The following is a 57,333-nucleotide window of genomic DNA, read 5'->3' as shown; positions in this document are numbered from 1 at the left end:
TGATCCGGCAGTTGCCGGTAGTCCAGCCCGATCAGCCGCTCATTGCCGGCCATCGGATAGACATCATCGATGACATCCCCCGGCGCCAACACAATGTGGCGCATGTAGGGGATCGACTGCAGGGCATCGCGGGCCATGCCGTGAAAGTGCGCCGGGCTGATACCGCCGTCGGCGCTGATCAACTGGGCGATGCCTTCGGCCTGGCCAAACGCCGCGCCCAACTGGGCTTCCAGTGCGCCGCGCATTCCCGCCAGACGGGCCGCGAGATTGCCCAGTTGTTCACTGCGCTCGCGCTGCGCATCCAGATGCCCCAGGGCGACCGACAGGCCGATTCCCACCAGGGCGAGGCCGACCGGCAAAAGACGATTGAGCGATTGGCGCAACGTCCCGACTGGAGCTGGCGTGAGTTCTTGAGAGTGCTGGGGAGTGGTCATAGGCAGGTGATGGCAGTCGATTACGCAGTTATCGGCGCTGCGCGGCCAATATTGAGGCCTGTTTTGCCGCTACAAGCATGTACCACCGACAGCACCTTCACAGCTGCTCTGATGTGCGCTTTGCAAGGAGCCACAGATGACAGCGAATACTCCCAACCCCCACCATGCGCTCCTGGAGCGCCAGCTACCCGCCTGGGCGCGGGAGGCCAATGCCGAGCACTGGCAGCGACTGAGCGATGCCATCCTGCCGACGCAGGGCCTGCCCGCCGCCGAGGCCGCCTGGTTCGCCAATGCCGCGCCACACCTGCGCGAAGCGGTGCGCGCCAGCCAGGCACGCCTGATGCAAGCGCAGCGTGCATTGGCAAAGCGCCTGCGCGGGCTGAAGAGCATCAACGCATTCGCCGAGCCCCTGCTTGCCGAACGCCTGCGCGCGCAGCACGCGTTCAGCGCACCGTTGCGCAGCGCGTCGCTGGTCAGGGTGAAGCACCTCTACAGCTTCCAGGTCTATCTCTCGCACCACGAACACCACAGCTTGCTCGAGGCCGCCCTGCAGAATTTCAGCGACACCGTCACCTTCAGCCGCGACAGCGCCCTCGCCCTGGACAGTGACTGGCAGGCCAGCAGGATCGTGGTCACCGGCCGGACGACACTGGGCGACAGCGAAACCGAAGTCGACATCGACCTGCCCTCGGAGCAGATCCAGATCAAGGCCCTGGCACTGTCGCCAGAGGCTTTCGCCAGCACCTGCCGGGAGCTGGACCTCGGCCAGGCTTACCAGGACCACCTGCATACCGCTTTCGCCGCATCCGGAGTGCGTGCGGCGATGCTGCGCGTTTACCAGAACAACCTGCGCCTGGCGGCTGACCTGGCCCGCGTCCGCCACCGCCTCACCGGCGCCGGATGGGATGCGCTGCAGGCCGTGCTGGAAGATGGCAAAGCATTGCCCTGCAGCCAGCTGAGCCTGTTCGGCATCCCCTTGCATGAGGCGGCCCTGATCGATACCGTCACTTCGGGCATCGTGCTCTACCTGCCGGGACAGGTCGACAGCCTGCGCGCTTTCGACAGCCTCGAGGCGCTTCATCGACAGTTGCGCAGCGACTTGCAGCAGGCGCCGTTTCTCCAGGCTTTCATGGCTTGCGTGCCAAGCGAGCAACAGGGTCAGTTCACCAGCCGGTTGAGACAGAACACCGGTGGTGACCTGCGCCTGCGCGCCCTTGCGTTCGAGGCAGGCCTTTACGATTTTCTCCACGACGACCACCTGGCGCGCCTGAAGCGCGAAGCACTGCAACTGGCCGTGCCTACCGCGCAGGCCGACGAGCAGGCGCGCAAAGCGCGCAAGGCCCTCTGGGACAGCGCCGGCCTCGATATGCTGATGATCGCCGGGATGTTCGTCCCCGCGCTGGGCACGATCATGACCGCGGTGATTGCCTACCAACTCCTGGATGAAGTCTACGAAGGTTACGAGGCCTGGCAGGTCGGTGACCGCGAGCAAGCCATGGCCCACCTCAAGTCAGTGGGCCTGAACCTGGCGTTGATCGGCAGCTTGCACCTGGCTGGCAAGGGCATGTCACGCCTCGCCAGCAGCCCGTTGATGGAGAGCCTCGAAGCCGTCACCCTCGAAGACGGCAGCCAGCGCCTGCGGCGGGCCACTCAGGCCGTCCAGCGTGACGAAAGTGCCCTGAAGAGTGCACTGAAGGGGTTGTATCTCCCCCACCAGGCCAGCCTGCTCAGCGAACGCCTGATCATCAACGCGATGCCGCAGCTGCGTGGCTGGCCGGAGCAACTGCGCCTGGAGCTACGGGTAGCGTCCCCCCAAGGCCCGCTGCTTCTTATCGCCGGGGCGCAAGACGCCAGCCGCCTCTGTACCGTGCTCAAGTCAGCCGAGGGCTACGAAGCCTACCTCGGCGAACGACCGGTCCCTCTGCAACAGGACCACGACCTTTGCCGGGCGGTCATGCAGGCGCTGTCCTCAGACGACCGTGCGGCCCTTGGCCTGACCGCCACCCATGTCGATGAGTTGCGCCGCAGGATCCACACCCTGGCCCTGTCGGACCGCGCCCTGGCCGGACGGCTACTGAACGACTCGACGCCGGGTTGGGGCAACCAGGGCCAGCTGCGCGGCGGCATGCACGAGCCTGCACCGCCCGTGCAGCGCATGGAACTCGGCGGGTTCTTCCTTCGCTACCGGGCGCTCTACCCCGAAACAGCCGATGTTCATGTCAACGAACAACTGAGCCAGTGGTTGGAGGCTGGTCTGGATCCGGCACTGCAGCTCACCGAACTGGAGCAGCAACTGCTGGCGTTCCGCGACCAGGTGCGCGCCTGGGCAGGTGACAACCCACTGCGCCAGGCCGCGGCACGCCGACTGGTAAGCAACTGGCAGCGGATCTCGGAGTTCTCCGAGGAAGAGGGCCAAGTCATCCACCAGATCAGCCTGACCGACCTGGCCCTGACCAACCAGGACCTGGCCTCGCTGGCACTACCTGATAGCTTCACCCATATTCAGCGCATCGACCTGACCGCCAACCCTGCCCTGAACGAACTGCCCGCAGAATTCCTCGAGCGGTTTCCCCAGTTGCAACGCCTGCATCTGAAAAACTGCGGTTTCGCACAGGTGCCTGCGATCACCGCGCCGCGTTCACTGCAATGGCTCGATATGCAGGACAATGGCCTCCTCTGGAACGACACCAACCAGGTTGCCCTGGACCGCCTGGACGGTCTTCGGTTGCTGGACCTGTCGCATAATCCACTGGGGCGCAGCCCCGACCTGAGCCGCCTGGACACCCTGGACGTGCTCAGTCTCAACAGTTGCCAGCTTACCGACTGGCCAACCGGCATCCGCGACGATGACGGCTGGCGCCCCGTCGTCGTCGACCTGCGCGACAACCGGTTCACCCATTTACCGGACAACCTGCACCTGTCGCGGGTGGCGGCCCAGGCGCTGTGGCTGGAGAGCGCCGAACTCGGCGAACGCGTCAGCCAGCAGATCCAGGCCTACTACGAGCAAAATGGCGTCGACCTGCTGGTAGCCGACGACGAGTACGAAGAGATGCTGGAAAACACCGATGCCGACGACTGGAGTATCTGGAACGACCTGCCCTTGCAGTATCGTCGTGAACTGCGTGGGCTGCAGGACCTGCCAGACTACACTCAGCCGCAGCTGTGGCAGCGACTGCGCACCTTCGCCGATCCACGGGCCAGGGACTATGGCCTGTCTATCGGCGCGATGAGGCTGATGGACGCCGAGGTGTTCCCGCCACCGTTCGAGGAATGATCGCAAGCGGCTGCGCCAGGCTGGCAATTTTCAGGCAGGCGGCGCATGCTCGCAAGCTGAAGCGTTTCATCATCCGGATTAGAGGTGCAGTACCCATGGACCGTCTGCTCGACTCGCTGTTTCCCGCCCCCGAGGACATCCCAGAAGACTGGCGCCTGGGCGCGCCCCTGGAGCAACGCGACTATCTGGTCAGCGGTGAACTGCGCCGCTGGGACGGGCCGCTGGCCACCGTGCGCAGCCCGGTGTGGCTCAAGGAAGGTGACAGCGAACGCCAGGTGATCCTTGGCAGCGCGCCGCTGCTGGACGCCGATACCGCGCTCAGCGCCCTCGACGCGGCCGTGGCCGCCTACGACAAGGGCCGCGGCGCCTGGCCGAACATGCGCGTGGCCGAGCGCATCGGGCATGTCGAAACCTTCCTGGCGCGCATGCGCGAGCAGCGCACGGCAGTGGTCAAGCTGCTGATGTGGGAGATCGGCAAGAACCTCAAGGATTCGGAGAAGGAGTTCGACCGCACCTGCGACTACATCGTCGACACCATCGAGGCGCTCAAGGACCTCGACCGTCGCTCCAGCCGCTTCGAGCTCGAACAGGGCACCCTCGGCCAGATCCGTCGGGCGCCGCTGGGCGTGGCGCTGTGCATGGGCCCCTACAACTACCCGCTCAACGAAACCTTCACCACGTTGATCCCGGCGTTGATCATGGGCAACACCGTGGTGTTCAAGCCCGCCAAGTTCGGCGTGCTGCTGATCCGCCCGCTGCTCGAGGCCTTCCGCGACAGCTTCCCGCCCGGGGTGATCAACGTCATCTACGGGCGCGGCCGCGAGACCGTCAGCGCGCTGATGGCCAGCGGCAAGGTCGACGTGTTCGCCTTCATCGGCACCCACAAGGCCGCCAGCGACCTGAAGAAGCTCCACCCTCGCCCGCACCGCCTGCGCGCGGCGCTGGGCCTGGACGCCAAGAACCCCGGGATCGTCCTGCCCCAGGTCGACCTCGACAACGCCGTCGAAGAAGCCGTCACCGGCGCCCTGTCGTTCAACGGCCAGCGTTGCACCGCGTTGAAGATCCTGTTCGTCCACGAGGACGTGGTCGAGGCATTCCTCGACAAGTTCCAGCGCAAGCTCGCCGCGCTCAAGCCCGGCATGCCTTGGGAGCCGGGCGTTGCGCTGACGCCGCTGCCCGAACCCGGCAAGCTCGACTACCTCGACGGCCTGGTGGACGACGCCACCGCCAAGGGTGCCCGGGTGCTCAACGAGGGCGGTGGGCAGAGCCGCGGCTCGTTCTTCTACCCTGCGCTGCTCTACCCGGTCAGCCAGGACATGCGCGTCTATCACGAGGAACAGTTCGGCCCGCTGGTGCCGGTGGTGCCCTATCGCGACCTGCAGAGCGTGATCGACTACGTGCTCGATTCCGACTACGGCCAGCAGCTGAGCCTGTTCGGCAACGACCCGCAGACCATCGGCGCGCTGGTCGATACCTTCGCCAACCAGGTCGGCAGGATCAACCTCAACGCCCAATGCCAGCGTGGGCCGGATACCTACCCGTTCAACGGCCGCAAGAACAGCGCCGAAGGGACCTTGTCGGTGCATGACGCATTGCGCGTGTTCTCCATCCGCACCTTGGTGGCGACCAAGTTCCAGGAAGCCAACAAAGAACTGATCAGCGAGATCATCCGCAACCGGCAGTCGAGCTTCCTGACCACCGACTACATCTTCTGAAGCTGACGAGCAAATGGGGCCGCATCGCGGCCCCTTCGCTTTTTTAGAGACAATCGATATAAGGCGACAGTCGATTTTCCGCCCGCGCAGACGACTCTAATCACCAAGGCGTTGCAACCCACCCCACGTGAAAGGAGATTACGCAAATGGCAGCCAAGCCCATCCCCGAAGGCCAGCACAGCCTCACCCCCTACCTCGGCATCAAGGAGGCCGCCAAGGCCATCGAGTTCTACAAGAGCGCCTTCGGTGCCGTGGAAATGTTCCGCCTCGAAGGCCCTGACGGCAGCATCGGCCATGCCGAGTTGAAAATCGGCGACTCCTCGCTGATGCTGGGCTCGCCCTGCGACATGGAGGGCGGCCTCAAACCCAGCGAGACCATCGAGACGCCGGCGGTTGGCCTGCACCTGTATGTCGAGGACTGCGACAAAGTCTATGCCCAGGCCTTGCGCGCCGGCGCGACAGCCGTACGCGAAGTGCAGGACCAGTTCTACGGCGACCGCAGCGGCACCCTGAAGGATCCGTTCAACAACCTGTGGTTCGTCTCCACCCACAAGGAAGACCTCAGCCCCGAGGAAATCCGCGCCCGCGCCGCCAAACTGTTCGCCGGCCAGTGAGCGGCAAGCTCCAGGCTGCAAGCTTCAAGTTGAAAGCCGCCGCGCTTTGCTTGAAGCTTGAGGCTTGTAGCTTGGAGCTGCCCCTCAATGCGAATCATCGAAAAATCCGGCGCCCTGGTGCGCAGCCTGACCCCGGCAGAGGACGAACTGCTGGTGGGCTTCGTCCGTGGCACCCTCACCGGCCCGCGCCTGTTGCAGGCCAACCAATGGCTGATGAAGATCCGCAGCGCCAACCAATGGCTGGCCTGCGACTGCCGCAAGGATGCCCTGCCGGTGCTCAACGTCTCGTTGAACGGCAGCACCGGCACCCTGTTCCTGCGCAACAACCCCGAGACCCCCGAGCACACCCCCGGCTGCCCGTTCAGCAAGGATGAGCGCGAAGCCGGCGAGCGCGCCGAGGAAAGCGCCGCGCCGGCCGCCTGGCTGGCGCCGGATGCGCCACTGCGCCTGCTCGGCGACTACCGCCGCGCCAGTGACAGCGAAGCACCCGCGACGCCACGAGAGCCCGGCGAACGCCGCGAGCAGCAGCGCCTGCTGTCGCTGCTGCTGACCTGGATCGAGGCCAGCGGCCTGAACCTCTACGCCACCCACCTGAAAAAGGACCTCACCGCGCAGTTCGCCGACCTGCGCACTGTCGCCAGCCGCTACCCGCTGCTGGAGCGGGTGCCCGCCAGCAACTACCTGGAAACCCGCCTGGACATGAAGCACATGATGATGCTCAAGGCGCGCCTGCGCGAGGCCACGGTGTTCGGCAACCACCGTCGGCACGGCCTGCTGCTCGACTGCGTGGACCAGGTCAAGGGGCGCAAGCTGTTCAACAACCGCAGCGAGGACGGCTTCGACTTCCAGGGCCACCACCAGTACTGGGGCGGCAACCGCGCAAGCGGGCCACTGCTGGCCCTGGCGCTGTATTCTCCGGCCACCGCCGGCAGCCATTTCTACGAACTGATCCACGTCGCCAGCGTGCCGGTGCTGTCGCGCGGGCACCTGTTCCCGGTGTACCGCGACGAAGAACGCGAGCCGCTCAAGGCGCTGGTGTCGCTGATCGACTGGATGGCGAGCAAGGGCGTGAAGGTGTTGATGCGCCGCCCGGTGATCGGCGGCCAGGTGATGGACGAACTGGTGCTGACCTCGGACCAGGACCGGGTGCTGTCGGTATCGCTGCTGGAGCAGCCGATCGGGCCGGAGCCCGATGCCGAGAACTTCAAGCGCTACGCTGACTTCAAGAGCCTGGAGACCTTCCGCAAATATGTGGCCGGGTTCTTCATGCGCGAACGCTGAGGGAAAGTCCCACAAGAGCCGGATCTCGCGGCCCTTGTGGGAGCGGGCTTGCCCCGCGATGACTCGACCGGGCTAGAACGCCGCCTTGAAGATCGCCTCGATCTCCACTTGGCTGGCTACCCGGGGGTTGGTCAACCCACAGGCATCCTTCAGCGCATTGACCGCCAGCATCGGCACATCCTCGACCTTGGCCCCCAGTTCCGCCAACCCGGCTGGAATGCCGATGGCCGCCGCCAGGTGCTCGATGGCCGAGATCGCCGCGCCCGCCCCCTGCTCCGCGTCCAGCCCGCACACCTTCACCCCCATGGCCTTGGCCACGTCACGCAGGCGCGCGGCGCTGACCTTGGCGTTGAAGCGCTGCACATGGGGCAGCAGCACCGCGTTGCACACGCCATGGGGCAGGTCGTAGAAACCGCCCAACTGGTGCGCCATGGCGTGCACGTAGCCCAGCGAGGCATTGTTGAACGCCATGCCCGCCAGGAACTGGGCATAGGCCATGTTCTCCCGCGCCACCAGGTCGCCGCCGTCAGCCACCGCCTGGCGCAGGTTGTCGCTGATCAGGCTGACGGCCTTGAGCGCGCAGGCGTCGGTGATCGGCGTGGCCGCGGTGGACACATAGGCCTCGATGGCGTGAGTCAGCGCGTCCATGCCGGTGGCGGCGGTAAGGCCCTTGGGCATGCCGACCATCAGCGCGGGGTCGTTGACCGACAGGATCGGCGTGACGTTGCGGTCGACGATGGCCATTTTCACATGGCGCGCCTCGTCGGTGATGATGCAGAAACGGGTCATCTCGCTCGCCGTGCCCGCCGTGGTGTTGATCGCGATCAGCGGCAGCTGCGGCTTGCTCGAACGGTCCACGCCCTCGTAGTCGCTGATATGCCCGCCGTTGGTGGCGCACAGGGCGATGCCCTTGGCGCAGTCATGGGGCGAGCCACCGCCCAACGAGACCACGCAGTCGCAGCCCTCGCGACGCAGCATCGCCAGCCCCGCCTCGACGTTGGCGATGCTCGGGTTGGGCTTGGCGCCGTCGAACACCCGCGAGTCAATGTCGCGCATGGCCAGCATCCCGGCGATGCGCTCGGCCACACCGGCCTTGGCCAGCCCGACGTCGGTGACGATCAGCGCCTTGCGCAGGCCGTAGCCGGCTATCGCCGTCATCGCCTCTTCCAGGCAGTCGATGCCCATGATGTTCACGGCGGGGATGAAGAACGTGCTGCTCATGGCCCGGGTCCTCTCAAGCTGACGGTAGGTGTTCAGCATCCGCCGGAATGGCCAGGCGGGCATTGATCCAGCGCAAGCCGGCCTACCCCATGAACAACCGATAAGCCGGATTCTCCGTCTCGTCCCAGTACTGATAGCCCATCTCGTCCAGCGCCCGTGGCAGCCCGGCCAGCTCGTCGTCGGGCACCTCCAGCCCGGCGAATACCCGCGCCTGTGCCGCGCCATGGTTGCGGTAGTGGAACAGGCTGATATTCCAACGCTTGCCCAGGCGTTCGAGGAAGCCCAGCAGTGCCCCCGGACGCTCGGGGAACTCGAAGCGCAGCACCCGCTCACCAGCCCCCGGCGCCGCGTGGCCGCCGACGGTGTGCCGCACGTGCAGCTTGGCCAGTTCGTTGTCGGTCAGGTCGAGCACCTGATAGCCCTGCTCGCCCAGGCTGGCCAGCAATTGCTCACGTGGGTCGTGTTGGGGGTGGGTCTGCACGCCGACGAACAGGCGCGCTTCCTTGCCCGGGTAGTAGCGGTAGTTGAACTCGGTGATCTGGCGCTTGCCCAGGGCCAGGCAGAAGGCGCGGAAGCTGCCGGGGCGCTCGGGGATGGTCACGGCGATGATCGCCTCGCGCTGCTCACCCAGCTCGGCGCGCTCGGCCACATGGCGCAGGCGGTCGAAGTTGACGTTGGCGCCGGAGTCGATGGCGACCAGGGCCTGGCCCTGCAACCCTTCGCGGGCCACATAGCGCTTGATGCCGGCCACGGCCAGGGCGCCGGAGGGCTCGGTGATCGAACGGGTGTCGTCGTAGATGTCCTTGATCGCCGCGCACAGTTCGTCGCTGCTGACCGTCACCACCTCGTCGACGAAGTGGCGGCACAGTTCGAAGCAGTGCGCGCCGATCTGCGCCACCGCCACGCCGTCGGCGAAGGTGCCGACCTGCGGCAGGATCACCCGCTCGCCGGCGGCCATGGCGGCCTGCAGGCAGTTGGAGTCTTGCGGCTCGACGCCGATCACCTTGACCTCGGGGCGCAAGTACTTGACGTAGGCGGCGATGCCGGCGATCAGGCCGCCGCCACCGACGGGGACGAAGATCGCATGCAGCGGGCCGGGGTGCTGGCGCAGGATCTCCATGGCCACGGTGCCCTGCCCGGCGATGACGTCGGGGTCATCGAACGGCGGCACGAAGGTCGCGCCGTCGCGATCGGCCAGTTGCAGGGCATGGGCCAGGGCATGGGGGAAGCTTTCGCCATGCAGCACCACATGGCCACCGCGTGAGCGCACGCCCTCGACCTTGAGCGAGGGGGTGGTGGTGGGCATGACGATGGTGGTCTTGATGCCCAGGTGCGAGCCGGCCAGGGCCACGCCCTGGGCATGGTTGCCGGCCGACGCAGTGATGACCCCACGCTCGCGCTGGGCGGGCGTCAGGCGCGACAGACGGGTGTAGGCGCCGCGGATCTTGAAGGAGAACGTCGGTTGCAGGTCTTCGCGCTTGAGCAAGACCTGGTTGCCCAGGCTGGCCGACAGGGCAGGCGCCGCTTGCAAGGGGGTTTCGATGGCCAGGTCGTACACCGGCGCCGAGAGAATCCGGCGCACTTGCTCGGACAGCAGTTGCTGGGGGGTGGCCGGGGTACGTGGGGCGGCGCTGAGGCTGGTCATCGATGACTCCTGGTTTTTTTGTCGTGCCCAGGAGTCAGAGAGAAGAAACCCGCCTCCAGGGCGGGTTCAGTGCATGTGTGCGCTAGCCCGCCAATCTGATAATGGCGGTAATAATGCTGAGGGCGCTACGCTGCGGGAATGGGTTCATGGGCTGGGAAACTAGCGTGCGGTGCAAGAGAAAGTCAAGGCTTGGCGCTACCGCCCTTGTCGACACTCATGAAGTCCCTGCCCTGTCGCAGATGAAACCCAACCGCAGATACGACGAAAAACTGCACAATTGATAGTCATTCGCCATTAACTCGTTCTCGGAACCCCCCGCCCGGGGGTAGAATGCCGCAAAACCGGGAGCCGCGATGAACCAGGACCGCCACATTCCAAGCGAAGACGATGCAATCACCGATGCCGCCGCGCATTGGTGCATGCGCCTGCACGCCGACGATTGCACGGCGGCCGAGCGCGAGGCGTTCGGCCAGTGGCTGGCGGCCGACCCGCGGCACGCCGAGGAATATCAGGCGATGCTGGAAATCTGGGACACCGCCGACCTGCTGCCGCGCAGCGCCGAGGTGGTCCCGCTGCCCGTGCGGCGTCCGGTGGCGACTCGCCACTGGCGCCCGTTCGCCTCCGCCGCCGCCATCGCCCTGCTCGCCCTGCCGCTCGCCGGCTGGGTCGGTTGGGAACAGGGTTGGCTGCCCAACAGCTACCAGCATTTCGAAGCCAGCGACCACCTGCGGCAGGTGCGCCTGAGCGACGGCAGCAGCGTCGAGCTGAATCTCAACAGCGAGCTGCGCTTCCTGAACTTCAAGGATGAGCGCCGGGTCACCCTGATCAAGGGCGAGGCGTTCTTCAAGGTCACCCACGACAGCAGCCACCCGTTCATCGTCCACGCCGCCAACGGCCAGACCCGGGTCACCGGGACCCAGTTCAACGTGTGGAAATACGAAGACCAGGTCAAGGTGACGCTGGTGGAAGGTTCGGTGCTGGTCAGCAGCGGTGGCAACGCCGGCGGCTATCGCCTTGGCCCGGGCATGCAGGCCAGCTACCACAAGGGCGATTTCGAACCCGAGCTGAACCAGAGCGACGACTACGCCAACAGCCTGGCCTGGCGCAGTGGCAGGCTGGTGCTGGACAACCTCAGCCTCGGCCAGGCGTTGCCGGTGATCAACCGCTACCTGGACAAGCCGCTGACGCTGGCCGACGACAGCACCGCGAGCATTCGCATCAGTGGCATCTACAGCACCCGTGAGGTCGAACGCCTGGTCGACACGCTGCCCAAGGTGCTGCCGGTGTACCTGACCCGCAGCAAGGACGGCAGCACCGTCCTCAACCGCATCGTGCCGGCGCCGACTCGCGGCTGATCAGAGGCGGGCCTTTGCCCCCATGGGTCGCGCGGGAGCGATGCGTTTTATGGCACCGGCTTCGCCGGTGATCGCGGGGCTAGCCCGCTCCCACGCTGGCATCTGTCCCTCAGGATCAGAGCGTCATCGCCGCCAACCAGCCAAACGCCAGCAGCGGCAGGTTGTAGTGCAGGAACGTCGGCACCACGGTGTCCCAGATATGGTGATGCTGGCCATCCACGTTCAGCCCGGAGGTCGGCCCCAGGGTCGAGTCCGAAGCCGGTGAACCGGCATCGCCCAGGGCACCGGCGGTGCCGACAATGCACACGGTGGCCAGCGGATCGAAGCCCAACTGCACGCACAGCGGCACGAAGATCGCCGCCAGGATCGGCACGGTGGAGAACGACGAGCCGATGCCCATGGTCACCAGCAGCCCCACCAGCAGCATCAGCAGCGCGCCGATGCCCTTGCTGTGGTCGATCCACTGCGCCGAGGTCTCCACCAGGCTCTTCACCTCGCCGGTGGCCTTCATCACTTCGGCAAAACCGGATGCGGCGATCATGATGAAGCCGATCATCGCCATCATCTTCATGCCTTCGGTGAACAGGTCGTCAGTGTCCTTCCAGCGCACGATGCCCGACAGCGAGAAGATCAGGAAGCCAACCATCGCGCCGATGATCATCGAATCCAGCCACAGCTGGATGATGAACGCGGCGCCAATCGCCACCCCGGCCACCAGCAGGGTCACCGGGTTGTACTGCACGCTGACCTGCTCGACCTGCTCGATGCGCTCCAGGTCATAGACACGCTTCTTGCGATAGCTGAAGAACACCGCCAGCAGCAGGCCGGCGAGCATGCCCGCTGCGGGGATGGCCATGGCATGGGTGACATTGACCCCGCTCACGTCGACGCCGGCGCGGGCGACGTTGGCCAGCAGGATCTCGTTGAGGAAGATGTTGCCGAAACCGACCGGCAGGAACATGTACGGGGTGATCAGGCCGAAGGTGATAACGCAGGCGATCAGCCGGCGATCGATGCGCAGGCGGGTCAGCACGTACAGCAGCGGCGGCACCAGCAACGGGATGAAGGCGATGTGGATCGGCAGGATGTTCTGCGACGACACCGCCACTACCAGCATCAGGCCGATCAGCAGCCATTTGACCTTGCCACCGTCGGCATGGCCCTGGCGATCGATCATCGCCAGCGCCCGGTCAGCCAGGGCATGGGCCAAGCCCGACTTGGCGATGGCCACCGCGAAGGCGCCGAGCAACGCATACGACAACGCCACCGTGGCACCGCCACCCAGGCCACCATTGAAGGCCTTGAGCGTGCCCTCGATACCCAGCCCACCGACCAGACCTCCGGCCAGTGCGCCGATGATCAGGGCGATGACCACATGCACGCGGGACAGACTCAGGATCAGCATGAGCCCGACCGCGGCAATCACTGCATTCATGGTGTGCAAACCTCGTTACGACAGACAAAAAGCGGGCATTCCGGCGACAGACTGCGCGCAGGCAGTGGCCGGACCAGGGGATGTTGTTATGAAGGGCGCACACTCTGAAGCACAGACCGGCAGAAGTCAAAAGCGTCTGCGCCGTGGCCCTTTGTAGGAAATAGACGAAAGTCGCAGGGTTTAATTGAACGTTTGAATAAAGAAAAATCCGAGCACGCCGACACAGTCGGCAGCATCAAACCTATTACAAGGGATTTTCCCCATGCCTTTGCTGCGACAACTCTCCATCCAATGGAAGATCACCCTGCTGGCGGGCCTGTGCCTGGCGGCGATCGTCACCCTCCTCGTCGGCCTTTCGCTGTACCGCATGGACCACAGTTCGGACCTGGTCAAAGCCAGCAGCATGCGCATGCTCTCCGACTCGGCGCAGTCGCGCATCGAGTCCCAGGGCGAGGTCCAGGCCCTGAATATCCGCCGTCAGTTCATGGACGCCTACCAATACGGCGCCGGCTTCGCCCGTCAGGTGCTGTTCCTGCGCGAACAGGCGGAAAAACGCTTCCTCGACGCCTACGACCTGCGCCAGGACATGACCGCCCAGGTGCGTGCCGCGCTGCAGGCCAACCCCGACCTGCTCGGCCTGTCGCTGGTATTCGAGCCGGGCGCGCTGGATGGCAAGGACAAGCTGTTCGCCGGCCAGAGCGAGCTGGGCAGCAACGAGACCGGGCGCTTCGCCCTGTACTGGTCGCAGCCGCGGGTCGGCCAGCTGACCTCGATGGCGCTGCCCGAGCACGACATGGCCAACACCGAGATCGGCCCCAGCGGCCAGCCGGCCAACACCTGGTGGGTGTGCCCGCGCAGTACCGGCACGGTGTGCGTGGTCGAGCCGTACTTCTATGACATCGACGGCCAGCGCGTGCTGATGACCAGCATCGTGTTCCCGCTCAAGGCCGGTGACAAGGTCATCGCCACCCTGTCCATCGACATCAACCTCAACAGCTTGCAGGCCCTGAGCCAGACCGCCAGCCGCAGCCTCTACGAAGGCCAGACCACGGTCGGCATCCTCAGCCCCGTGGGCCTGCTGGCCGGCTACAGCGCCGATGCCGGCAAGCTGGCCCAGCGCTTCGACCAGGTCGACCGGACCCAGGGCGCGGAGCTGGTGCGCAAGCTTGCCGAAGGCAAATTGCAGATCCTCCACGACCAGCAGCGCCTGAAAGTGCTGGCCGCCTTCGAGCCGATTCCCGGCGGCAAGCCCTGGGGCGTACTGCTGGACGTGCCGGAAAGCGCCCTGACCGGGCCGGCCGAGGCCCTCAAGGTTGAACTCGACGCCCTCAACACCAGCGGCACCCTGCTCGAACTGGGCCTGGGCCTGGCCGCCGCCATCGCCGGCCTGCTGCTGGTGTGGCTGATGGCCCGCGGCGTGACCCGGCCGATCCTTGGCGTGGCCGCCATGCTCAAGGACATCGCCAGCGGCGAAGGCGACCTGACCCGCCGCCTGCAGTACGACAAGCAGGACGAACTGGGCGAGCTGGCCGGTTGGTTCAACCGTTTCCTCGACAAGCTGCAACCGACCATCGCCGAGGTCAAGCGCTCGGTCCAGGCCGCCCGCGGCACCGCCGACCAGTCCGCGGCCATCGCCGCCGAAACCAGCGCCGGCATGGAGCAGCAATACCGCCAGGTCGACCAGGTGGCCACCGCCTCCCACGAGATGAGCGCCACCGCCCAGGATGTCGCCCGCAGCGCGGCCCAGGCCGCCCAAGCCGCGCGTGAAGCCGACCAGGCCACCCGCGAGGGCCTGGCGGTGATCGACCGCACCACCACCAGCATCGACACCCTGGCCGCCGACATGAGCGGCGCCATGGCCCAGGTCGAGGGCCTGGCACGCAACAGCGAGAAGATCGGTTCGGTGCTCGAGGTGATCCGCTCGATCGCCGAGCAGACCAACCTGCTGGCGCTCAACGCCGCCATCGAAGCGGCCCGTGCTGGCGAGGCTGGCCGCGGCTTCGCCGTGGTCGCCGACGAAGTGCGCAACCTGGCGCGTCGCACCCAGGAGTCGGTGGAAGAGACCCGCCAGGTGATCGAAGCCCTGCAGGCCGGCACCCAGGAAGTGGTCGGCGCCATGGACAGCAGTCACCGCCAGGCCCAGGGCGGCGTCGAGCAGGTAGGCCAGGCCGTCACCGCGCTGCAGCGCATCGGCCAGGCGGTGACCGTGATCACCGACATGAACCTGCAGATCGCCAGCGCCGCCGAGGAACAGAGCGCCGTGGCCGAGGAGATCAACAGCAACGTCGCCACCATCCGTGACGTGACCGAGTCGCTGAGCGGTCAGGCCAACGAATCGGCGCGGGTCAGCCAGTCGCTCAACAGCCTGGCCAACCAGCAGCAGGGGTTGATGGATCAGTTCCGCGTTTAACTGCCAAGCGCCGGGGCCGCTTGCAGGTGGTCTCGGCTGAAAAGCCTCGTCGTCTACACTTTTGCCGGAACCCACGGACCGGCACCGACGAGGCCCCGATGAAGAAAGTTCCGACCCTGCTTGCCAGCCTGCTCCTTGCCTTCGGCCTGGTCAGCACCGACTCCGCCGCTGCGGCGGAGCAACCCATCCACTTCGGCGCCATCGGCTGGGAAAGCGGCGCACTGACCACCGAGATCCTGCGCCTGATCGTCGAGCACGGTTACGGATACAGCACAGACACCCTCCCCGGCAGCACCGTGAGCATGGAAGTGGCCCTGGCGCGCAACGACCTGCAAGTGATCGCCGAGGAATGGGCCGGGCGCAGCCCCGCCTGGGTCAAGGCCGAGCAGGCCGGCCAGGTGTTCGCCCTCGGCGACACGGTAAAGAACGCGGAGGAAGGCTGGTGGGTACCGGCCTACGTCATCAAGGGCGACCCGGCACGCAACCTCGAACCGCTGGCGCCGGACCTGCGCAGCGTCGACGACCTCAAGCGCTACCCCCAGATGTTCGACGACCCCGAGGCGCCCGGCAAGGGCCGCTTCCTCAACAGCCCCAGCGGCTGGACTTCCGAGACCGTCAACAGCCAGAAGCTCAAGGCCTATGGTCTGGACGGGCTGTACAACAACTTCCGCAGCGGCACCGGCGCGGCCCTCGACGCCGAGATCGCCGCCAAGATCAAGCTCGGCAAGCCCGTGCTGTTCTACTACTGGAGCCCTACCCCGCTGATGGGCCGCTACGACCTGGTACGCCTCGAAGAACCCCCGTTCGATGCGGCCGCCTGGGCTACCCTCACCGATGCCGCCAACCCCAGCCCCAAAGGCAGCCGTTCGCTGCCGGCCAAGCTCTCGATCGGGGTGTCGAAAGCGTTTCGTGACGCCCACCCGGAACTGGTCGCCGTGTTCGAGAAAGTCGACTTGCCCATCGACACCCTGAACAAGGCCCTCGCCCGCATGAGCGAAACCCGGCAGAAACCGCGCGACGCGGCGATCACCTTCCTGCGTGACAACCCTGCGGTCTGGAAGGCCTGGCTGCCCGCCGAGAACGCCGCCAAGGTCGAGGCCGGCCTGTGAGCGGTGGTTTTCCCGAAGCCCTGCAATTCTCTTTCGCCGCCTGGGTCAACCGCTTGGTCGACTGGCTCGTCCTGCACTATGGCGACCATCTGCGCACCGTCTCCGACCAGTTGCTGCAACTGCTGTTAGCCCTTGAAAACCTGCTCCGCCTGCTGCCCTGGTGGCTACTGCTGGTGCTGGTCGGCCTGCTGGCGTGGCACGCCAGCCGCAGCCTGGCCCGGGCGTTGATGCTGCCACTGCTGCTGGCACTGATCGGCATGCTCGGGCTGTGGGACAAACTGCTGCAGACCCTCGCCCTGGTGCTGGTCAGCACCGGCCTGTGCGTGCTGATCGGGGTGCCGCTGGGCATCCTGCTGGCCACCCGCCCCCTGGCCCGGCGCCTGATCCTGCCGGTGCTCGACGTGATGCAGACGCTGCCAGCCTTCGTCTACCTGATCCCGGTGCTGATGCTGTTCGGCCTGGGCAAGGTGCCGGCGGTGTTCGCCACGCTGATCTACGCCCTGCCGCCGCTGGTGCGCCTGACCGAGCTGGGCCTGGCGCAGATCGACCTGTCGCTGCTGCAGGCCGCCCACGGCCTGGGCGCCAGCCGCTGGCAACGGCTGCGGCGCATCGCCCTGCCGCTGGCCCTGCCGAGCATCATGGCCGGGCTCAACCAGTCGGTGATGATGGCCCTGTCGATGGTGGTGGTCGCCTCGATGATCGGCGCCCGCGGGCTGGGCGAGGACGTGCTGGCCGGTATCCAGACCCTGAACGTTGGCCAGGGCGTCGAGGCGGGCCTGGCAATCGTCGCGCTGGCGATGGTGATCGACCGAATCAGCCAGGCATACGGACGCCCCGGGCGTTGAGGCGCGCATTCGCGTATCGTACCCGAGCCCTGCCAGCATCCGGAGCCTGCCACGCGTGTCCTTCAAAGCCCTGCGCACCCTGGTCACCATCGCCCGCCACGGCACCTTCGCCCGCGCCGCCGACCTGCTGAGCCTGACCCCTTCGGCGGTGAGCCTGCATATCAAGACCCTGGAGGACGAGCTGCAAGTCGCCCTGTTCGACCGCAGCCGCCGCCAGGTGATGCTGACCGAAGCCGGCCAGCTGGCGGTGGCCCGCGCCGAAGGCATCCTGGCCGCCTATGACGAGCTGGCCGACACCCTGGCCAGCGGCCCGAGCCTGCGCGGGCGCCTGCGCATCGGCGCGATCCACACCGTGCTCGCCCGGCGCCTGCCCAGGGCACTGGTGTGGATCAAGGCGCACCACCCCGAGTTGCATGTCAGCGTGGTGTCGGGCATGTCTGCGGAACTTGCCCGGCGGGTCGAAGATGGCGAGCTGGACGCGGCAATCACTACCGAACCGGTCAGCCCCTACCCGCAAAGCCTGCAGTACACGCCGCTGTTCGAGGACCGTTTCTGGGCCATCGCCAGCCCCGACCTGGCTGGCCAGAGCCTGCCGACGCTGCTCGCCAGCCAGCCGTTCCTGCGCTTCGACAAGCGCGCCTGGGCCGGCCGGCAGATCGAACAGGAACTGCGCCGTCTGCGCCTACAGGTCAACGAGCAGATGGAGCTGGACAGCCAGGAAGCCCTGGCGCGCATGGCGGCCATGGGGCTCGGGGTGGCGGTAATCCCCATGAGCGATGATGACCTCGAGCGGCTGCCTGCCGCCACCGTGCTGCCCTTCGGCGAGCCGCAGCTGACCCGGCGCATGGTGCTGCTGGAACATGAAAAGAGCCAGCGACGGCATCTAAGCGCGGTACTCAAGACTGCACTCGAAGCATGATTCCTGGACGCGCAACAGCCCTGGATCCATGCAGTTTTCCTCAACAGTCGCTAAAGAAAACAGCGTTTTTTCTGCTCACTGCACTCCGCTAGTCTGTGGCCGTACCCGACCACGGACCCACGCCCATGCTCCATCTGTTGCTCTTCACCCTCGTCCCGATCATCCTGCTCATCGCCTTGGGCACCTGGCTGCGGCTACGTGGCTTTCTCGCCGAAACCTTCTGGCCCGGCGCCGAGCGTCTGAGTTACTACGTGTTGCTGCCGTCGCTGTTCCTCCACGGTCTGGCCACCGCCAACCTCGACGGCGTGCCGGTGCTGGGCATGGTCGGCGTGCTGATGCTTTCGACGCTGCTTGGCGCCCTGCTGCTGGTGCTCTACCAGGGCGCGGCCAGTCATGACGGCGCCGACTTCACCTCGGTGTTCCAGGGTGGCGTGCGCTTCAACAACTACATCGGCGCGACCCTGGCCGCCGGGATCTACGGCACGGCCGGCATCGCCCTGGCGGCGGTGGCCAATGCCGCCATCGTGCCCCTGGTCAACCTGCTCTGCGTGCTGGTGTTCGCCCGTTTCAGCGCACGCCACAGCTCGCCAGCCACCGTGCTCAAGGCGATTTTCGCCAACCCGCTGATCATCGGCTGCGCCGGGGGGCTGTTGCTGCGGGTGACCGGCCTCGGTCTGCCGGCCGGACTGGAGCCGACGGTCAAGGCCCTGGGGCAGGCGGCGCTACCCCTGGGCCTGTTGTGCGTCGGCGCGGCGCTGGGTGGAGCGCGCCTGGGCCAGCAGGTCAAACCGCTGGTGGCGGCGTCGCTGTTCAAGTTCCTGGTCATGCCGCTGACCACCTGGGGCCTGTGTCGACTGCTCGGGCTGGGTGGCCAGGCAGCGGTGGTGGCGGTGCTGTTCCAGGCCCTGCCCACCGCCTCGTCGTCCTATGTGATGGCGCGACAGATGGGCGGCAACGCACCACTGATGGCCACCATCATTGCCCTGCAGACCATCGTCGCCGCCGCGACCCTGCCGCTGGTGCTGACATTGACGCTGAGTTGAAACGATACGGCTAGACTGTGGACAGCCCCCTCTGCGGAAACTCGACCATGCGCCTCTCGTGGATGCTGTTCGGCCTGTCCCTGATCCTGCTTGCAGGCCCCCTCCCCGCTGCCGACAGCGAGAAGGCCGCCGTTGCCGAAGACAAGGCACAGGTGCTGGAAGAAAAAGTGGCCGAGGATGCGCCACCACCAAAAAAGCGCGAGACCCTGACCCCCGGCGAAGTCCAGGCGGTCGACCCGGCGGGCCAGGCGCCGATGGACGACAGCATCACCTGCCTGGCCCGCACCATCTACTGGGAAGCCAAGGGCGCCGATGCCGAGGACATGAGCGCGGTGGCCAGCGTGGTGCTCAATCGCCTCGGCCACGAAGGCTTCCCCGACAGCATCTGCGCGGTGGTCAAGCAAGGGGTGGAGAGCAAGAGCTGCCAGTTCTCCTGGTGGTGCGACGGGCGCCCCGACCAGGTGGAAGAAGCGGAGCGCTATGCGGTGGCCAAGGAAATCGCCCGCAAGGCACTCAACCAGCAGCTCAAGGACCCCACCGGCGGCGCCCTGTATTTCCATGACCGCAGCGTGCGCCCCGACTGGGCCAAGGCCTATCGCAAGACGGCCCAGACCACGCATTTCCTGTTCTACAAGCCGAACCAGGCGCTGGCCCGATAAGCCGAGATCAAAAACCGACCGTCGCCGATACCAGCCAGGTGCGTGGTGTCGACAAGGTCAGGCCAGTGGCGGTGCCTTCCGGGACGTTGGCCGAAGCCCAATAGGCCTTGTCGAGCACATTTTCCACGCTGGCACGCAGGGTCACCGCCTTGCCGCCCAGTTTCAGCGCATAGCGCGCGCCCAGGTCATAACGCTGCCAGGCATCGATCTTCTGCTGATTGGCCGCATCCAGGTATTGATTGCCGGTGTGGATCACCCGAGCGCTGAGCGTCAGCCCGGCCACCGCCGGCAGGTCCCACTCAACGCCCAGGTTGGCGTTGACGATCGGCGCGCCGATGGCCCGGTTGCCATCGTTGCGTCCGTTCGCGGTGCGGGTCTGTTCGGCGTCCAGCAGCATCGCCCCGCCAAGCACCCGCACGCCAACCAGGGGTTCGCCAAACAGGTTCAGCTCCAGGCCCTGGTTGCGTTGCTCGCCATCGGCGCGCAGGTTGTTCTGCGCATCGGTGTAGTAGGCCGGCTTGTCGATACGGAACAGGCTGAGGGTGGTGCTGAAGCTACCAGCGTCGTACTTGGCGCCCACCTCCACCTGCTTGCTGCGATAGGGCGCGAACACCTTGCCGGCGTTGTTCGCCGTCTCCGGCGCCACCTGGCCCTGGGTCAGCCCCTCCATGTAGTTCAGATACAGCGACAACTGCTCGCTGCTGCGCCACACCAGCCCCAGGGCCGGAGAGGTGGCACGCTCGTCATAGCGCTGGTCAGGCTCGCCAGGCTCGGAACTGTCGACCTCGACCCGCTGTAAGCGGGCGCCAAGGGTGAGCAGCACGCGGTCATCGGCCAGGCTCAAGGTATCGGCCAGGGCCAGACTGGAGAGCAGCGTCTCGGTGTGGGTCGGGTTGTCCAGGGCCGTCGGTGTGCCGGGCGCAGCCAGGGCCACCGGGTCGAACAGGTTGCTCACGCCGCTGGCATAGCGCGCGCCGCTGTTGTCGAAGGTCATGTCGAAGCGATTGAGGCTGATGTTCAGGGTATGGCCGACCGCGCCGGTATCGAACCAACCCCGCGCCCCGATGGTACCGCTGATCACTTCCTCCTCGCGCTGGAACGCCCGGGGGCTGACGCTGAAGCGCCCGGTATCGTTGGTGACCTGCACCGCATGGCGCAGGAAATCGTAGTCGCCCTTGCGCGCACCCAGCGCGCCATGGACCATCCAGTTATCGCTGACATCGTATTCACCGCGCACCGCGCCGAAGTTGTCCTCGGCCCGCGAGTAGCTCCACGGCTGGGCGAAGTTGTGGTGGATGGCCTTGGCGTGCGGCACCTTGACCCCAGCGTTCAGGCCGACCCGCTCCATCGGTGCGTCGACATCACGCTGCTGATGGCCGACATCCAGCGACAGGCGCAGGCGCTCGCCGCGCACATCGAAGCCCAGCACCGAGGCCTCGCGCTCCAGGCGCTGGTGGTCCCACTCGGTGTCGCCGGCCTGACGCACCGCATTCAGACGCAGGCCGAAACGCTGCCCTTCGCCGAAACGCCGGCCAATGTCCACATGCCCTCCCCCTTGACCAGCCGAGGCGTACAGCGCGGTGAACTCGGTCAGCGGCGTCTCGCCCGCGCGCTTGGGTTCGATGTTGACCCCACCGCCAACGCTGCCATTGGGTGCCAGCCCGCCCAACAAGGCACCGGGCCCCTTGAGGATATCGACGCGTTCGACCATTTCCATGTCGATGGAGTAGGTCGGCAGCACTCCATACAGCCCACCGTAGGCGACATCGCTGTTGTACAGGCTGAAGCCGCGCACCGAAAACTGCTCGAAGCGCCCGGCGGATGGATTGGTGGTGCGTACCGACGGGTCGTTGGCCACGGCATCGGCCAGGGTCCGGGCCTGCTGGTTCTGCAACAGCTCACTGGTATAGGAGGTGATGTTGAAAGGTGTGTCCATGTAGTCACGCTCGCCCAGCAGGCCCTGGCTGCCGCGCCGCGACACCTGGCCACCGGCGTAGGTGTCGCTGGCCGAGCCGATGCCCTGGCCATTGATGGTGGTGCTGGGCAGTTCATGGGCGCTGTCGCCCGGCGCCACCTGGCGCACCAGGGTGTAGCTGCCCTGCCCGGCCGGCACCAGTTGCAGGCCCGAGCCCCGCAGCAATGCCATGAAGCCCTCTTCGACAGCGTACTCGCCGGCAAGCCCATTGCTGCCGTACCCGGCCACCAGCGCCGGGTCGACCGACAGGCTGACCCCGGCCTGGCCGGCAAAGCGGGTCAGCGCGGCGGCCAGGCTGCCAGCCGGGACCTGATAACTGCGCCGTGATACATCATCGGCCCAGGCCATCCCCGGCAAACCCAGGGCGAGCAACAGCACAGGCGTGGACAAGGGGCGAATCAGAGGGTTCAGGGACATCCGCAATGCTCTTGTTGGAGGGTGATGCCCTGAATGACCGGTGAGCGGGGGAAAAGGGACAACCGTCAGGCAGTATTTTCACGCGGTGTCAGCGACACCCAGTAACGGGTGCGGTAATGCACCGCCAGCGGCAAGCTCGCGGCCAGCAATGCCAGGATGCGGTCGGTGTCGTCCAGCTGGAAGGTGCCGGTCACCGCCAGGCGCTCCAGTGCCGGATCCCAGCGCAGCAAACCAGGGCGATAGCGTCGAAGCTCACGCAACAACTCGCCCAGCGGCTGGTTGTCGGCCAGCAGCAAGCCCTGCTGCCAGCCTGGCAACTGCGCATCGAACGCCTGTGCTGCCCCGATGCCGGTGGTACCGAGCAGCGCACGCTGCCCGGCATCCAGCCGCGCGCCTGGGCCGGACAACGGTTGCAGGTCGACCTGGCCACGGCTGACCGAAACGGCACAATCCCGCTCGCCCAGACGCACGCAGAAACTCGCCCCCCAGGCGCGCAACAGGCCGTGCCGGGTCTGCACCAGCAGCGCCCCGACGCTGTCCACGGCCATCTCGCCTGCGACCAGTTGCACCTGTGGGCGGCCGCCACTGATATCGAGGTTCACCGCGCTGGCCGTGTTCAACTGCAGGCGGCTGCCATCAGGTAACGTCAGGCCACGACGCTCGCCGGTGGCGGTGCGCAGGTCGGCGCGCCAGCTGTCCACCGGCAATTGCCGGTAACCCAGCCATCCCAGTGGCGCCAGGGTTCCCAAGGCAAGTGCCTGCGCCAACAGGCGACGGCGGTCCGGATCGGGGCGGTCGAGGCAAGCCGCCGCCAACGGTGCCGGCACCTCGCTGAAGCGTCGGCGCAGCGCTTCGGCCTTCTGCCACAGCGCCTCATGGGCAACGCTGCGCCCACGCCAGCGACTCAGGTCGTCACGCTGCTCGGCGCTCAGCCCTCCGGCATCCTGCAAGGCCAGCCATTGCGCCGCTTCGCGGGCCAGTCGCCGCGCGGCATCATCGCTGCGCGCGCTCACAGGTCCACCAACAGGCAATGCTCGTAGGCCCTGACCATATAGCGCTTGACCGTGCGCTCACTGACCCGCAGACGGGCGGCGATACTGGCGTAGTCCAGGCCCTCCAGCTGCGCCCAGAGAAACGCCTGGCGCACCGGGCGGGGCAAGCCATCGAGCAGTTCATCGAGGGCCTGCAGGGTTTCCAGCAGCACCCAGCGCTGCTCCGGGGACGGTGCCAGCGCTTCGGGCAACTGGCGCAGAGCCTCGAGATAGGCCTGCTCCAGAGAACGTCGTTGATAGTGATTGACCAGCAGCCGACGGCCGACGGTAAGCAGGTACGCCCTGGGCTCGCGCAAGCTGGGCAGGGTCTGCGCCTGCTGCGCGGCCAGCACGCGCAGGAAGGTGTCCTGGGTCAGGTCGGCAGCCGCCCAGGTGTCGCCCAGGCGCCGCTGGAGCCAGCCGTGCAGCCAGCCGCGATGTGCTTGATAGAGGGCGCTTAGCGAGGGTTCGGGTGCCGCGGTGGGGTCGATCATCAATGGCACGCAGATGCGAGTGTAAATGAGACTGATTCTAATTGACTTCAATGCATTGGCCAAGAGCATCGGCCCTGACCGGTCAGGCGGTTGTGTGCTCGCAGGTCAGGGGCATTCCACGGGGCTTCCCACCCCGCGCTATATCAATCGAACTCAAATGGAGGCTGGCAGCTACCGGATGGAGTTCGAGCGGTCCCAGCCGGGCATACGCTTGATCCAACATCACCGACAAATGTGGCGGCAACCTGCAGCGTCTTTTCGACAATGCTGCTTTGGAAGAACGGTGAAGCGCCCTTGGGAGAGTTCGTCAGCTCATTGCCATAGGCAATCTGGGCCAAGCTTGCAGATGCCAGCGACGCGGCCAGTACAACCTTTTTCATACGGTGTCCTTTCAGTGATTCCTGGTTTCATTTACGCAGGCAAAGCGTTTTCTCCTGCAGTCCGACAGACTCTATCTGTCATTCATGCCAGGCAGCGTTAGGAAATGACCGGTTTGCCGCTTTGAAGTCCTCCTTCGACTTGTAGGAAATTATGCTTTAGGGCGTATTGGACCCAAGGTAACGCGCCAGCGCCCATGAGACCGCGTCCTCTCGGCCTCATGGATACTGCACTGCTACCGCCCGCCCCCCAGCATCCCGCGCTCGACGATGAAATCGATCACTGCCTGCAGCCCCTCGCCCTTCTTCAGGTTGCTGAACGTCCACGGCCGCTCCGGGCGCATGCGCCGGGTGTCACGTTCCATCACCTCCAGCGACGCCCCCACATAGGGCGCGAGGTCGGTCTTGTTGATCACCAGGAAGTCCGACTTGGTGATGCCCGGCCCGCCCTTGCGCGGGATCTTCTCGCCCTCGGCGACATCGATCACATAAATGGTCAGGTCGGCCAGCTCCGGGCTGAAGGTGGCGCTGAGGTTGTCACCGCCGCTCTCGACGAAGATCACCTCGAGGTTGCCGAACTGGCGCGCCAGCGCTTCGACAGCCGCCAGGTTCATCGAGGCATCCTCGCGGATCGCCGTGTGCGGGCAGCCGCCGGTTTCGACACCGACGATACGCTCAGGCTCCAAGGCCCCGGCTTCGGTGAGGATGCGCTGGTCTTCCTTGGTGTAGATGTCGTTGGTCACCACGGCGATCTGGTAGTGGTCACGCATGGCCTTGCACAGGGCTTCGAGCAGCGCGGTCTTGCCGGAGCCGACCGGGCCGCCGACGCCGACACGCAGGGGTTGCTGGTAGTTTTGCATCGTGGCAGTCCTCAGGAACGGAACAAACGGGTGTATTGGGTTTCATGGCGCGACGAAGCGATGGCCAGCAGCGGCAGGCCACCGCCGAGCTGCTCGTCGTCCAGGGCCAGGGCATGGTCGAGCACGCCAGGCAGTGCCTCGCCCAGGTCGCGCAGCAGGGTCTGGGCGGCCTGCTGGCCGAACGGCACCAGCTTCACCCCCGCCATCACCGCGCCTTCGAGCCAGGCGAAGCCGTGGCCCAGGGCGAGCTGGCGCAGCGGGATCGACCAGTGCGCCCCGAGCCAGGCCATGCCGCCCAGCTGGCTGAGCTCGAGGCTGGCGCGCCAGGCCGGCTCCTGCCCCAGTTGCCAGCCATCGAGCAGACGCGCCAGGGCGCTGCCGCGCTGGCGTTCTTCAAGGCGCAGTTCGGCGGTCTCGCGGTTGGCCAAAAGAAACTGGCTCCAGTGCGCGAAGGCGTCGGCATCATCCGCCTGGCAGGCCTTGTACAGGCGCGCCAGCAACGGCCAGTCGAGGTGGCCGAGGGTGTCGTGCAACTGCTCGCGCTGCCAGGCGGCGAAGCCTTTGGCGTCCCTCACCCAACCGGCTTCCACGGCCCACTCCAGGCCTTGCGAGTAGGTGAAGCCGCCCACCGGCAAACCCGGGCTGGCCAGTTGCAGCAAGCGCAGCAGCGCCAGATCACTGTGCATCAGCCGGCCAGCACCAGCGCAGCGCCCGCCAGCAGGCCGCCGCCGAAGGCCTTCTGCAGGCCGGCATGGCGCCGCAGCAGGCAACCGACGCCGAAGCCCGCCGCCAGCAGCAGGCCGCTGACCGTGACGAAACCGGCACTGAACTGCCAGAACGCGCTGGGGGTAGCTTCCACGCCATGGGCCCAACCGTGGAACAGGGCGAACACCGGCATGATCAGCGACAGCAGCAACTGGCGGCTCGGCAGCAGCATGGCGGCGGCCGCTACCAGCAGCGAGCCGAGGATCATCTGCTCCATGCCAACCACATCGCCGAACAGATGACCGCACACCGCGCCGCCGAACATCGCCGCCAGGGTCGCCAGGGGCAGGGTCAGGTTGCGCCGAGTCAGGGCGGCGAGCACGCCGGTACCAAGCAGCATCAGCAGGTGGTCGAGACCGGTCAGCGGATGCAACAGGCCGTCCTGCAACGGGTTGGCGTCGTGGCCGGGGTGGGCGAAGGCCGGCAGGGCCACCATCAGCAATACCAGGGCGAACGTCTTTTTCATTGTGGGCTCCAGGGTGAGATCAGGAATGGGCTGGCAGGCGCACGAACGGATGGTCGTGGCCATGGGAATGGCTGTGGGGTGCGCTCTGGTAGGCACCGGCCTCGGGCTCGAACGGCGCCTGTTCGGCGGCCACCTCCAGCCCCAGGCCGCGCAGCATGTCGTCGAGCACATGATCATGCTGGTAGCGCAACAGGCCCGGCTCGATCTGCAGCGGCACATGGCGGTTGCCCAGGTGGTAGGCGGCGCGGGCCAGCAGGTGCGGGTCGGCGCAGCGCACCGTGGACACTGCCTCGGCGGCGGACAGCACGCGGATCACCTCGCGGCCCTCGGCGTCGGCGAGCAGTTCGCCGCCGCGCAGCAGATGGCCGCGCTCTAGCATCAGCCCGGCCTCGCGGCCGTCGTCGAGGGTGACGCGCAGACGGCTCTTGATGCGGCTGTCAACATTCAGGGTGACGCTGCCGGTGATGGCTTCGGCTGCAGTGATCCGGCGGGTGAGGACAATCATGTTCGCTCCTTCAGAACAGGAAATAACGCTGCGCCAGCGGCAACTCGTGCGCCGGCTCGCACACCAGCAACTCGCCGTCGGCACGTACCTGGTAGGTCTGCGCGTCGACTTCGATCAAGGGTTGCAGGGAGTTGTGGACCATGTCGGCCTTGCGTACCTGCCGGCAACCATGGGCCACGCCGATCAGGCTCTGCAGTTTCAGCTCTGCGGGCAGGCCACGGTCCAATGCGGCCTGGGGCAGGAAGGTCATGCGCGTGGCATGCCGCGCCGCGCCCAGGACGCCGAACATCGGCCGGTAGTGCACCGGTTGCGGGGTCGGGATCGAGCCGTTGATATCGCCCATCGGCGCCGTGGCGATCATCCCGCCCTTGAGCACCAGCGCCGGCTTGACCGCGAAGAACGCCGGCGCCCACAGCACCAGGTCGGCCAGCTTGCCCACCTCTACCGAGCCGACTTCGTGGGCGATGCCGTGGGTCAGCGCCGGGTTGATGGTGTACTTGGCGATGTAGCGCTTGACCCGGAAGTTGTCGCTGTAGCTGCTGTCCGGGGCCAACGGGCCTCGGCGCAGCTTCATCTGGTGCGCCACCTGCCAGGTGCGCAGCACCACCTCGCCGACCCGGCCCATGGCCTGGGAGTCGGACGAGGTCATGGCGAAGGCGCCCATGTCGTGGAGGATGTCCTCGGCGGCGATGGTCTCGCGGCGGATGCGTGACTCGGCGAAGGCGACGTCCTCGGCGATGCTCGGGTCCAGGTGGTGGCAGACCATCAGCATGTCCAGGTGCTCGTCCACCGTGTTCACGGTGTAGGGCAGCGTCGGGTTGGTCGAGGACGGCAGCACGTTGGCCTGGCCCGCCGCGCGGATGATGTCGGGCGCGTGGCCGCCGCCCGCCCCTTCGGTGTGGAAGGTATGAATGGTGCGCTCGCCGATGGCGGCCAAGGTGTCCTCGATACAGCCCGACTCGTTGAGGGTATCGGTATGGATCGCCACCTGGATGTCCATCTCCTCGGCCACGCCCAGGCAGCAGTCGATGGCGGCGGGCGTCGAGCCCCAGTCCTCGTGCAGCTTGAGGCCCACGGCGCCAGCGGCGATCTGCTCGCGCAGGGCTTCGGGCCGCGAGGCATTGCCCTTGCCCAGCAGGCCGATGTTGATCGGCAGGCAGTCGGCGGCCTGGAGCATGCGCGCCAGGTACCACGGCCCTGGGGTGCAGGTGGTGGCGTTGGTGCCGGTGGCCGGCCCGGTGCCGCCGCCGATGAAAGTGGTCACGCCGCTGGTCAGCGCCTCCTCCACCTGCTGCGGGCAGATGAAGTGGATATGCGAGTCGATGCCGCCGGCGGTGACGATCTTGCCTTCGGCGGCGATCACCTCGGTGCCCGGCCCCACCGGTACCGTGACGCCGGGCTGGACATCGGGGTTGCCGGCCTTGCCGATGGCGGCGATACGGCCGTGCTTGACGCCGATATCGGCCTTGACGATGCCCCAGTGGTCGATGATCAGCGCGTTGGTCAGCACCAGGTCCATGGCCTCGGCCGCGAGCATCTGGCCCTGGCCCATGCCGTCGCGGATCACCTTGCCGCCGCCGAACTTGACCTCCTCGCCGTAGATCGTGAAGTCCTTTTCCACCTCCACCCACAACGCGGTGTCGGCCAGGCGCACGCGGTCACCGACGGTAGGCCCGAACATGTCGGCGTAGGCCTGGCGGGAAATGCGGCTCATGCCCTGCCCTCCAGCACACCCATCACCTTGCCCTGAAAGCCGTACACCTCGCGCTTGCCGGCGTAGGCCACCAGTTGCACGGTGCGCGCTTGCCCCGGCTCGAAGCGCACTGCGGTGCCGGCCGGGATGTCCAAGCGAAAGCCTCGGGTCGGTTCGCGCTCGAACACCAGGGCGTCGTTGACTTCGTAGAAGTGGTAGTGCGAGCCCACCTGCACCGGGCGATCACCATGGTTGGCCACGCTGACGCTGACGCTCCGGCGGCCGACATTGAGCTCGATGTCGCCTGCGGCGACCTGGACTTCTCCGGGGATCATGCCGGGCTCCTCAAACGATGGGTTCATGCACGGTCACCAGCTTGGTGCCGTCGGGGAAGGTCGCCTCGACCTGGACGTCGTGCAGCATTTCCGGCACGCCCGCCATCACCTGCTCGCGCACCAGCACCTCGCGGCCCAAGCTCATCAGCTCGGCCACCGTGCGGCCATCGCGGGCGCCTTCGAGCACTGCGGCGCTGATCAGCGCCACCGCCTCCGGGTAGTTCAGTTTCAGGCCGCGGGCCAGGCGCCGCTCGGCCAGCAAGGCGGCGGTGAACAGCAGCAGTTTGTCTTTCTCTCGCGGGGTCAGCTCCATGGCGGCTCTCTCAGGTGGCCCAGATGCGCGGCGGGCACGGCGCCAGGCCAAGCACGGCCGGGCGCAGCAGGTGCCAGAGGCGCTGCAGGTTGCGTTGCAGGTGTTGGTTGTCGTGGTCGAGCAGGCGGATCACCAGCAGTGGGCCGAGCAGCGTCGCGCCGGCCGGGGTGTCGAGTTCGTCGAGGATCTGGCGCACCCGCTCCAGCACCGCCGAGTCGGCGGGTACTGCGCAGAAGGTGGCAAGCAACGGGTGCCCGGCCACCTTGTCCAGCAGCCCGCCCTCGATGCGCAGGCGCTCGTGCAGGCCCGGTTCGCCGGGCAGTTCGATGCGCAGGCGGCTGTCCAGCGCGCCCTCCTCGAAGCGCTCGCTCATCACCGGGCGGCCCAGGCACAGCGTCTCCCAGGCCAGCAGGCGCGCGCCGGGCTCGAGGCTGAAACGGCTGTCGAGGCAGGCGCGGGCGCCGTTGAAAAAGATACTGTCCTGCGGCAGCCATTCCAGGGTGCTGTCGGCGGCGAGGTGAAAGTGCTGGGCCAGCCGCGCGGTGGGGCCGATGCTGCGGTAGAACTTGCTCGCGCCGGGCATGGTCAGCAAGGCATGGCTGCCCGGCTCGAGGTGCACGTCAAGCTCGAGGCGGTCGCCGGCGACGATGCCCCCTGGCGGGTGCAGCACATAGACATGGCACGGCGCACCCTCCGGATAGAATGGCCGCTGCACCAAAAGAGGTCCGACATGACGCCGCGCACCAAGGCGGGTCACGCCCTCGCGCTGGACGAAGCGCAACTGCAGGTGGGCGCTCCAGCCCGGGTCTGCCTGCGGTGGGTCGATCTGCTGCGCCAACGACATCCTCAAACCCCTGAAATCCATGGCCTCACGGCCGGATGAGGGCCCTGCGCCGGGCGCTTGCAGGCGCGCCGGGCTGACCACTCGATCAATATTCGCTGGAGGGATATAGCAGGGACCGGGCCAACTGCGCAGATGAACGATGATGAAACTTTCGGACCGTCAGTCATGCCGCAAGGCTGCGGGCCAGAGCGGCTGCGCCCGGACGCGCGATTCAAGTGCCTGGCGGCATGGCGAAGTAGGCTAAAGTGACCACCCTGCCCTTTTTCGAGCCAAGGACGCCCCCATGCAATTCGCCCCCGCCATTCCGATCCTGCGGATCTTCTCGGTCGACAAGGCCCGGGAGTTCTACCTTGATTTCCTCGGTTTCCAGCTCGACTGGGAACACCGCTTCGCCCCAGACCTGCCGCTGTACATGCAAGTCCACCGCGACGGACTGATCCTGCACCTGTCCGAGCACCACGGCGACGCCACGCCGGGCTCGGCGGTGTTTGCCCGGGTCGAGGACCTCAAGGCGCTGGAGCGCGAACTGCTGGCCAAGCGCTACGGTTACGCCCGCCCGCAGGCCGAGGCGGTCGACTGGGGCCTGGAAATGCAGGTGGCCGATCCGTTCGGTAACCGCCTGCGCTTCTGCCAGCAGATCGACAACGTCTGATGGCCAGCGGCAAGCGCGCCCTGGCGCGCCTGGAACGGGAAATGGTCGCCTGCCTGACCGACGCCTGCGCCACCGCCCAGGGCGAGATCGTCGGTTTCGCCTGGCTCACCCACCAGGTGGACCTCGACGACTTCCCCGCCAGCCTGCGCATCACCTGGGTGTTCACCGACGACACCGACAAGGCCCGCGCGCTGGCCGGCGCGGACAAGGCACGGATGATCGCGCTGACGGCCAAGGCGCTGGGCGATGCTGGCATCGTGCTGGACCATGTGGCCTGGCACGTGCGCTTCGACAGCGAAGAAGCCTGCTGGCGCGATCATGGTGGGGACTGGAACCGGCGCTTGCGCTGAGGCCGACCCTCACCCGGGTCAAAATTACAGAAAAATCCCACAGCCAATTCGGAAGCACGGAGCTTCGTTCAACTGCAAAAACCTTTCACTGTCAGGCCCTGGGAAACACGCCCCGGCAACGAAAGGGAAGTCACAGTGCAATTCGAGAAAACCTATCAAGTCATCGCCAACCGCGGCATCGTGCTTGATGTTTGCAGCAGGTTGCCGACTTATCCCACCGGCGACAGGATGGTGTGCGCTGAGGCAACCCTCAGCGGAGGTATCGGGCCGCAGCGCTTCAGCCAATCGCTGATTATCCAGGCCCGCCCATGAATGCCTTCATCGCCGCGGCGCTGCTCACCCTTGCAGCAGCCGTGCTCCACCACAACCTTCGCGCTGCAACGGTACGCAAATGGGCCGGGCTATCTCTGTTTGCCGCAGGCGTGCTGGTTTGGCGGTTCCTTCCTCAGGGCCTGTACCTGGGCGTGGAGTCGTTTATGTGGGTGACATTTCTGCTCTGCACAGGCTCAGGCCTGTTCGTTCATCGTAATCGTCATCGCGACAGCGACTGACCCGAACGAACACGCCCGGCGGATTGTGTGACTGGCCGTTCCCGATCCGCGCCGGATGTATTAAGGTGGCGGGGTGCGCATATAAAAGCAGCCCGCCGTGTTCGGGCAAGAGCAATGAGGGTGTCATGAGTAACGAAAGCATTAACTGGGACAAGCTGGGTTTCGACTACATCAAGACCGACAAACGTTACCTGTCCGTATGGCGTAACGGCGAGTGGGACAAGGGCACCCTGACCGAAGACAACGTGCTGCACATCAGTGAAGGCTCCACCGCCCTGCACTATGGCCAGCAGTGCTTCGAAGGCCTGAAGGCCTACCGCTGCAAGGACGGTTCGATCAACCTGTTCCGCCCGGACCAGAACGCCGCGCGCATGCAGCGCAGCTGCGACCGCCTGCTGATGCCACGGGTCTCGACCGAACAGTTCATCGAAGCCTGCAAGCAGGTGGTCAAGGCCAACGAAAAGTTCGTTCCGCCACACGGCAAGGGCGCTCTCTACCTGCGTCCGTTCGTGATCGGCACCGGCGACAATATCGGCGTGCGCACCGCTCCCGAGTTCATCTTCTCGGTCTTCGCCATCCCGGTCGGCTCGTACTTCAAGGGCGGCATGACCCCGCACAAATTCCTCATCTCCGACTACGACCGCGCAGCCCCGCAAGGCACCGGCGCGGCCAAGGTCGGCGGCAACTACGCGGCCAGCCTGCAGCCGGGCTATGAAGCCAAGAAAGCCGGCTTCGCCGACTGCATCTACCTCGACCCGCTGACCCACAAGAAAATCGAGGAAGTCGGTTCGGCCAACTTCTTCGGCATCACCGCCAACAACGAATTCGTCACGCCGAAGTCGCTCTCGGTACTGCCAGGCATCACCCGCCTGTCGCTGATGGAACTGGCCGAATCGCGCCTGGGCCTGAAGGTCATCGAAGGCGACGTGGAAATCGACAAGCTCGACCGCTTTGTCGAAGCCGGTGCCTGCGGCACCGCCGCGGTGATCACGCCGATCGGCGGCATCCAGTACAACGGCAAGCTGCACGTGTTCCACAGCGAAACCGAAGTCGGCCCGGTGACCCAGAAGCTCTACGCCGAGCTGACCGGCATCCAGAGCGGTGACGTCGAAGCCCCGGCGGGCTGGATCGTCAAAGTCGCCTGAGGCCTCAGCCTGCAGTGAAGACGGGGCATGCCAGCAATGGCATGCCCCGTTTTTCTTGGCTGTCACGGCCCCTGGGCAGCCAGATGAATTTTTCTTAAATCGCCGGTTGTCTATTCTTTGGCACAATCAGGTCTCCACTCGCCGCCCAGGAACCAGCATGCCTCGCGTACTGACCATCGAAGACGACGCCGTCACCGCCCAGGAAATCGTCGCCGAACTGTCCAGCCACGGCCTGGAAGTCGACTGGGCCGACAATGGCCGCGAAGGCCTGGCCAAGGCCATCGCCGGCGGCTACGACCTGATCACCCTGGACCGCATGCTGCCCGAGGTCGATGGCCTGACCATCGTCACCACCCTGCGCAACCTGAAGATCGCCACGCCGATCCTGATGATCAGCGCCCTGTCGGACGTCGACGAACGCGTCCGTGGCCTGCGCGCCGGTGGCGACGACTACCTGACCAAGCCATTCGCCTCCGACGAGATGGCCGCCCGGGTCGAGGTGCTGCTGCGCCGCAACAGCGTGCCGATGACCCAGACCCGCCTGCAGGTCGCCGACCTGGAGCTGGACCTGATCAGCCACGAGGCCCGCCGCGGCGAACAGGCATTGAACCTGCTGCCCACCGAGTACAAGCTGCTCGAGTACCTGATGCGCCACTCCGGCCAGGTGATCACCCGGATGATGATCTTCGAGGAAGTCTGGGGCTACCACTTCGACCCCGGCACCAACCTGATCGACGTGCACATCGGTCGCCTGCGCAAGAAGATCGACTCGCCCGGCCAAAACCCGCTGATCCGTACCGTGCGGGGCTCCGGCTATGCCATTGCCGAACCCGTCTAAAGGCTGGAGCTCATCCACCAGCCGTCTGCTGGCGCTGTACAGTTTCCTGTTTGTGGCCTGGAGCAGCATCCTCATGGGGGTGCTGTACTTCGAGGTCACCAGCTACCTGAACAAGCTCACCCGCCACTCGATGCTACAGCGCCAGCACCTGTTCGCCCACATGAGCGGCAAGCAGCTGGACGACGCGCTGATCGCAAGCCAGGCCTTCGAGGAACGCAGCTTCGACGCCTACGGTTTGTTCGACACCCAGCTCAACCCGATCGGCGGGCGCATCCGTGCGATACCCTCGGAGCTGGGCCTGGACGGCAAGGTGCATGAACTCAAACGTTGCCTGGACGCCGACGATCCCCACCTGCCCCGCGACAGCTGCGATGCCGTGGCGATCAAGGTGCAGGACGGCCGCTGGCTGGTGCTGGTGCGCGACAACGGCTCGCTGTTCGTAGTGACGAGAATCATCCTCGACGCCCTGCTCTGGGGTATCTCGCTGACGTTGATCCCGGGTTTCGCCGGCTGGTACCTGCTGCGGCGCCGGCCACTCAAGCGTATTCGCGCGATCCAGGCCCAGGCCGAGCTGATCGTCGCCGGCGACCTCACCCACCGCCTGCCCCTGTCGGCCCGGCGCGATGAACTGGACATGCTCGCCGCCATCGTCAACGCCATGCTCGACCGCATCGAGCGGCTGATGCACGAGGTCAAGGGCGTATGCGACAACATCGCCCACGACCTGCGCACCCCGCTGACGCGCCTGCGCGCCCAGCTCTACCGCATCCGCCAGCAAAGCGGCAGCGACTCCGTCGAAGGCGCGGCGCTGGACCAGGCGATCGGCGAGACCGACACGCTGATGGCGCGCTTTCGCGGCCTGCTGCGCATCAGCGAACTGGAAGACCGCCAGCGTCGCGCCGGCTTCGTCCGGCTCGACCCGCAGGCGTTGCTGGTAGAGCTTCATGACTTCTACCTGCCGCTGGCCGAAGATGGCGGCATTCGCCTGAACCTGGAGCAGCCAGCGCAGTTACCGGCACTGCATGGCGACCGGGAGTTGCTGTTCGAGGCACTGGCCAACCTGGTAGGCAACGCGATCAAGTTCACCCCCGAGGGCGGACAGGTGCGTATCGTCGCCAGCGAGGACGAGGCCGGCGTGCATATTGCAGTCGAGGACAGCGGGCCGGGGATTCCGGCGGATGAACGCGAGGCGGTGTTGAAGCGCTTCTACCGCAGTGAGGAAGGCCATCGCCACCCGGGGTTCGGGCTGGGGCTGTCGATCGTCGCGGCGATCGTCGACCTGCATGGGTTCGGGCTCGAAGTGGGCTCCAGCGAACTGGGTGGCGCCAAACTAGTGCTGCACTGCTCCGTCGCTTAAAAGCATCGCGGGGCAAGTCGCATCGGCGCACCGCCGCTCCCACGCCAGCACCGTTTGGGTGGTTCTGGCGTGGGAGCGGCGGTGCGCCGATGCGACTTGCCCCGCGATTTTTCCGCCTCGTCCCCGGTCAGGCCTTCAACAGCAAGGCCTGACCGACGATTGAAGCTCGAACTCAGTCAGCCAGGCGCCAGGTGGTGGTGCCCTTGCTGTCTTCCAGCACCACGCCCATGGCGGCCAGCTGGTCGCGGATGCGGTCGGATTCGGCCCAGTTCTTGTCGGCACGCGCCTGCAGACGCGCCTGAATCAGCGCTTCCACTTCAGCGGCATCGACCTTGCCTTCAGCGCCAGCACGCAGGAAGTCATCGGCCTCCAGCTGCAACACACCCAGCACATCGCCCAGCTCGCGCAGACGACCGGCCAGGCCAGCGGCGGCCTCTGGGTCACTGTCACGCAGGCGGTTGATCTCGCGCACCAGGTCGAACAGCACGGCGCAGGCCTCAGGCGTGCCGAAGTCGTCGTTCATCGCAACGGTGAAGCGCTCGACGAATGCCTCGCCACCCTGGGCAGCCACTCGCGGCAGGCCACGCAGCGCATGGTAGAAGCGCTCGAGCGCGCCCTTGGCGTCGCGCAGGCTGTCTTCGGAGTAGTTGATCGCGCTGCGGTAGTGGCTGGCCACCAGCAGGTAACGCACCACTTCCGGATGGTACTTGTCGAGCACATCGCGGATGGTGAAGAAGTTGTTCAAGGACTTGGACATCTTCTCGCCGTTGATGCGGATCATGCCGCAGTGCATCCAGGCGTTGGCGTATTGCTTGCCGGTGGCCGCCTCGCTCTGGGCGATCTCGTTCTCGTGGTGCGGGAACTCCAGGTCGCTGCCGCCGCCGTGGATGTCGAAGCTCTCGCCCAGGCAGCAAGTGGACATCACCGAGCACTCGATGTGCCAGCCCGGGCGGCCCGGGCCCCACGGCGAATCCCAGTAGGGCTCGCCGGGCTTGACGCCCTTCCACAGGACGAAGTCGAGCGGGTCCTGCTTGGCCTCGTCGACTTCGATGCGCGCGCCGATGCGCAGGTCTTCGATCTTCTTGCGCGACAGCTTGCCGTAGCCGACGAACTTGCCGACCCGGTAGTACACGTCGCCATTGCCCGGCGCGTAGGCGTAGCCCTTGTCGATCAGGGTCTGGATCATCGCGTGCATGCCGGGGATATGGTCGGTGGCACGCGGTTCCAGGTCCGGCTTGAGGATGCTCAGGCGACGCTCGTCCTCGTGCATCGCGTCGATCATGCGGGCGGTCAGCGCGTCGAACGACTCGCCGTTCTCGTTGGCCCGGTTGATGATCTTGTCGTCGATGTCGGTGATGTTGCGCACATAGGTCAGCTCATAGCCACTCTTGCGCAGCCAGCGGGTGACCAGGTCGAAGGCCACCATGCTGCGGCCGTGGCCCAGGTGGCAGTAGTCGTACACGGTCATGCCGCACACGTACATGCGCACCTTGTTGCCGTCCAGCGGCTTGAAAACTTCCTTGGTCTTGCTCAGCGTGTTGTAGATGGTAAGCACGAAGGTTCCTCAGCTGCCCCACGAATCGCGCAGGGTCACGGTGCGGTTGAACACCGGGCGACCCGGCTGGGAGTCTTTCAGGTCGGCGCAGAAGTAGCCTTCGCGCTCGAACTGGAAGCGGTCTTCCGGTTGGGCCTGGCCCAGGGAAGGTTCCGCGCGACAACCGCTGAGCACCTGCAGCGAATCGGGATTGATGTTGTCGAGGAACGTGCCGCCGTCTTCGGTCTTCTCCGGGTTCGCGGAGCGGAACAGGCGGTCGTACAGGCGCACTTCGCACTCGATGCTGCCCTCGGCCGGCACCCAGTGGATCACACCCTTGACCTTGCGGCCTTCGGGGTTCTTGCCCAGGGTGTCCGGGTCGTACGAGCAGCGCAGTTCGACGATGTTGCCGTCAGCGTCCTTGATCGCCTCGTCGGCGCGGATCACGTAGCTGCCGCGCAGGCGCACTTCACCGGCCGGCTCCAGGCGCTTGTAGCCCTTGGGCGGCTCTTCCATGAAGTCGTCGCGGTCGATGTACAGCTCGCGGGCGAATGGCAGCACGCGCACGCCCATGTCTTCCTTCGGGTGGCGCGGCAGTTCGAGCTGCTCGACCTGACCTTCGGGGTAGTTGGTGATGACCACCTTCAGCGGGCGCAGCACGCACATGGCGCGCGGCGCGGTGCGGTCGAGGTCGTCGCGGATGCTGAACTCGAGCATCGCCATGTCGACCACGCCGTCGGAACGGTTGGTGCCGATCATCTCGCAGAAGTTGCGGATCGAGGCCGGGGTGTAGCCGCGGCGGCGGTAGCCCGACAGGGTCGACATGCGCGGATCGTCCCAGGCCTCGACGTGGCCTTCGTCCACCAGCTGCTTGAGCTTGCGCTTGGAGGTGATGGTGTAGTTCAGGTTCAGGCGGCTGAACTCGTATTGGCGCGGGTGCGCCGGCACCGGCAGCTTGTCGAGGAACCAGTCGTACAGCGGACGGTGGCTTTCGAACTCCAGGGTGCAGATCGAGTGGGTGATGCCTTCGATGGCGTCCGACTGACCGTGGGTGAAGTCGTAGTTGGGGTAGATGCACCACTTGTCACCGGTCTGGTGGTGGTGGGCATGGCGGATGCGGTACAGGATCGGGTCGCGCAGGTTCATGTTCGGCGAGGCCATGTCGATCTTGGCACGCAGCACGCGCTCGCCGTCCTTGAACTCGCCGGCCTTCATGCGCGCGAACAGGTCCAGGTTGTCCTCGACGCTGCGCTCGCGGAACGGGCTGTTCTTGCCCGGTTCGGTCAGGCTGCCACGGTATTCCTTGGCCTGCTCGGGGGTCAGGTCGCAGACGTAGGCGTTGCCCGACTTGATCAGCTCCACGGCCCAGGCGTGCAACTGCTCGAAGTAGTCCGAGGCATAGCGCACCGGGCCCGCCCATTCGAAGCCCAGCCACTTGACGTCACGCTGGATGGAGTCGATGTACTCCTGGTCTTCCTTGGCCGGGTTGGTGTCGTCGAAACGCAGGTGGCAGACGCCGCCGAATTCCTTGGCCAGGCCGAAGTTGACGCAGATCGACTTGGCGTGGCCGATGTGCAGGTAGCCGTTGGGCTCCGGCGGGAAACGGGTGACGATGCTCTGGTGCTTGCCCGCGTCCAGGTCGGCCTGGACGATCGGCCGCAGGAAGTTCACAGGGACGGCGGGGGCGCCTTTGGCAGCGGCGTTTGGCGCGTTGTCGGCAGTGGGCTTGCTCATAGTGTCCTTGAATGCAGGTAGCCGGCCGGGTAGGCCGATTGAATCAAAGGGCCTATCATAGCCGAAGCAGTCAAGCTGCTGACAGCCGGAGCACCGACAAAGTGGCGCGTTTTGTCGCCGCAGCGGTCTACAATCCGGCAGAATCACCACCCAGTGGCGTGTGTCCCGGTCACCTGATGCTGCGTCAGGTTAACCGAGCGCAGCGCGCACCCTATTTCCCGTATGCCTTGAAAGAGCGAATTTCAGCATGTCCAAAGTCAAACTGAGCACCAACCACGGCGATATCGTCATTGAACTGAACGACGAAAAAGCCCCGATCACCGTGGCCAACTTCCTCGAATACGTAAAGGCCGGGCACTACAGCAACGTCGTGTTCCACCGTGTGATCAAGGGCTTCATGATCCAGGGCGGCGGCTTCGAACCGGGCATGAACGAGAAGAAAGACAAGCGTGCCAGCATTCAGAATGAGGCCGACAACGGTCTGAAGAACGACAAGTACACCATCGCCATGGCCCGTACCATGGAGCCGCACTCGGCCTCCGCGCAGTTCTTCATCAACGCCTCGAACAACGACTTCCTCAACCACAGCGGCAAGAACGTCCAGGGCTGGGGCTATGCCGTGTTCGGTAAAGTGACCGAAGGCACCGAGGTTGTCGACGCCATCGAAAAAGTCGCCACCGGTTCCAAGTCTGGCCACCAGGACGTGCCGAAAGACGACGTGATCATCGAGAAAGCCGAGATCATTGAGTGATACTGCTGATCTCCGATCTGCACCTGCAAGAAGAACGCCCGGACATTACCCGGGCGTTTCTTGATCTGCTCGACGGCCGCGCCCGCCATGCCAAGGCGCTGTACATCCTCGGCGACTTCTTCGAAGCGTGGATCGGCGACGATGCGATGACGCCCTTCCAGCAGTCGATCTGCCAGGCCCTGCGCCGGCTGAGCGACAGCGGCACGGCCGTGTATCTGATGCACGGCAACCGTGACTTCCTCATTGGCCAGGCGTTCTGCGACGCCGCCGGCTGCACCCTGCTGGCCGACCCCAGCGTGGTCGAGCTCGGTGGCGAGGCGGTGCTGCTGATGCATGGCGACACTCTGTGCACCCGTGACGTGGCCTACATGAAGCTGCGCCGCTACCTGCGCAACCCGCTTACCCTGTGGATCCTGCGGCACCTGCCGTTGGGCACGCGGCACAAGCTGGCGCGCAAGCTGCGCAGCGAAAGCAGCACGCAGGTGCGCATGAAGAGCACCGAGATCGTCGATGTCACCCCCGAGGAAGTGCCCAAGGTGATGGCTGCCCATGGCGTGCGCACCTTGGTCCACGGCCACACCCATCGGCCGGCGCTTCACAAGCTGGTGGTCGATGGTCAGCCGGCACGGCGCATCGTGCTGGGCGACTGGGACCGACGGGGCTGGGCGTTGCAGGTGGACGAACAGGGTTTCCAGCTGGCCCCGTTCGACTTCTCCTGAAACATCGCGGGGCAAGCCCGCTCCCACGATTCTCGTAGGAGTGGGCTTGCCCCGCGATGCCATCAACGCTGCTATTTGGCGCTGACCACCTGCCCCTTGTCCCGCTCGCTGATCACATACTGCCGATACTGCGGATCAGCCTTGATCTGCGCCTCGGTGAACGGTATCGGCGCCAGTTGCTTGGCCGCGAAGGCCCGCGTCTGGTCGGCGGCATGCGCCGACGCCCGCTCGCTCGACAACGAGAACGCCAGCAGCCCTTGGGCCTGTGGGCCGTGCTCGGTGAAGCTGACCACCTGCAGATAGCTCGAACCACTCACCACCAGACGCTTGCCTGGCCCCACCGGCACACTGACCATCGCGTTGTAGACGCCCAACGCCTGCGGCCCGCCGGGCACCGGCGTGCCATCGGCGGCCTGCTGGATCTGACCCCAACGCTGGTCGGTGGCGATACCGGCCTCGCTCACCTGCGCAAGCGAGCCCAGCGCTGCCTCGCGCAGCAGCTTGCGCACCGCAGCCTGCTCCACCGCCAGACCACGAGGCGTGTGCAACGGGTCGGCAGGGTCGAACGGTACGCGCCAGCTTTGCGGATGCTCGGCCAGCGCGCCGGCGATATTGATGAAGTGGACCAGGCCGATACCACTATTCTGATCGGCCTTGCCGGTCCACGCCTGCAGGCTGGCACACACCGACTGAATGTCCGCCTCCACGCCCTTGCACCATTGCAACAAGTCCGGCATCAGCAGGCTGGCCTGGTACACCTCGTCATCGAATACCATGTGCTGCAGCTCGGCTATGCCCAGCTTGCCCTTGCCTTGCAGGCGCTGCAGGGCAAAGCGGCTGCGCAGGCCCAAGGGCTGGTCGGCACGACTGACCAGTGGCGAGAAGCCGGTCAGCGGCTGGGCCGGATTGACCATCCACGCCGAATCGTTGGCATGCTGTACATAATCGCGCCGCTCCAGGCTCGGCAACAGGCTCGCGGGGAAGATCCCCGGCTGGGCCGCCTGAGCATCCACCTTCCATTGGCAGGCACTGCGCGAGCCGTCGAGCACCACCAGCGGGCCCGACGCGCCCGGGTTGCTGCACTGCTCCAGCATTTGCTGGTCGACATAGGGCACCACCGACTGGTTCAGGTACAGGGCCTGGCCTGCAGCATCGACCGCCAGGGTATTGACCCAGGGGATACCCTGAAGCTGGCCCACCGACGCCTTCAATGCTTCCAGGCTATCGGCACGGTTGATCCGGTACCACTGCTGCAATACCCGGGTGTTGTCCAGGTTTGCGTCGCGCAGGCTGTAGGCAGCGTGATTGTCCCAATCCAGACGGCCGGGCCATTGCACCACAGGGCCGAACTTCGACAGGTGAATGGTCCGTTCGACCTGGTTGAACGTACCGTCCTCACCCTTCACCGTGACCTTCAGCAGCTTGCGCTCCAGCGGCAGCGACTGGCCGTCATACAGGTAGCGAGTGGCGTCCTTGGGGTCCAGTTGCAGGCGGTAGAGGGTGAAGTGCTTCGAGGTGTCGACCGTGTGGGTCCAGGCCAGGTGCCGGTTGAAGCCGATATTGACCACCGGCAGGCCCGGCAACGCCGCACCCATCACATCCAGTTGCCCGGGGATGGTCAACTGCATCTGGTAAAAGCGCATCCCGCCAATCCACGGGAAGTGCGGGTTGGCCAGCAGCAGCCCACGCCCATTGGCCGAACGCTCGGCGCCCACGGCCACGGCATTGCTGCCACGCTCGGCAGCGAACTGCGCCTGCCGCGCCAGGGCCACGCTGTAGTCGACTGCCGGGCGCTGCGCCGCCAGCTTGGGGGGCGTCGCGGCGACCACGGCCTCGACGAATTGCCCCACACCGCCCTCGGCCAGCAAACGTCGGGTCAGCTTGACCAGGTCACGGCTGGTGATCGGCCGCAGCCACTCCCCTGCCCCGCACTCGGCCGGCAGCCCCTCGGCCCGTCGTTCCCCCAGAGCACGGTTGTAGCCATTGGCATAACCCTCAAGCAGGTCACGCACCGCCACCGGCTGCGCCTTGAGGAAACTGTCTACCGCCGCAGGCTCGTTGAGCCAGGTGAAGAACAGGTCGCTGGAGAGGTTGTCACGCTGCTCGACCGTCTTGCCTTCGGCACCGAAATAGCGGGAGCGCTCGCCATTGACCGTCAGCACCTCGCCGGCCAGCAGGCACAGGTTGTCCTGGGCATAGGCGTAGCCGATGCCGTAGCCCAGGCCACGCTCGTCTTTAGCCAGGATATGCGGCACGCCGAAACTGGTACGACGGATCTGCGCAGAGGCCTCGCCATCGACCTCATGCGCCTGCAGGGTCAGGCTGGAAGCGACCAGGGCAGCGGCAAGGCCCAGGCGAAACAGGGGAAGAGGGATCACAGGCACTCCTCGTGCTTATCGGGGTCATCCCGAACAGACGAATGGCCAGATGAAAATTTTACGTTCGACGCGGTGCTGCAACGTTCTCAACAGAACGTGTCAGATTTTTTTCACCGGGGGTTGCAGTTTTGTCGAGCTCAAACGTCTTTAGATGTGAGGCACCCATGATTTCGGGACAGTCCACGAAAAGGAGCATTCACATGTACAACCCGCAACAATCGCTAGCGGCGCAGCCTGCACCCAGCCAGGCCGCCGCCCCCCAGGAGGAACGCGTGGGCAACGAACAGATCCGCGAGCTGCTGCGCGCCTACGGCTTGCGCACCAGCCTGATCCGCCTGAAGGTCATCGACGCTCTGCACACCGCCGGCCGCAATGGCCGCAGCATTGGTGTGCGTGGCGTGCATGCGCAACTCGAGCAGTTGGACATCCCGCTGTCGTTCCTGAGCGTGCGCGAGGTGCTCAAGCGCCTGTGCAGCGAGGGCGTGATCAACCTGGGCAGCGACAAATGCTACAGCCTGAACCCTCAGGCCCGGGCCGTGCTCGAGCAACCCGCCTCGCGCTGAGCGCATGGCCGGCAAGGATATGCCGGCCCGCCTGCTTCAGGGCTTCACCTTGCGCCGCAGGATCCCGTTGATCACCACCACGACCACCGCAATGGCGATGGCGACGTACTGGAATGTCTGCTCGCTGATAGTGCCCTGCTTCTGCAGGTAACTTAGGCCAAGCATGATCCCCAGGACCACCAGGATGATCAGGATCGAATATTTCAGGCGCTGCACGTGTGTCATCGGAGGTTCCTTGCGACATCGGGGACATGAGGCTCCAGCGGAGCCGACGCCATGATACCTCGGCCGCTTTCCCCTCGCTGCAGTTCCTGCCGACTCCCCACGCAGTAATCCCGCTTTCCTGCCCCTGCCCCACGGTAGCGTCGAGATGCGCCCGTAGGTGCATGTCTAGGTATGCTACCCAATAAGCCATCATGGAACCCTTTCTCTAGATGGTTTGGGGCCTGTAGCGCAAGGGTGAAGGCATTTCCTACTTCAAAGAACCCAATTGCCCGCAAACAGCAGACAGGGACGACTACAAGCACCGGTCCGCTTCGCGCCTAGCGATGCTTTCCATCGCTGTTCGAAAATCTGGCCACGCCACTCGGGCCAGCCGCGTGGCAAACCACGCAGCAGCCAAATCTAAATGATGGAAGGAACCTTTTCGTGGAAATGCCGGACCTGAGCAACATCGACGTTACCCAACTGCCTCAATCGCTGCAGGCGCTTATCGAGTGCATCGGCCTGGACTGTGCCTACCACCTGACGTGTGCCTTCGGCGGGCGCCCCAAGTACATCCCCAAGCATCGCCAACGCACCAAACTGGCCGATGTATTGCCGCCCGAGGCGCTCGATGCGCTGATCCAGCGCTTCGCCGGCCTGGCCTTGGAGATCCCCAAATCCGACCATTTCCAGCGCCAGCTGCGCAACCAGCAGATCCAGCGGGAGAGCGCCAGTGGGCTGTCACGCAGCCTGCTGGCCGACAAGTACGGTTTGAGCCTGCGCCAGATCGGCAATATCCGTCGCCAGGAGTGCCACGCCCGCTGAGCATCCACCCGCGGCCATCGATGGCCGAGGTGGATACGGGGGGCAGATCAGAAATCGCGCTTGTAGAAGATATCCAGCGAGCTGGCCAGGCCACTGGCCGCTTCCAGGTAGACCTTCTTGCTGAGTTTGTAGCGCAAGGCGATGGTATTGGCCGGCTCGAACACGCCCACGCCATAGCGCAGGCTCAGGCGCTCGGTGAGGTTGCCGCTGGCCACCACGCTGGTCTTGTTGCCCGAGCCCTGGGTGTCGAGCTGGAAGTCGTCGATACCCAGGTTCGAAGCCAGGCCGCCGGTCAGGCCGGCGCTGCCCATCAACCCCAGCCCCAACGCCGCCTCGGCGAGCATGTTGTTGTCCTCGCCGGAGCTGTTCAACGGCCGACCCAGCACCAGGTAGGACAACGCCTGCTCCTGGCTCATGGCCGGCTCCGAGAACACCTTGGTGGTCGGCTGCTCGGCACTGCCGCTCAGGCGAATGCCGGCGATCACGTCGTCGACCTTTCGGATCGCCTCGATGTCCAGGTATGGCTGGTCGATGGGCCCGGCGAACAGCAGCCGTGCGCGGCGAATGGTCAGACTCTGCCCATACTGCCGGTAGCGGCCGTCGGCCAGGCTGAGCTCACCACGGGTATCGAGGTTGTCGCCGATATGCACATGGCCCAGCAGGTTGGCGGTCAGGCCGAAGCCCTTGAATGACAGTTTTTCGCTGCCGACATCGACATCGATGTCCATCGCCACCGCCATCGGCGGCTTGCCCTGCTCGGTCTGGTGGCCGACGATCACCGTGTCGTCCGAGACCTTGACCGTCGACGGCGGCAGCTCGCGCACGGTGATCTTGCCTTTGGGCACCTGCACCTTGCCGATCACCGCCAGCCTGTCCTCGACCAGGCGAATGTTCAGGTCGGGCGCCACTTCCAGCGCCGCGTAGGGCTCGACGCTGACCGGCAGTTGCTGGCCTTGCAGGCGCAGGTCCATGCCCAGGGCCTGGCCCCAGGTCATATGCCCGGTCAATTGCCCACGCCCTGCCGCGCCACTGCGCCAGTTACCGTTCAATTGCACCTGCTCACCGGCGATCAGCGCCTGCAGCGACAGGTCCTCCAGGCTCACCGGCAACTCCGCACCGCTGACCTCGCCACCATTCAGGGCCAAATTGCCCGTGACCTGGGGCGCCATCAGGCTGCCGGACAAACGCCCGCTGCCGTTGAGCTGGCCGGCCAGGCGCTCGACCATCGGCAGGAACGGCCGGATGACCGACAGCTCAAGCCCGGCCAGGCGGAAATCACCGGACAAGGGCTTGTTGCGGCCCAGCGGATCAAGGCGGGTGTTCACATTCAATTCGCCCAGGCGCTCGCCACGGAAGTCCAGGCGGGTGTCGACCCGACGTGGCGCCAGGGTGCTGTCCAGGCGCAGCACCTGATAGGGGAAATCGACCCAGCGGTCCTTGTCGCGTACTCGCAAGGTGCCGCCGCCGGCATCGACGCGGATGCTGCCCTTGGGGCCGCTGGCCGGAATGTCGAGGTTGATGTCCGCGTTGAGCAAGCCCTGCCAGGCGAAATCCTTGGGCAGCCACTGCGCCAGACTGTCCAGCGGGAACTGCTTGAGGTGGTAGCGCAGGCGCGGCTCCGGCGCCAGGCGCTGGTCCTCGCCGCACAGGCTGGCCTGGCCGGAACGCCAGCAATGGGCGCCGAAATCGAGCTGGCCGCTGGCCAGGCGCTGCAGGCGCGCCGGGGCCTGCAACTGCCAGTCCTGGCCGCCGGCCTGGATGCGCCCGCTGGCCAGGCGACCGCGCCAGTCGCCCTTGGCCAAGGCGCCATCCAGCGCCAGGTCGAGCTTGAGTTGCGGGCCGTCGAGGGCCAGGGTGGCGGCCTGCTGGCGAACATCGCCCTTGCCTTGCACATCAAGGCTGCCCAGGGCGGTATCACCCACACGGATGCCGCCGGCCTTGAGCGTCAGTTGGCCGCGCTGGGCATTGTCCAACCGGGCATCCAGGTCCAGGCGTTGCACACGGTTGTCTGCCTGGCCCAACTGCTGGCCCTGCAGGGTCAGGACACCCTGGGGCGCGGCCAGGGTGCCGGCCAGGTCCAGGCGCCCCTTGGCCTGCCCTTGCAGTTGCGGCCAGAGCTGGCCCAGGCGCGGCAGGTCGAGGTCGACACGCCCAGCCAGGCGCTGCTGAACGCTGGCGCTGCCATTGATGCGGTTGTCGCCCAGCTGCACCGCCAGGCTGCCCAGGGTCCAACGTTCGCCTGCGCCTTCGGCGTCGACCTTGACCAGCGCCGGCTGGCCGCGCAGGCGTCCTTTGAGGTCCAGCTGAGCCTTGAGCGTCAGTTGCTCGTGCTTCAATTCGCCCTGGCTGCGCAGCGGGCCGGCCAGGGTGCCGGGCAGCTCCGCCAGCCAGTAGGCCGGGTCCAGCGCCGACAGTTGCAGGTCGACATCCCAGGCCAGGGTGTCGGCAAAACGCAGGGCGACACTGCCGGCGGCCTTGCCCTGCCCGGCGTTGAGCAGCAGCTGCGGCAAGCGCACCTGGCCCAGGTCGCCGTCGAACGGGCTGGCCAGGCTGAAGGCGCCGGCCGGGCCGTCCAGATCGCCGTTGAACACCCCCTTGTAGCTGCCGTCGCGGTATTGCACCTGGGCGTTGAAGCGCTTGAGTGTGACCTGGGGCGCCGCCTCCAGCGGGTACAGGCGCAACCAGGGGAAGTCCAGCCAGTCGAGGCTGGCATCGGCGCTCAGGCCCTGCTGCCAGTCGGCGCTGGCCTGCAGCTTGAGGCGCTGCTGGTCGCTGGCGTTCAGGTCCAGGGCATCGAGCCGGGCGCCCTTGGCATCGACCTTGCCGGCCAGCACCAGGCCGATCGGCCCTTGTTCGGCGGGCAGCGTGGCCGAGCCGGACAGCTGATAACCCTTGAGCAAGTCACCCTGGGCATCGAGCCGCAGCTGGTCGAGTTGCAGGGTGTCGGGCAACTCGGCGGCCGGTTTGAAGCTGTCCGCGCGAATGCTCAGGTGGGCCGGCAGGTGCTCAGCCAGGGCCTGCAGCTCACCGCTCAGCCGTGCGTCCAGGTAGCCGCTGCTGGTGGCGTCGACGGCAAGGGACTTCTGCAACTCGCCCTTGGCGGTCAACGCCAGCTGCCACGCCTTGCCATCGACCGTCGGCAACTGCAGCGTGCCCTGCAGTTGCAGCGGCCAGTCGCCCTGGGGCGTCAGGTCGCCTTGAACATCCAGGTGCAGATCGTCTCGGCGCAGTTGCAGGCTGTCCACGCGCAGGCCGCTCGCGGTCCAGCGCGCGGCCAGGCTGAGGTCACCCAGCAGGTCGCTGCCATCCAGGCGCAACTGGCCCACCTTGACCTCGCCCAGCTCGATGGCCAACGGTAGATCCAGCGCCGGCAGTTGCAATGGGCCGCTATCGGGTTTGTCCTCGCCCGGGGCGAAGGCCATGTCGATACGCTCGGCCTGCAGACGCTCGACGCACAGCGTGGCGCGCAGCAGGCAGGCTGGCGACCAGTCCAGTTGCGGGGCCTGCACCTCGACACGGTCTTCGCCCGCCGTCCAGCGCAGTTGGCTGGCCTGCCAGCTGCCGCCAAGGCGTCCGGAGAAATCGCTGACTTGCAGCCCCGGCACCAAGCCCAGTACCCAGCGACTGCCGCCCTGGGTACCCAGCACCAGGCCCAGCGCCAGGACGATCAGCAACAGCAGGCCCAGCAATGCCAGCAGGATGGGTTTGACTACACGTGTCACAGCTCAGGCCCCATGGAGAAGTGCAAACGAAAACCACCGTCGTCATCCAGGGCGCGGGCCAGGTCCAGGCGTAGCGGCCCCACCGGCGACACCCAGCGCACACCGATGCCGACGCCGGTCTTGAGGCTGGGCAGTTCCAGCGAGTTGAATGAATTGCCCTGGTCGATGAAGGTCGCCAGGCGCCATTTCTCGGCAATCGAGTACTGGTACTCGGCGCTACCGGCCACCAGGTAGCGCCCACCGATGCGGTCGCCCTGGTTGTTCTTCGGCGACAACGACTGGTAGTCGTAGCCGCGCACGCTCTGGTCGCCACCGGCGAAGAAGCGCAGTGACGGCGGGATGTTCTGCTGGTAGCCATTGGTGGCGCTGCCGCCGAACTGCACGCGGCCAAGGAAGCGATGGTTCTGGCCCAGGGTGGTCAGCCCCTTGAGCAGCACGTTGCCATGGATCAGGTTGGTGTCCGAACCCAGGCCTTCCTTGGCCGCCTGCAGGTCGAACTGCAGGCGGTAGCCATTGTGCGGGTCGATGCGGTTGTCGCTGCGCAGGTAGGAGAAACTGACGCCCGGCATCAGCAGGTTGCTCAGCCCCGAGTCGTCGCCCAGGCGATACTCCTCGCGCTGGTACTTGAGCGAGATCACCCGCTGCCAGCCGCTGGGCAGCTTGCTGTGCCACTCCGGGCCGACCGTCAGCAGCTTGCTCAGGGTGTCGGTGCCGGCGATCTCCTCGTTCTGGTAGCCGCCGGCGAAGCGCAGCTTGTCAGTGAGCGGCGGGTCCAGCGGGATGTCGTACCACAGCCCGACGTTCTGCCGGGGCGCCGACAGTTCGGTCTCCCAACCGTAGCTGTGCCCTTGCGGGTTGACCCAGTGGCGGGTCCAGTTGGCCTTGCCGCGTGGGCCGACGTCGGTGGAAAAGCCCAGGCCAAGGCCGAGGGTGCGTGGCTTGCGGGTGTCGAGGTGCACGTCCACCGGGATGTCCTCGCCCACCGCGGCGGTGGGCGCGGCGTCGACCCGCACGCTGTCGAAGTAGCCGCTGGATTGCAGGTCGTTGTTGAGTTCGGCGATCAGTTCCGAGTCGTACGGGGTGCCGGGCTTGAACCCCACCATGCGCTGCAGCAGGTCGTTGTCCAGCGGCGCGTCGCCGCCGAAGGTGACAGCGCCCAAGCGGTAGCGCGGGCCGCTCTGGTAGACCAGTTCGATATCGGCCACACCGGCCTGCGGATCGACCGCCAGACGCTGGCGCTCGAAGCGGCCGGCGAAGAAGCCGTAGCGCGACGCCTGGTTCTGGATCAGTCGCTTGGCATCCTCGTAGGTGCCATGGTTGAGCTGCTCGCCCGGGCGCAGCGCCTTGCTGTCGGGAATGCGGAACACCCTGAGCTCGCTGGCCGGCCCTTCGATGCGCACGGTCACGTTGCGCAGGCGAACCGGCTCGCCCGGCTCGACCTGGATGATCAGTTGCGGTGGTTTGTCTTTTTCGGCCGGCGCCTTGACCTCGGTCTCGACCCGCGCCTGGTAATAGCCCAGGGCCTGGGCCGCCTTGCGCGTCTGCTCCTCAGCGCCCCGGCTGAAGCGCAGCAAGGCCTCTTCGTCGCGGTCGCCCAGGCTGCCGATATACCCTTCGATATTGGACTTGAGCGCCTTGTTGGCGGGTTTGACCCGTACCAGCAATTCGCTCTGCGCCCATGCCATGGAGCTGGCGGCCAGCAACAGCAGGCCCCAGCCAAGTCTTCCTGAATACGTCATGCGCGGCATGCTACCAGAGCAAAGGGGTCAAGGGGGCTGTCGGCAAACGCCTGTCACAGGTTCGCTGCCCTCGACGAGCGCGGGTTGGGGTGGAAGAACACCCGCTCGCGGATCGGCCCCACGGCGATCTCGCCGATCTCCTCATAACCCTGACGCTGGTAGAAGGCCAGGTAGTGCGCATTGCCGGTGTCCAGCACCACGCCCTCGGTACCGGCGTCCTCGGCGCACCAGTCATGCACGGCCTGCAGCAGTTGCTCGCCGTAGTGCCGGCCCTGGAACTGCGGGTGCACGCCCAACAGCGGCAGCACGTGCACCTTGTCCCCCGGCAGGCACCCGGCCAGCGCGGCCTGGTAATCCAGGTAGCGGCGGGTGCAGCGCAGGCCGGTACCGAGGATCATGCGCAGGCGCCAGGCCCAGCTGTCGGCCACGCCGAGCCGGCGTTGCGGTGGCACGATCAGCGCCAGGCCGATCAGGCGATCCTCCAGCAACAGGCCGATCGCCGGCAATTGCAGGTAAAAGTGCTGGCGCACCCACTCGCGCACCATCACCCGCAGGCGGCGCTCGTACCCGGGACGCTGGGCCTCGAACAGCCAGGCGAAGGTTGGTTCGTGGCGGTAGGCATGATAGAGCAGCGAACGCGCCTCGCGGGCGTAGCCGGCATCGAGCAGGCAGATCCGGGCCGGGGCGGCGATGTCGTCGGGCATTGCGGGCAGTCCTCCTGGAATGGGCGTACAGGGCCTTGGAACCAGATTCCGGCGCTGGGTTCACCTCCTCCAGCACGTTAGCAGCGCCCGTAGCGCGGCGCCATGCTGGCCGTGGCCGGCGATGTCGGCTAGCATCCGTGGCTTTTACCAGGATCGTCTTGCCATGAAGATCGTCTCGTTCAACATCAATGGCCTGCGCGCCCGTCCACATCAGTTGGCGGCGCTGATCGCCAAACACCAGCCGGACGTGATCGGCCTGCAGGAAACCAAGGTCAGCGACGATCAGTTCCCGTTGGCCGACGTCGAGGCACACGGCTACCACGTGCACTACCACGGCCAGAAGGGCCACTATGGCGTCGCCCTGCTCTCGCGGGAAAAACCGCTGTCGCTGTCCAAGGGCTTCGCCAGTGACGAGGAGGATGCCCAGCGCCGCTTCATCTGGGGCACCTTCGCCGATGCCGACGGCACACCGATCACCATCATGAACGGCTACTTCCCCCAAGGCGAAAGCCGCGACCACCCCACCAAGTTCCCGGCCAAGCAGCGCTTCTACGGCGACCTGCAGGCCCTGCTCGAAGGGCAGTTCAAGAACGACCAGCCTGTGGTGGTGATGGGCGACCTGAACATCTCGCCCCAGGACTGCGATATCGGCATCGGCCCGGACAACGCCAAGCGCTGGCTGAAGACCGGCAAGTGCAGCTTCCTGCCCGAAGAGCGCGAGTGGATGGAGCGTCTCAAGGGCTGGGGCCTGGTCGACAGCTTCCGCCACCTGTACCCGGACGTGGCCGACCGCTTCAGCTGGTTCGACTACCGCAGCCGCGGTTTCGAGGACGAACCCAAGCGCGGCCTGCGCATCGACCTGATCATGGCCTCCCAGGGGCTGCTGCCGCGGGTCAAGGCTGCCGGGGTCGACTATGAGCTGCGCGGGATGGAAAAGCCTTCGGACCATGCGCCGATCTGGCTTGAATTGAGCTGATTGCGTACGGGCTGCGCGATCACCGGCGCAGCCCTACCACACCTGGATACAAATCCCCCTTAAACATCGCCTCGTTCAGTTCGTCCAACAGCACGAACTCCCGCTGTCTGCCCAGCAACCCTGAACAAGGCTTCCCCATGACCGCACCCCTGAACCGCCTCACCCTGGCCGCCCTGCTGGTCGCCTGCAGCCTGCCGGCCCTGGCCGCGGCGCCCGCGCGCAAACCCGGCAGCGTGTTCCGCGACTGCGCCAAGACCTGCCCGGAAATGGTGGTGCTGCCCGCCGGCAGCTTCATGATGGGCACCCCGGATGACGAAAAGGGCCGCCAGGACGATGAAGGCCCGTTGCACCAGGTCACGTTCAAAAAAGCCTTTGCCGTCAGCCAGTACCAGATCACCAACGGGGAGTGGAAAACCTACCTCAAAGCCACCGGCTACAAGGTCCCCAACGGCGATACCCGCCCAGGCCGCGAGTGCATCGCCGGCGTGCCGCGCTACCAGCAGGGTGACCGCCAGCCCGCCGTGTGCCTGAACTTCCACGAAGCCGAGGCCTATGCCGGCTGGCTGTCGAAGAAGACCGGCAAGGTCTACAAGGTGCTCAGCGAAGCCCAGCGCGAGTACGCCGTGCGCGGCGGCAGCACCGGGCCGTTCCCCTTCCCGCTCGATGACAACGACGAGCAGAAGTACCAGATATCCAAGCACGCCAATACCTACGGCCCCACCGACGGTTTCTCCTTCACCTCGCCGGTCGGCAGCTTCCCGCCCAACGCCTACGGCGTCTACGACGGCCACGGCAACGTCTACGAGTGGACCCGCGACTGCTACGTCGACAGCTACGCCAGCGCCCCCACCGACGGCAGCCCGCAGACCAACAGCAGCGAATGCGAGGATCGCCGGGTGATCCGCGGCAACGACTACACCGAGGCGCCGATCTTCTCGCGCTCGGGCAACCGCAACGAGCGCAGCTCCACCTTGCGTGGCGACTGGATCGGCTTCCGCGTCGCCCGCGAGCTGTAAGCCCTGCCCCGCCCCGGCGCCCTCGGCGCCGGGCGACTAAATCCGCGCAAAACCCTCTCGTCTACCAAGATCAGGACCTGCTCCTGCCCGGCGCCAACGAATACTCACGAGATGCCCCCATGACGCTCAAGACACCCAGCCTCGCCCAGGAAACCCTGCGCATACTCAAGCCGTTCTGGATGCTGGTCGCGCTTTCGGCGGCCCTTGGCGTGGTCAGCGGCCTGAGCGTCACCGCCCTGCTGGCCACCATCAACAGCGCGATGAATGCCGCCGGCGGGCCGGACACCCATACCGCCCTGCTGTTCGGCGGCTTGTGCGTGCTGACCCTGGCCTGCTCCACCGGTTCGAACCTGCTGACCAACTACGTGGGCCAGAAGGTGGTGGCGCGGCTGCGCCGCGAATTGTCCGCCAAGGTGCTGGTGGCGCCGATCGCGCAACTGGAGCGCTACCGTGCCCACCGCCTGATCCCGGTGCTGCTCAACGATGTCAGCACCATCAGCGCCTTCGCCCTGTCCGTGGCGCCGATGGTCATCGCCTTCACCGTCACCTTGGGCTGCCTGGCCTACCTGGCGCTGCTGTCATGGCAGATCCTGCTGATCACCGCCCTGACCGTGGTGATCGGCACGGGCGCGCAGTTCCTCGCCCACCGCTTCGGCATGAAGAACATCCTCACCGCCCGCAACGGCGAGGACGAGCTGCAAAAGCACTACCAGGCCCTCTCCGGCGGCGCCAAGGAGCTGCGGATCCAGCGCAAGCGCCGCCAGCACATGCATGACCAGCTGATCCACGGCGCCACCGAGCGCATCTGCAAGGCCAACATCCGTGCGGCGAACATCTTCGTCAGCGCCGAGACCTTCGGCTCGATGCTGTTCTTCGCCGTCATCGGCGTGGCCATTGCCTTCCAGGCGCTGTGGCCAAGCACCGATCGCACCGTGCTCGGCGGCTTCGTGCTGGTGATGCTGTACATGAAGGGGCCGTTGGAGCAATTGATCACCAACCTGCCGAGCATCAGCCGCGCGCAGATCGCCCTGCGCCGCATCGCCGAGCTGTCGGCGCGCTTCTCGTCGCCGGAGCCGCACCTGCTGGTGAGCGACCGCGCCCCGGCCGTGTCCAGCGTCGAGTCCATCGAACTGCGCCAGCTGCGCTACGACTACCCGCAGGTCGAGGGCAGCCAGCCGTTCCACCTGGGGCCGGTGAACCTGAACATCCGCCAGGGCGACATCGTCTTCATCGTCGGCGAGAACGGTTGCGGCAAGACCACCCTGATCAAGCTGCTGCTGGGCCTGTACACCCCGCAACAGGGCGAAGTGCGCCTCAATGGCGAAACGGTCACCCCACAGCGCCTGGACGACTACCGCCAGCTGTTCACCACCATCTTCGCCGACTACTACCTGTTCGACGAGCCGCTGCCCGGCCAGGCCGAGCTGCCGCCCGAGGCCGGCAAGTACCTGGAACGCCTGGATATCGCCCACAAGGTGAGCATCCGCGACGGCAGCTTCACCACCACCGACCTGTCCACCGGCCAGCGCAAGCGCCTGGCACTGATCAATGCCTGGCTCGACCAGCGCCCGGTGCTGGTGTTCGATGAATGGGCCGCCGACCAAGACCCGGCCTTCCGCCGCGTGTTCTACACCGAGCTGCTGCCGGAGCTGAAACAGCAGGGCAAGACCATCATCGTCATCTCCCACGACGACCGCTACTTCCCGGTGGCTGACCAACTGGTGCGCATGCACGGCGGCCAGATCGTCGTCGAGCGCAACCAGGAACCCGCCCTGCCCGCCTGACCCCGCCTCACGGGCGGTGGATCCTCGCCACCGCCCGCACTTTGTAAATTCCCCGCCGCATCGCTCGTTCCCCTATTGCCGCACGCTGAATCAACCCTGCCCACAGGGAAGTCGCAGGTCAGGCCTCTGCCAACCGTAAATATTTTTCCGGTTTTGGCATGCGCATGCGTCCTACTCGCAACGGAATAATTTTCATTTACTTTGCGTACCTTGAGCCAGAGCATAAAAATGCCAATACCAGCCAACACACTGACCCCCTTGAGCAAGGCGCTGATGCTGCGCCGGATGCTGCGTTCCTCGCCGGCCATGGCTACCCTCGGCCTCGCCCTGTCGCTGCCGCTCGCCGCGCAGGTGCAGGCCCAGGAGCAAGACTTCGACATCCCGGCGCAATCGCTGAGCAGCGCGCTGCAAGAGCTGGGTCGCCAGGGCAACCTGCAGGTGCTGTTCAGTCCCGAGACCGTACAGGGCCTGCGCAGCAGCCCGGTCAAGGGTCGTTTCTCGCCAACCCAGGCAGCTGGGGAGCTGCTGAAGAACAGCGGGATTCGCTACAGCGTGCAGGACAACACCCTGATCATCAGCGGCGCGGCTGAATCCGGTTCGGCCATGACCCTGGACGCCACCACCATCAATGGCCAGGTGCTGGGTGCCACCACCGAGGGCAGCAACTCCTACACCACCGGCGCGGTGACCATCGGCAAGACCGCGCAATCGCTGCGTGAGACCCCACAGTCGGTCACCGTGGTCACCCGCAAGCTGATGGACGACAAGAACCTGGTCTCGCTGGATCAGGTGATGGCGCAGACCACCGGCATCACCCGCGCCAACCGCGGCTATGGCAACCACCACTTCAGCTCCCGTGGCTTCGACCTCACCGACGAAAGCTACATGGTCGACGGCGTGCCCGGTCAGGCCTACGCCTACACCGGCTGGATGACCCCGGACATGGCGATCTTCGACCGCGTCGAAGTGCTGCGCGGCGCCTCCGGCCTGCTGGTGGGCGCGGGCAACCCGGGCGGCGCGGTAAACCTGGTGCGCAAGCGCCCGACCGCCGACCCGCGTTTCTCCGTCATCACCCGTGCTGGCTCCTGGGACAACTACCGCCTGGACCTGGATGCCAGCGGTCGCCTCAACCCCCAGGGCACCCTGCGCGGGCGCATGGTCGCCTCCTATGAAGACCGTGGCTACTTCACCGACGTCACCAAGTCCAAGCGGCCGCTGCTGTACGGCATCGTCGAGGCCGACCTCAACGATGCCACCACCGTCGCCCTCGGCCTGCGCCGCCAGACCTCGCGCATCGACGGCTACAGCGTGCTGGGTATCCCCAACAATCCCGACGGCAGCAACCCGCACCTGAAGCGCTCGACCTACCTCGGGCAGGACTGGACCAAGTTGCAGACCGACATGGACGAGGTGTTCGCCGACCTCACCCACCGTTTCAACGACAACTGGACCGGCAAGCTGGCGCTGTCGCACTCCGAAGGCGGTTACAACCGCAGTGCCATCGAGTGGGGCGCGCGCGAGACGCTGGAATACAACGCCCCAGGTGGCCCGACGGTCAACACCGTCAGCTACCACAAGTTCGATGTGACCTCCAACGCCGTCGACGGCCACCTGGACGGCACGTTCGAGGCCTTTGGCCTGACCCACCAGCTGACGCTCGGTGCCAACTGGTCCAAGCGCAAGATGAACGACAAGGACAACACCATAGCGCTGCCCAGCCCTATCCCGCTCAATGTCTTCGATCCCGACCATAGCAATATCCCGGAATTGCAGCGCAACGGCTGGAAGTCCATGGATGACACCATCGACACCCGCTACGGCACCTACCTGAGCGCCCGCCTGCACGCGACCGAAGACCTGAGCTTCGTCCTCGGTGGTCGTCTGAGCTGGTACAAGAACGAAGCCTGGAACGGCCCGAAGGTGACAACCAGCCGGCAGGACGAGGAATTCACACCCTTCGTCGGCGCGATCTACGACCTGAACGACCAGTGGTCCTGGTACGCCAGCTACGCCGACATCTTCCTGCCGCAGTCCAACTACCGCACCGTCAGCGGCAGCGTACTGGATCCGTCAGTCGGTTCGAACTACGAAACCGGTATCAAGGGTGAGCTGTTCGACAAACGCCTGAACGTGTCCTTCGCAGTCTTCTACATCGAGCAGGAAGACGTGGCCCTGCAAGACACGGCCAACCGCGGCAAGTGCCCGACCGATCCGGCCGGCCGCTGCTGGACCAATGGCGATGGCATCAACCGCAGCAAGGGCTTCGAAGCCGAGGCCACCGGCGAACTGCTGCCGGGCCTGCAAGTGGCGGCGGGCTACACCTACAACACCACCAGCTCGTCCGAAGGTGGCCCGATCTCGGCGCAGACCCCGAAACACATGGTGCGCGTGAACACCAACTACACCTTCCCGGGTGAATGGAACCGCCTGAGCGTCGGTGGTGGCGTTTCGGCGCAGAACTCCTACGTCGATGCCTACAACGAGGCGTACAACAGCGGCCGCGCAATCTTCGATGCGCGCGCCGCCTACAAGCTCGACGAGCACTGGACCGTAGGCGTGGACGTCGAAAACCTGTTCGACCGCAAGTACTTCGACTCGATGGGCTACTGGACCCGCGGCACCACCTACGGTACTCCGCGTAGCTACATGTTCACCCTGCGCGGCGACTTCTAAGCCCCGCCTGGCAACAACCGGCGCCCCCTCTTCAGGGGGCGCTGTGCTTTCAGCGCCGGCAAGCGCCGCCTGTTGTCTTTCCCCCCGCCTCACCGCACACTCGACCCCGCCAGCCAGGAAGCGGAGTCCGCAGTGCCCACGCCACGCCAGTTCAGCAAGAAGACCAGCACCAGCAACATGCTGCGCCTCAAGTCCGGCGATGCCGGCAACCAGCGCCCCTACCGCGTCGACTTCGTCCTGCTCGAGCATTTCTCCATGGCCAGCTTCACCGTGGCGATGGACGTGCTGGTCACCGCCAACCTACTGCGCGCCGACAGTTTCACCTCCACCCCACTGTCGCTGGGCGGCGATCGCGTGCTCAGCGACCTGGGCCTGGAACTGATCGCCAGCCCGCTCGATCCCCGCAGCCTGCACGACCTCGACCTGCTGGTGGTGTGCGGCGGCCTGCGCACGCCATTGAAGTACCCCGACCTCGACCGCCTGCTGGGCGACTGTGCCAGCCACGGCATGACCCTCGGCGGGCTGTGGAACGGCGCCTGGTTCCTCGCCCGCGCCGGGGTGCTCGACGACTACGGCTGCAGCGTGCACCCCGAGCAGCGCGCCAGCCTGGCCGAGATCAGCCCGCAAACGCGCATCACCCCGGCCAGCTTCACCCTGGACCGCGACCGCCTGAGCGCCGCCAGCCCCAACGGCGCCATGGAGCTGATGCTCGGCCTGGTACGGCGCCTGTACGGCGATGCCCTGGCCGAAGGCGTGGAAGAGATCCTGTCGTTCTCCGGCGCACGCTATCGCCAGGTCGGGCCCGGGGCGAAGAAATCCATGAGCCTGCACCTGCGCACCATCGTCGAACTGATGGAAAACAACCTCGAGGAAACCCTCAGCCTCGACCAGTTGGCCGCCTACTCCGGGCGCTCGCGCCGGCAGATCGACCGCTTGTTCCAGGCCCAGCTGGGCACCTCGCCCAGGCGCTACTACATGGAACTGCGCATCACCAAGAGCCGGCGGCTGCTGCAGTATTCGGACCTGTCGGTGATGGAGGTGGCGGTGGCCTGCGGCTTCGTCTCGGTGTCGCACTTCAGCAAAT

At 66.0% G+C, this 57,333-nt stretch carries 50 protein-coding genes and 1 pseudogene (2 of these 51 cut by a window edge); 28 read left to right on the top strand and 23 right to left on the bottom strand.

Features of this window, described 5'->3' with window-relative positions:
* A protein-coding gene (locus tag ABZO33_RS08185; protein WP_414535619.1) for a putative bifunctional diguanylate cyclase/phosphodiesterase crosses the window boundary here: on the bottom strand, positions 1-434 show its 5' portion. The gene continues 1,810 nt to the left of window position 1, outside the view; 434 of the gene's 2,244 nt are visible here — the first part of the coding sequence; the start codon lies at positions 432-434; the stop codon falls past the left edge of the window.
* A gap of 136 nt (positions 435-570) precedes the next feature.
* On the opposite strand from ABZO33_RS08185, the gene ABZO33_RS08180 reads away from it, so the two are divergent.
* The 4 genes from ABZO33_RS08180 to ABZO33_RS08165 all read left to right on the top strand — a co-directional run bounded on the left by ABZO33_RS08180 (position 571) and on the right by ABZO33_RS08165 (position 7,318).
* Positions 571-3,708 carry a dermonecrotic toxin domain-containing protein gene (locus tag ABZO33_RS08180; RefSeq protein WP_414535618.1) on the top strand — a complete coding sequence of 1,046 codons (3,138 nt, stop codon included), beginning with the start codon at positions 571-573 and terminating at the stop codon, positions 3,706-3,708.
* Positions 3,709-3,803: 95 nt separating this feature from the next.
* A complete protein-coding gene (locus ABZO33_RS08175) occupies positions 3,804-5,423 on the top strand; it encodes an NADP-dependent glyceraldehyde-3-phosphate dehydrogenase (protein ID WP_414535617.1) in 1,620 nt (539 codons plus the stop codon).
* 146 nt (positions 5,424-5,569) lie between these two features.
* Positions 5,570-6,037 carry a VOC family protein gene (locus ABZO33_RS08170; protein ID WP_414535616.1) on the top strand — a complete coding sequence of 156 codons (468 nt, stop codon included), beginning with the start codon at positions 5,570-5,572 and terminating at the stop codon, positions 6,035-6,037.
* 87 nt (positions 6,038-6,124) lie between these two features.
* On the top strand, positions 6,125-7,318 hold the full coding sequence (locus tag ABZO33_RS08165) for a hypothetical protein (protein ID WP_414535615.1): 1,194 nt from the start codon (positions 6,125-6,127) through the stop codon (positions 7,316-7,318).
* Positions 7,319-7,390: 72 nt separating this feature from the next.
* Here the strand turns inward: ABZO33_RS08165 and yiaY are convergent, their stop codons facing one another.
* The gene (gene yiaY / locus ABZO33_RS08160) at positions 7,391-8,539 is read right to left on the bottom strand and encodes an L-threonine dehydrogenase (protein WP_414535614.1); all 1,149 of its coding nucleotides are present in this window, start codon (positions 8,537-8,539) and stop codon (positions 7,391-7,393) included.
* Between the two features lie 82 nt (positions 8,540-8,621).
* Positions 8,622-10,184 (bottom strand): threonine ammonia-lyase, biosynthetic, encoded by a 1,563-nt coding sequence (gene ilvA / locus ABZO33_RS08155; RefSeq protein WP_414535613.1) that lies wholly within the window; start codon positions 10,182-10,184, stop codon positions 8,622-8,624.
* Positions 10,185-10,537: 353 nt separating this feature from the next.
* Between ilvA and ABZO33_RS08150 the strand changes: the two genes are divergently transcribed.
* The gene (locus ABZO33_RS08150; protein ID WP_414535612.1) at positions 10,538-11,539 is read left to right on the top strand and encodes a FecR family protein; all 1,002 of its coding nucleotides are present in this window, start codon (positions 10,538-10,540) and stop codon (positions 11,537-11,539) included.
* A gap of 115 nt (positions 11,540-11,654) precedes the next feature.
* Here ABZO33_RS08150 and ABZO33_RS08145 read toward each other — a convergent pair whose 3' ends face one another.
* On the bottom strand, positions 11,655-12,974 hold the full coding sequence (locus ABZO33_RS08145) for a Na+/H+ antiporter family protein (RefSeq protein ID WP_414535611.1): 1,320 nt from the start codon (positions 12,972-12,974) through the stop codon (positions 11,655-11,657).
* Between the two features lie 262 nt (positions 12,975-13,236).
* Between ABZO33_RS08145 and ABZO33_RS08140 the strand changes: the two are divergent.
* The 7 genes and pseudogenes from ABZO33_RS08140 to ABZO33_RS08110 form a co-directional block, all read left to right on the top strand.
* Positions 13,237-14,526, top strand: a pseudogene (locus ABZO33_RS08140) (HAMP domain-containing protein); the annotation flags it as partial.
* Positions 14,527-14,628: 102 nt separating this feature from the next.
* Entirely contained in the window at positions 14,629-15,384 is a 756-nt protein-coding gene (locus ABZO33_RS08135; protein ID WP_371041468.1) for a methyl-accepting chemotaxis protein, read from the top strand.
* A gap of 98 nt (positions 15,385-15,482) precedes the next feature.
* Positions 15,483-16,493 (top strand): ABC transporter substrate-binding protein, encoded by a 1,011-nt coding sequence (locus ABZO33_RS08130; RefSeq protein ID WP_414535610.1) that lies wholly within the window; start codon positions 15,483-15,485, stop codon positions 16,491-16,493.
* The gene (locus tag ABZO33_RS08125; protein WP_414535609.1) at positions 16,490-17,338 is read left to right on the top strand and encodes an ABC transporter permease; all 849 of its coding nucleotides are present in this window, start codon (positions 16,490-16,492) and stop codon (positions 17,336-17,338) included. Before ABZO33_RS08130 ends, ABZO33_RS08125 begins: the two co-directional genes overlap by 4 nt.
* A gap of 55 nt (positions 17,339-17,393) precedes the next feature.
* Positions 17,394-18,257 (top strand): LysR family transcriptional regulator, encoded by an 864-nt coding sequence (locus ABZO33_RS08120; RefSeq protein ID WP_414535608.1) that lies wholly within the window; start codon positions 17,394-17,396, stop codon positions 18,255-18,257.
* 125 nt (positions 18,258-18,382) lie between these two features.
* On the top strand, positions 18,383-19,300 hold the full coding sequence (locus ABZO33_RS08115; RefSeq protein ID WP_414535607.1) for an AEC family transporter: 918 nt from the start codon (positions 18,383-18,385) through the stop codon (positions 19,298-19,300).
* A gap of 47 nt (positions 19,301-19,347) precedes the next feature.
* On the top strand, positions 19,348-19,959 hold the full coding sequence (locus tag ABZO33_RS08110; RefSeq protein WP_414535606.1) for a cell wall hydrolase: 612 nt from the start codon (positions 19,348-19,350) through the stop codon (positions 19,957-19,959).
* A gap of 7 nt (positions 19,960-19,966) precedes the next feature.
* Here ABZO33_RS08110 and ABZO33_RS08105 read toward each other — a convergent pair whose 3' ends face one another.
* The 12 genes from ABZO33_RS08105 to ABZO33_RS08050 form a co-directional block, all read right to left on the bottom strand.
* Complete coding sequence (locus ABZO33_RS08105) at positions 19,967-22,351, bottom strand: TonB-dependent siderophore receptor (RefSeq protein WP_414535605.1); 2,385 nt, start codon at positions 22,349-22,351, stop codon at positions 19,967-19,969.
* A gap of 65 nt (positions 22,352-22,416) precedes the next feature.
* On the bottom strand, positions 22,417-23,364 hold the full coding sequence (locus tag ABZO33_RS08100) for a FecR domain-containing protein (RefSeq protein ID WP_414535604.1): 948 nt from the start codon (positions 23,362-23,364) through the stop codon (positions 22,417-22,419).
* Positions 23,361-23,876, bottom strand: a complete 516-nt coding sequence (locus ABZO33_RS08095; protein WP_414535603.1) for a sigma-70 family RNA polymerase sigma factor — start codon at positions 23,874-23,876, stop codon at positions 23,361-23,363. The genes ABZO33_RS08100 and ABZO33_RS08095 overlap by 4 nt, the downstream gene beginning before the upstream one ends.
* A 143-nt stretch (positions 23,877-24,019) precedes the next feature.
* A complete protein-coding gene (locus tag ABZO33_RS08090; protein ID WP_414535602.1) occupies positions 24,020-24,256 on the bottom strand; it encodes a hypothetical protein in 237 nt (78 codons plus the stop codon).
* 233 nt (positions 24,257-24,489) lie between these two features.
* Positions 24,490-25,113 (bottom strand): urease accessory protein UreG, encoded by a 624-nt coding sequence (ureG, locus tag ABZO33_RS08085; RefSeq protein ID WP_367856072.1) that lies wholly within the window; start codon positions 25,111-25,113, stop codon positions 24,490-24,492.
* 11 nt (positions 25,114-25,124) lie between these two features.
* A complete protein-coding gene (locus ABZO33_RS08080) occupies positions 25,125-25,799 on the bottom strand; it encodes an urease accessory protein UreF (RefSeq protein ID WP_414535601.1) in 675 nt (224 codons plus the stop codon).
* Positions 25,799-26,344: a HupE/UreJ family protein gene (locus ABZO33_RS08075; protein WP_234561020.1), complete on the bottom strand. Its 546-nt coding sequence runs from the start codon at positions 26,342-26,344 to the stop codon at positions 25,799-25,801. The genes ABZO33_RS08080 and ABZO33_RS08075 overlap by 1 nt, the downstream gene beginning before the upstream one ends.
* Before the next feature lie 19 nt (positions 26,345-26,363).
* On the bottom strand, positions 26,364-26,849 hold the full coding sequence (gene ureE / locus ABZO33_RS08070) for an urease accessory protein UreE (RefSeq protein WP_414535600.1): 486 nt from the start codon (positions 26,847-26,849) through the stop codon (positions 26,364-26,366).
* 10 nt (positions 26,850-26,859) lie between these two features.
* Positions 26,860-28,563, bottom strand: a complete 1,704-nt coding sequence (gene ureC / locus ABZO33_RS08065) for an urease subunit alpha (protein ID WP_414535599.1) — start codon at positions 28,561-28,563, stop codon at positions 26,860-26,862.
* Positions 28,560-28,877: an urease subunit beta gene (locus ABZO33_RS08060; protein WP_414535686.1), complete on the bottom strand. Its 318-nt coding sequence runs from the start codon at positions 28,875-28,877 to the stop codon at positions 28,560-28,562. Before ABZO33_RS08060 ends, ureC begins: the two co-directional genes overlap by 4 nt.
* Positions 28,878-28,887: 10 nt before the next feature.
* The gene (locus ABZO33_RS08055; RefSeq protein ID WP_038706005.1) at positions 28,888-29,190 is read right to left on the bottom strand and encodes an urease subunit gamma; all 303 of its coding nucleotides are present in this window, start codon (positions 29,188-29,190) and stop codon (positions 28,888-28,890) included.
* A gap of 10 nt (positions 29,191-29,200) precedes the next feature.
* A complete protein-coding gene (locus ABZO33_RS08050; RefSeq protein WP_414535598.1) occupies positions 29,201-30,034 on the bottom strand; it encodes an urease accessory protein UreD in 834 nt (277 codons plus the stop codon).
* A 283-nt stretch (positions 30,035-30,317) separates the two neighbouring features.
* Between ABZO33_RS08050 and ABZO33_RS08045 the strand changes: the two genes are divergently transcribed.
* From ABZO33_RS08045 to ABZO33_RS08015, 7 genes are all read left to right on the top strand, one after another.
* Complete coding sequence (locus ABZO33_RS08045; protein WP_414535597.1) at positions 30,318-30,686, top strand: glyoxalase superfamily protein; 369 nt, start codon at positions 30,318-30,320, stop codon at positions 30,684-30,686.
* Entirely contained in the window at positions 30,683-31,036 is a 354-nt protein-coding gene (locus tag ABZO33_RS08040; RefSeq protein WP_414535685.1) for a hypothetical protein, read from the top strand. The genes ABZO33_RS08045 and ABZO33_RS08040 overlap by 4 nt, the downstream gene beginning before the upstream one ends.
* Before the next feature lie 135 nt (positions 31,037-31,171).
* The gene (locus tag ABZO33_RS08035; protein WP_414535596.1) at positions 31,172-31,348 is read left to right on the top strand and encodes a hypothetical protein; all 177 of its coding nucleotides are present in this window, start codon (positions 31,172-31,174) and stop codon (positions 31,346-31,348) included.
* A complete protein-coding gene (locus ABZO33_RS08030) occupies positions 31,345-31,587 on the top strand; it encodes a hypothetical protein (protein WP_414535595.1) in 243 nt (80 codons plus the stop codon). Before ABZO33_RS08035 ends, ABZO33_RS08030 begins: the two co-directional genes overlap by 4 nt.
* 125 nt (positions 31,588-31,712) lie before the next feature.
* Complete coding sequence (locus tag ABZO33_RS08025; protein ID WP_414535594.1) at positions 31,713-32,732, top strand: branched-chain amino acid aminotransferase; 1,020 nt, start codon at positions 31,713-31,715, stop codon at positions 32,730-32,732.
* A gap of 157 nt (positions 32,733-32,889) precedes the next feature.
* The gene (locus tag ABZO33_RS08020) at positions 32,890-33,570 is read left to right on the top strand and encodes a response regulator transcription factor (RefSeq protein WP_038706001.1); all 681 of its coding nucleotides are present in this window, start codon (positions 32,890-32,892) and stop codon (positions 33,568-33,570) included.
* Positions 33,548-34,927, top strand: a complete 1,380-nt coding sequence (locus tag ABZO33_RS08015) for a sensor histidine kinase (protein WP_414535593.1) — start codon at positions 33,548-33,550, stop codon at positions 34,925-34,927. Before ABZO33_RS08020 ends, ABZO33_RS08015 begins: the two co-directional genes overlap by 23 nt.
* 172 nt (positions 34,928-35,099) lie before the next feature.
* On the opposite strand, the gene cysS is transcribed toward ABZO33_RS08015, so the two are convergent.
* Both cysS and ABZO33_RS08005 read right to left on the bottom strand, forming a co-directional pair.
* The gene (gene cysS, locus ABZO33_RS08010; RefSeq protein WP_414535592.1) at positions 35,100-36,482 is read right to left on the bottom strand and encodes a cysteine--tRNA ligase; all 1,383 of its coding nucleotides are present in this window, start codon (positions 36,480-36,482) and stop codon (positions 35,100-35,102) included.
* Positions 36,483-36,491: 9 nt separating this feature from the next.
* Positions 36,492-38,195 carry a glutamine--tRNA ligase/YqeY domain fusion protein gene (locus tag ABZO33_RS08005; protein ID WP_414535591.1) on the bottom strand — a complete coding sequence of 568 codons (1,704 nt, stop codon included), beginning with the start codon at positions 38,193-38,195 and terminating at the stop codon, positions 36,492-36,494.
* A gap of 247 nt (positions 38,196-38,442) precedes the next feature.
* On the opposite strand from ABZO33_RS08005, the gene ABZO33_RS08000 reads away from it, so the two are divergent.
* Positions 38,443-38,946: a peptidylprolyl isomerase gene (locus ABZO33_RS08000; RefSeq protein WP_414535590.1), complete on the top strand. Its 504-nt coding sequence runs from the start codon at positions 38,443-38,445 to the stop codon at positions 38,944-38,946.
* The gene (locus tag ABZO33_RS07995) at positions 38,943-39,665 is read left to right on the top strand and encodes a UDP-2,3-diacylglucosamine diphosphatase (protein WP_414535589.1); all 723 of its coding nucleotides are present in this window, start codon (positions 38,943-38,945) and stop codon (positions 39,663-39,665) included. The genes ABZO33_RS08000 and ABZO33_RS07995 overlap by 4 nt, the downstream gene beginning before the upstream one ends.
* Positions 39,666-39,736: 71 nt before the next feature.
* Here ABZO33_RS07995 and ABZO33_RS07990 read toward each other — a convergent pair whose 3' ends face one another.
* On the bottom strand, positions 39,737-42,043 hold the full coding sequence (locus ABZO33_RS07990) for an acylase (protein WP_414535588.1): 2,307 nt from the start codon (positions 42,041-42,043) through the stop codon (positions 39,737-39,739).
* 200 nt (positions 42,044-42,243) lie between these two features.
* On the opposite strand from ABZO33_RS07990, the gene ABZO33_RS07985 reads away from it, so the two are divergent.
* Entirely contained in the window at positions 42,244-42,606 is a 363-nt protein-coding gene (locus tag ABZO33_RS07985; RefSeq protein ID WP_414535587.1) for a fe2+ zn2+ uptake regulation protein, read from the top strand.
* A 36-nt stretch (positions 42,607-42,642) separates the two neighbouring features.
* Here ABZO33_RS07985 and ABZO33_RS07980 read toward each other — a convergent pair whose 3' ends face one another.
* Entirely contained in the window at positions 42,643-42,831 is a 189-nt protein-coding gene (locus tag ABZO33_RS07980) for a hypothetical protein (protein WP_023632313.1), read from the bottom strand.
* Positions 42,832-43,254: 423 nt separating this feature from the next.
* Here ABZO33_RS07980 and ABZO33_RS07975 point away from each other — a divergent pair, with 423 nt between their 5' ends.
* Entirely contained in the window at positions 43,255-43,635 is a 381-nt protein-coding gene (locus ABZO33_RS07975; protein ID WP_414535586.1) for a Mor transcription activator family protein, read from the top strand.
* Positions 43,636-43,682: 47 nt separating this feature from the next.
* Here the strand turns inward: ABZO33_RS07975 and ABZO33_RS07970 are convergent, their stop codons facing one another.
* Genes ABZO33_RS07970 through ABZO33_RS07960 form a run of 3 tightly spaced genes read right to left on the bottom strand, consistent with a single transcriptional unit; the run spans position 43,683 to position 49,800 of the window.
* Positions 43,683-47,357 carry a translocation/assembly module TamB domain-containing protein gene (locus ABZO33_RS07970; protein WP_414535585.1) on the bottom strand — a complete coding sequence of 1,225 codons (3,675 nt, stop codon included), beginning with the start codon at positions 47,355-47,357 and terminating at the stop codon, positions 43,683-43,685.
* The gene (locus tag ABZO33_RS07965) at positions 47,354-49,096 is read right to left on the bottom strand and encodes an autotransporter assembly complex protein TamA (RefSeq protein ID WP_414535584.1); all 1,743 of its coding nucleotides are present in this window, start codon (positions 49,094-49,096) and stop codon (positions 47,354-47,356) included. Before ABZO33_RS07965 ends, ABZO33_RS07970 begins: the two co-directional genes overlap by 4 nt.
* A gap of 53 nt (positions 49,097-49,149) precedes the next feature.
* Positions 49,150-49,800: a GNAT family N-acetyltransferase gene (locus ABZO33_RS07960; RefSeq protein WP_414535583.1), complete on the bottom strand. Its 651-nt coding sequence runs from the start codon at positions 49,798-49,800 to the stop codon at positions 49,150-49,152.
* Between the two features lie 163 nt (positions 49,801-49,963).
* Here ABZO33_RS07960 and xthA point away from each other — a divergent pair, with 163 nt between their 5' ends.
* The 5 genes from xthA to ABZO33_RS07935 all read left to right on the top strand — a co-directional run.
* The gene (gene xthA / locus ABZO33_RS07955) at positions 49,964-50,776 is read left to right on the top strand and encodes an exodeoxyribonuclease III (protein WP_414535582.1); all 813 of its coding nucleotides are present in this window, start codon (positions 49,964-49,966) and stop codon (positions 50,774-50,776) included.
* Between the two features lie 137 nt (positions 50,777-50,913).
* Positions 50,914-51,792: a formylglycine-generating enzyme family protein gene (locus ABZO33_RS07950; protein ID WP_414535581.1), complete on the top strand. Its 879-nt coding sequence runs from the start codon at positions 50,914-50,916 to the stop codon at positions 51,790-51,792.
* A 119-nt stretch (positions 51,793-51,911) separates the two neighbouring features.
* Positions 51,912-53,576, top strand: a complete 1,665-nt coding sequence (locus tag ABZO33_RS07945) for a cyclic peptide export ABC transporter (protein ID WP_414535580.1) — start codon at positions 51,912-51,914, stop codon at positions 53,574-53,576.
* Positions 53,577-53,804: 228 nt separating this feature from the next.
* Positions 53,805-56,249: a TonB-dependent siderophore receptor gene (locus tag ABZO33_RS07940; RefSeq protein WP_414535579.1), complete on the top strand. Its 2,445-nt coding sequence runs from the start codon at positions 53,805-53,807 to the stop codon at positions 56,247-56,249.
* A gap of 132 nt (positions 56,250-56,381) precedes the next feature.
* On the top strand, positions 56,382-57,333 hold the 5' portion of the coding sequence (locus ABZO33_RS07935; RefSeq protein ID WP_414535578.1) for a GlxA family transcriptional regulator. Its footprint extends 56 nt past the window's final position; only the first 952 of its 1,008 coding nucleotides appear in the window; its start codon is at positions 56,382-56,384; its stop codon lies beyond the right edge, outside the window.

The sequence above is a fragment of the Pseudomonas sp. CAM1A genome, from assembly GCF_047501685.1.
In the GTDB taxonomy this organism is placed as follows: Bacteria; Pseudomonadota; Gammaproteobacteria; order Pseudomonadales; family Pseudomonadaceae; genus Aquipseudomonas.
The sequence above is the reverse complement of the archived record's forward strand: the minus strand, read 5'-3'. Positions and strand labels throughout refer to the sequence as shown.

Bases quoted from the DNA above. Each gene is read 5' to 3' on its own strand.
- ABZO33_RS07945 (WP_414535580.1), top strand. From the start codon at position 51,912: ATGACGCTCAAGACACCCAGCCTCGCCCAGGAAACCCTGCGCATACTC.
- ABZO33_RS07985 (WP_414535587.1), top strand. From the start codon at position 42,244: ATGTACAACCCGCAACAATCGCTAGCGGCGCAGCCTGCACCCAGCCAG.
- ABZO33_RS08170 (WP_414535616.1), top strand. From the start codon at position 5,570: ATGGCAGCCAAGCCCATCCCCGAAGGCCAGCACAGCCTCACCCCCTAC.
- ABZO33_RS08175 (WP_414535617.1), top strand. From the start codon at position 3,804: ATGGACCGTCTGCTCGACTCGCTGTTTCCCGCCCCCGAGGACATCCCA.
- ABZO33_RS08165 (WP_414535615.1), top strand. From the start codon at position 6,125: ATGCGAATCATCGAAAAATCCGGCGCCCTGGTGCGCAGCCTGACCCCG.
- ureC (WP_414535599.1), bottom strand. From the start codon at position 28,563: ATGAGCCGCATTTCCCGCCAGGCCTACGCCGACATGTTCGGGCCTACC.
- ABZO33_RS08180 (WP_414535618.1), top strand. From the start codon at position 571: ATGACAGCGAATACTCCCAACCCCCACCATGCGCTCCTGGAGCGCCAG.
- ABZO33_RS08055 (WP_038706005.1), bottom strand. From the start codon at position 29,190: ATGGAGCTGACCCCGCGAGAGAAAGACAAACTGCTGCTGTTCACCGCC.
- ABZO33_RS08030 (WP_414535595.1), top strand. From the start codon at position 31,345: ATGAATGCCTTCATCGCCGCGGCGCTGCTCACCCTTGCAGCAGCCGTG.
- ABZO33_RS07960 (WP_414535583.1), bottom strand. From the start codon at position 49,800: ATGCCCGACGACATCGCCGCCCCGGCCCGGATCTGCCTGCTCGATGCC.
- yiaY (WP_414535614.1), bottom strand. From the start codon at position 8,539: ATGAGCAGCACGTTCTTCATCCCCGCCGTGAACATCATGGGCATCGAC.
- ABZO33_RS07965 (WP_414535584.1), bottom strand. From the start codon at position 49,096: ATGACGTATTCAGGAAGACTTGGCTGGGGCCTGCTGTTGCTGGCCGCC.
- ABZO33_RS08005 (WP_414535591.1), bottom strand. From the start codon at position 38,195: ATGAGCAAGCCCACTGCCGACAACGCGCCAAACGCCGCTGCCAAAGGC.
- ABZO33_RS08115 (WP_414535607.1), top strand. From the start codon at position 18,383: ATGCTCCATCTGTTGCTCTTCACCCTCGTCCCGATCATCCTGCTCATC.
- ABZO33_RS08145 (WP_414535611.1), bottom strand. From the start codon at position 12,974: ATGAATGCAGTGATTGCCGCGGTCGGGCTCATGCTGATCCTGAGTCTG.
- ABZO33_RS08110 (WP_414535606.1), top strand. From the start codon at position 19,348: ATGCGCCTCTCGTGGATGCTGTTCGGCCTGTCCCTGATCCTGCTTGCA.
- ABZO33_RS08015 (WP_414535593.1), top strand. From the start codon at position 33,548: ATGCCATTGCCGAACCCGTCTAAAGGCTGGAGCTCATCCACCAGCCGT.
- xthA (WP_414535582.1), top strand. From the start codon at position 49,964: ATGAAGATCGTCTCGTTCAACATCAATGGCCTGCGCGCCCGTCCACAT.
- ABZO33_RS08025 (WP_414535594.1), top strand. From the start codon at position 31,713: ATGAGTAACGAAAGCATTAACTGGGACAAGCTGGGTTTCGACTACATC.
- ABZO33_RS08150 (WP_414535612.1), top strand. From the start codon at position 10,538: ATGAACCAGGACCGCCACATTCCAAGCGAAGACGATGCAATCACCGAT.
- ABZO33_RS08135 (WP_371041468.1), top strand. From the start codon at position 14,629: ATGGAGCAGCAATACCGCCAGGTCGACCAGGTGGCCACCGCCTCCCAC.
- ABZO33_RS08075 (WP_234561020.1), bottom strand. From the start codon at position 26,344: ATGAAAAAGACGTTCGCCCTGGTATTGCTGATGGTGGCCCTGCCGGCC.
- ABZO33_RS08060 (WP_414535686.1), bottom strand. From the start codon at position 28,877: ATGATCCCCGGAGAAGTCCAGGTCGCCGCAGGCGACATCGAGCTCAAT.
- ABZO33_RS08020 (WP_038706001.1), top strand. From the start codon at position 32,890: ATGCCTCGCGTACTGACCATCGAAGACGACGCCGTCACCGCCCAGGAA.
- ABZO33_RS08105 (WP_414535605.1), bottom strand. From the start codon at position 22,351: ATGTCCCTGAACCCTCTGATTCGCCCCTTGTCCACGCCTGTGCTGTTG.
- ureG (WP_367856072.1), bottom strand. From the start codon at position 25,113: ATGCAAAACTACCAGCAACCCCTGCGTGTCGGCGTCGGCGGCCCGGTC.
- ABZO33_RS08090 (WP_414535602.1), bottom strand. From the start codon at position 24,256: ATGAAAAAGGTTGTACTGGCCGCGTCGCTGGCATCTGCAAGCTTGGCC.
- ABZO33_RS08080 (WP_414535601.1), bottom strand. From the start codon at position 25,799: ATGCACAGTGATCTGGCGCTGCTGCGCTTGCTGCAACTGGCCAGCCCG.
- ABZO33_RS07940 (WP_414535579.1), top strand. From the start codon at position 53,805: ATGCCAATACCAGCCAACACACTGACCCCCTTGAGCAAGGCGCTGATG.
- ABZO33_RS08050 (WP_414535598.1), bottom strand. From the start codon at position 30,034: ATGTCGTTGGCGCAGCAGATCGACCCACCGCAGGCAGACCCGGGCTGG.
- ABZO33_RS08130 (WP_414535610.1), top strand. From the start codon at position 15,483: ATGAAGAAAGTTCCGACCCTGCTTGCCAGCCTGCTCCTTGCCTTCGGC.
- ABZO33_RS08045 (WP_414535597.1), top strand. From the start codon at position 30,318: ATGCAATTCGCCCCCGCCATTCCGATCCTGCGGATCTTCTCGGTCGAC.
- ilvA (WP_414535613.1), bottom strand. From the start codon at position 10,184: ATGACCAGCCTCAGCGCCGCCCCACGTACCCCGGCCACCCCCCAGCAA.
- ABZO33_RS08095 (WP_414535603.1), bottom strand. From the start codon at position 23,876: ATGATCGACCCCACCGCGGCACCCGAACCCTCGCTAAGCGCCCTCTAT.
- ABZO33_RS07980 (WP_023632313.1), bottom strand. From the start codon at position 42,831: ATGACACACGTGCAGCGCCTGAAATATTCGATCCTGATCATCCTGGTG.
- ABZO33_RS07950 (WP_414535581.1), top strand. From the start codon at position 50,914: ATGACCGCACCCCTGAACCGCCTCACCCTGGCCGCCCTGCTGGTCGCC.
- ureE (WP_414535600.1), bottom strand. From the start codon at position 26,849: ATGATTGTCCTCACCCGCCGGATCACTGCAGCCGAAGCCATCACCGGC.
- ABZO33_RS08000 (WP_414535590.1), top strand. From the start codon at position 38,443: ATGTCCAAAGTCAAACTGAGCACCAACCACGGCGATATCGTCATTGAA.